The 55,257-nt window shown below is 71.2% G+C and carries 50 protein-coding genes (1 of these 50 cut by a window edge); 22 read left to right on the top strand and 28 right to left on the bottom strand.

Features of this window, described 5'->3' with window-relative positions:
- Window positions 1–78: 78 nt before the first annotated feature.
- Entirely contained in the window at window positions 79–1,104 is a 1,026-nt protein-coding gene (locus tag ACWGIH_RS25115; RefSeq protein ID WP_453449425.1) for an aldo/keto reductase, read from the top strand.
- A 74-nt stretch (window positions 1,105–1,178) separates the two neighbouring features.
- Here ACWGIH_RS25115 and ACWGIH_RS25110 read toward each other — a convergent pair whose 3' ends face one another.
- Together ACWGIH_RS25110 and ACWGIH_RS25105 are read right to left on the bottom strand one after the other, a co-directional pair.
- Window positions 1,179–1,643 (bottom strand): lamin tail domain-containing protein, encoded by a 465-nt coding sequence (locus ACWGIH_RS25110; protein ID WP_453449424.1) that lies wholly within the window; start codon window positions 1,641–1,643, stop codon window positions 1,179–1,181.
- 160 nt (window positions 1,644–1,803) lie between these two features.
- Window positions 1,804–2,667: an SDR family oxidoreductase gene (locus ACWGIH_RS25105; RefSeq protein ID WP_453449423.1), complete on the bottom strand. Its 864-nt coding sequence runs from the start codon at window positions 2,665–2,667 to the stop codon at window positions 1,804–1,806.
- A 133-nt stretch (window positions 2,668–2,800) separates the two neighbouring features.
- Here ACWGIH_RS25105 and ACWGIH_RS25100 point away from each other — a divergent pair, with 133 nt between their 5' ends.
- Window positions 2,801–4,435 carry an alkaline phosphatase D family protein gene (locus tag ACWGIH_RS25100; RefSeq protein WP_453449422.1) on the top strand — a complete coding sequence of 545 codons (1,635 nt, stop codon included), beginning with the start codon at window positions 2,801–2,803 and terminating at the stop codon, window positions 4,433–4,435.
- A gap of 73 nt (window positions 4,436–4,508) precedes the next feature.
- On the opposite strand, the gene ACWGIH_RS25095 is transcribed toward ACWGIH_RS25100, so the two are convergent.
- Entirely contained in the window at window positions 4,509–5,510 is a 1,002-nt protein-coding gene (locus ACWGIH_RS25095; RefSeq protein WP_453449421.1) for a Gfo/Idh/MocA family protein, read from the bottom strand.
- A gap of 126 nt (window positions 5,511–5,636) precedes the next feature.
- On the opposite strand from ACWGIH_RS25095, the gene ACWGIH_RS25090 reads away from it, so the two are divergent.
- The 3 genes from ACWGIH_RS25090 (at window position 5,637) to ACWGIH_RS25080 (ending at window position 9,459) form a co-directional block, all read left to right on the top strand.
- The gene (locus ACWGIH_RS25090; protein WP_453449420.1) at window positions 5,637–6,989 is read left to right on the top strand and encodes a Bcr/CflA family multidrug efflux MFS transporter; all 1,353 of its coding nucleotides are present in this window, start codon (window positions 5,637–5,639) and stop codon (window positions 6,987–6,989) included.
- An 80-nt stretch (window positions 6,990–7,069) separates the two neighbouring features.
- Entirely contained in the window at window positions 7,070–8,113 is a 1,044-nt protein-coding gene (locus tag ACWGIH_RS25085; protein WP_453449460.1) for a serine hydrolase domain-containing protein, read from the top strand.
- 326 nt (window positions 8,114–8,439) lie between these two features.
- Window positions 8,440–9,459 carry a small ribosomal subunit Rsm22 family protein gene (locus ACWGIH_RS25080; protein ID WP_453449419.1) on the top strand — a complete coding sequence of 340 codons (1,020 nt, stop codon included), beginning with the start codon at window positions 8,440–8,442 and terminating at the stop codon, window positions 9,457–9,459.
- Here ACWGIH_RS25080 and ddaH read toward each other — a convergent pair.
- Together ddaH and ACWGIH_RS25070 are read right to left on the bottom strand one after the other, a co-directional pair.
- Entirely contained in the window at window positions 9,456–10,280 is an 825-nt protein-coding gene (gene ddaH, locus ACWGIH_RS25075; protein ID WP_453449418.1) for a dimethylargininase, read from the bottom strand. The genes ACWGIH_RS25080 and ddaH overlap by 4 nt on opposite strands.
- Before the next feature lie 208 nt (window positions 10,281–10,488).
- Window positions 10,489–10,671: a DUF6243 family protein gene (locus ACWGIH_RS25070; protein ID WP_453449417.1), complete on the bottom strand. Its 183-nt coding sequence runs from the start codon at window positions 10,669–10,671 to the stop codon at window positions 10,489–10,491.
- 142 nt (window positions 10,672–10,813) lie between these two features.
- On the opposite strand from ACWGIH_RS25070, the gene ACWGIH_RS25065 reads away from it, so the two are divergent.
- Window positions 10,814–11,446: a TetR/AcrR family transcriptional regulator gene (locus ACWGIH_RS25065; RefSeq protein WP_453449416.1), complete on the top strand. Its 633-nt coding sequence runs from the start codon at window positions 10,814–10,816 to the stop codon at window positions 11,444–11,446.
- 28 nt (window positions 11,447–11,474) lie between these two features.
- Here the strand turns inward: ACWGIH_RS25065 and ACWGIH_RS25060 are convergent, their stop codons facing one another.
- Window positions 11,475–12,368: a glycerophosphodiester phosphodiesterase gene (locus ACWGIH_RS25060; RefSeq protein ID WP_453449415.1), complete on the bottom strand. Its 894-nt coding sequence runs from the start codon at window positions 12,366–12,368 to the stop codon at window positions 11,475–11,477.
- A gap of 170 nt (window positions 12,369–12,538) precedes the next feature.
- Here ACWGIH_RS25060 and ACWGIH_RS25055 point away from each other — a divergent pair, with 170 nt between their 5' ends.
- Complete coding sequence (locus ACWGIH_RS25055; protein WP_453449458.1) at window positions 12,539–13,282, top strand: bifunctional DNA primase/polymerase; 744 nt, start codon at window positions 12,539–12,541, stop codon at window positions 13,280–13,282.
- A 33-nt stretch (window positions 13,283–13,315) separates the two neighbouring features.
- Here ACWGIH_RS25055 and ACWGIH_RS25050 read toward each other — a convergent pair whose 3' ends face one another.
- From ACWGIH_RS25050 to ACWGIH_RS25020, 7 genes are all read right to left on the bottom strand, one after another.
- Complete coding sequence (locus ACWGIH_RS25050; RefSeq protein ID WP_453449457.1) at window positions 13,316–14,254, bottom strand: hypothetical protein; 939 nt, start codon at window positions 14,252–14,254, stop codon at window positions 13,316–13,318.
- Window positions 14,157–15,155: an iron uptake transporter permease EfeU gene (gene efeU, locus ACWGIH_RS25045; protein WP_453449414.1), complete on the bottom strand. Its 999-nt coding sequence runs from the start codon at window positions 15,153–15,155 to the stop codon at window positions 14,157–14,159. The genes ACWGIH_RS25050 and efeU overlap by 98 nt, the downstream gene beginning before the upstream one ends.
- 22 nt (window positions 15,156–15,177) lie before the next feature.
- On the bottom strand, window positions 15,178–16,494 hold the full coding sequence (gene efeB / locus ACWGIH_RS25040) for an iron uptake transporter deferrochelatase/peroxidase subunit (RefSeq protein WP_453449413.1): 1,317 nt from the start codon (window positions 16,492–16,494) through the stop codon (window positions 15,178–15,180).
- 19 nt (window positions 16,495–16,513) lie between these two features.
- On the bottom strand, window positions 16,514–17,677 hold the full coding sequence (gene efeO, locus ACWGIH_RS25035) for an iron uptake system protein EfeO (protein ID WP_453449412.1): 1,164 nt from the start codon (window positions 17,675–17,677) through the stop codon (window positions 16,514–16,516).
- 268 nt (window positions 17,678–17,945) lie between these two features.
- Window positions 17,946–18,791 carry a heme ABC transporter ATP-binding protein gene (locus ACWGIH_RS25030; RefSeq protein WP_453449411.1) on the bottom strand — a complete coding sequence of 282 codons (846 nt, stop codon included), beginning with the start codon at window positions 18,789–18,791 and terminating at the stop codon, window positions 17,946–17,948.
- A complete protein-coding gene (locus tag ACWGIH_RS25025) occupies window positions 18,788–19,879 on the bottom strand; it encodes a FecCD family ABC transporter permease (protein WP_453449456.1) in 1,092 nt (363 codons plus the stop codon). Before ACWGIH_RS25025 ends, ACWGIH_RS25030 begins: the two co-directional genes overlap by 4 nt.
- 5 nt (window positions 19,880–19,884) lie before the next feature.
- A complete protein-coding gene (locus tag ACWGIH_RS25020) occupies window positions 19,885–20,898 on the bottom strand; it encodes a heme/hemin ABC transporter substrate-binding protein (protein WP_453449410.1) in 1,014 nt (337 codons plus the stop codon).
- A gap of 156 nt (window positions 20,899–21,054) precedes the next feature.
- Here ACWGIH_RS25020 and ACWGIH_RS25015 point away from each other — a divergent pair, with 156 nt between their 5' ends.
- From ACWGIH_RS25015 to ACWGIH_RS25005, 3 genes are all read left to right on the top strand, one after another.
- Window positions 21,055–22,488, top strand: coding sequence for an HtaA domain-containing protein (locus ACWGIH_RS25015; RefSeq protein WP_453449409.1), 1,434 nt, complete (start codon window positions 21,055–21,057; stop codon window positions 22,486–22,488).
- A gap of 93 nt (window positions 22,489–22,581) precedes the next feature.
- On the top strand, window positions 22,582–24,045 hold the full coding sequence (locus tag ACWGIH_RS25010) for an HtaA domain-containing protein (protein ID WP_453449408.1): 1,464 nt from the start codon (window positions 22,582–22,584) through the stop codon (window positions 24,043–24,045).
- 18 nt (window positions 24,046–24,063) lie between these two features.
- Entirely contained in the window at window positions 24,064–24,723 is a 660-nt protein-coding gene (locus tag ACWGIH_RS25005; RefSeq protein ID WP_453449407.1) for a PhzF family phenazine biosynthesis protein, read from the top strand.
- A gap of 143 nt (window positions 24,724–24,866) precedes the next feature.
- Here ACWGIH_RS25005 and ACWGIH_RS25000 read toward each other — a convergent pair whose 3' ends face one another.
- Complete coding sequence (locus ACWGIH_RS25000; protein WP_453449406.1) at window positions 24,867–25,523, bottom strand: biliverdin-producing heme oxygenase; 657 nt, start codon at window positions 25,521–25,523, stop codon at window positions 24,867–24,869.
- Between the two features lie 151 nt (window positions 25,524–25,674).
- A complete protein-coding gene (gene map, locus ACWGIH_RS24995; protein WP_453449405.1) occupies window positions 25,675–26,532 on the bottom strand; it encodes a type I methionyl aminopeptidase in 858 nt (285 codons plus the stop codon).
- A 58-nt stretch (window positions 26,533–26,590) separates the two neighbouring features.
- Here map and ACWGIH_RS24990 point away from each other — a divergent pair, with 58 nt between their 5' ends.
- Window positions 26,591–26,827: a hypothetical protein gene (locus ACWGIH_RS24990; protein ID WP_453449404.1), complete on the top strand. Its 237-nt coding sequence runs from the start codon at window positions 26,591–26,593 to the stop codon at window positions 26,825–26,827.
- A gap of 25 nt (window positions 26,828–26,852) precedes the next feature.
- On the opposite strand, the gene ACWGIH_RS24985 is transcribed toward ACWGIH_RS24990, so the two are convergent.
- Window positions 26,853–28,118: an MFS transporter gene (locus ACWGIH_RS24985; protein WP_453449403.1), complete on the bottom strand. Its 1,266-nt coding sequence runs from the start codon at window positions 28,116–28,118 to the stop codon at window positions 26,853–26,855.
- A 76-nt stretch (window positions 28,119–28,194) separates the two neighbouring features.
- Window positions 28,195–28,809: a hypothetical protein gene (locus tag ACWGIH_RS24980; protein WP_453449402.1), complete on the bottom strand. Its 615-nt coding sequence runs from the start codon at window positions 28,807–28,809 to the stop codon at window positions 28,195–28,197.
- A 79-nt stretch (window positions 28,810–28,888) separates the two neighbouring features.
- Here ACWGIH_RS24980 and ACWGIH_RS24975 point away from each other — a divergent pair, with 79 nt between their 5' ends.
- Genes ACWGIH_RS24975 through ACWGIH_RS24965 form a run of 3 tightly spaced genes read left to right on the top strand, consistent with a single transcriptional unit; the run spans window position 28,889 to window position 31,022 of the window.
- Window positions 28,889–29,977 carry a sialidase family protein gene (locus ACWGIH_RS24975; RefSeq protein WP_453449401.1) on the top strand — a complete coding sequence of 363 codons (1,089 nt, stop codon included), beginning with the start codon at window positions 28,889–28,891 and terminating at the stop codon, window positions 29,975–29,977.
- Between the two features lie 37 nt (window positions 29,978–30,014).
- Entirely contained in the window at window positions 30,015–30,719 is a 705-nt protein-coding gene (gene npdG / locus ACWGIH_RS24970; RefSeq protein WP_453449400.1) for an NADPH-dependent F420 reductase, read from the top strand.
- Window positions 30,720–30,731: 12 nt separating this feature from the next.
- Entirely contained in the window at window positions 30,732–31,022 is a 291-nt protein-coding gene (locus ACWGIH_RS24965; RefSeq protein ID WP_453449399.1) for a hypothetical protein, read from the top strand.
- On the opposite strand, the gene ACWGIH_RS24960 is transcribed toward ACWGIH_RS24965, so the two are convergent.
- A complete protein-coding gene (locus ACWGIH_RS24960) occupies window positions 31,012–31,815 on the bottom strand; it encodes a site-2 protease family protein (protein WP_453449398.1) in 804 nt (267 codons plus the stop codon). The genes ACWGIH_RS24965 and ACWGIH_RS24960 overlap by 11 nt on opposite strands.
- 265 nt (window positions 31,816–32,080) lie before the next feature.
- On the opposite strand from ACWGIH_RS24960, the gene ACWGIH_RS24955 reads away from it, so the two are divergent.
- Window positions 32,081–35,413, top strand: coding sequence for an AfsR/SARP family transcriptional regulator (locus ACWGIH_RS24955; protein ID WP_453449455.1), 3,333 nt, complete (start codon window positions 32,081–32,083; stop codon window positions 35,411–35,413).
- Window positions 35,414–35,424: 11 nt separating this feature from the next.
- On the opposite strand, the gene ACWGIH_RS24950 is transcribed toward ACWGIH_RS24955, so the two are convergent.
- The 3 genes from ACWGIH_RS24950 to panB form a co-directional block, all read right to left on the bottom strand.
- Window positions 35,425–36,252 (bottom strand): ABC transporter permease, encoded by an 828-nt coding sequence (locus ACWGIH_RS24950; RefSeq protein WP_453449397.1) that lies wholly within the window; start codon window positions 36,250–36,252, stop codon window positions 35,425–35,427.
- Entirely contained in the window at window positions 36,249–37,268 is a 1,020-nt protein-coding gene (locus tag ACWGIH_RS24945; protein ID WP_453449396.1) for an ATP-binding cassette domain-containing protein, read from the bottom strand. The genes ACWGIH_RS24950 and ACWGIH_RS24945 overlap by 4 nt, the downstream gene beginning before the upstream one ends.
- 115 nt (window positions 37,269–37,383) lie before the next feature.
- Entirely contained in the window at window positions 37,384–38,271 is an 888-nt protein-coding gene (gene panB / locus ACWGIH_RS24940) for a 3-methyl-2-oxobutanoate hydroxymethyltransferase (protein WP_453449395.1), read from the bottom strand.
- A 156-nt stretch (window positions 38,272–38,427) separates the two neighbouring features.
- Here panB and ACWGIH_RS24935 point away from each other — a divergent pair, with 156 nt between their 5' ends.
- The 4 genes from ACWGIH_RS24935 to ACWGIH_RS24920 all read left to right on the top strand — a co-directional run bounded on the left by ACWGIH_RS24935 (window position 38,428) and on the right by ACWGIH_RS24920 (window position 43,216).
- Entirely contained in the window at window positions 38,428–40,017 is a 1,590-nt protein-coding gene (locus tag ACWGIH_RS24935) for an MFS transporter (RefSeq protein WP_453449394.1), read from the top strand.
- A 105-nt stretch (window positions 40,018–40,122) separates the two neighbouring features.
- A complete protein-coding gene (locus ACWGIH_RS24930) occupies window positions 40,123–40,674 on the top strand; it encodes a TetR/AcrR family transcriptional regulator (RefSeq protein WP_453449393.1) in 552 nt (183 codons plus the stop codon).
- A 173-nt stretch (window positions 40,675–40,847) separates the two neighbouring features.
- Window positions 40,848–41,870 carry an endonuclease/exonuclease/phosphatase family protein gene (locus ACWGIH_RS24925; RefSeq protein ID WP_453449392.1) on the top strand — a complete coding sequence of 341 codons (1,023 nt, stop codon included), beginning with the start codon at window positions 40,848–40,850 and terminating at the stop codon, window positions 41,868–41,870.
- Between the two features lie 128 nt (window positions 41,871–41,998).
- The gene (locus ACWGIH_RS24920; protein ID WP_453449391.1) at window positions 41,999–43,216 is read left to right on the top strand and encodes an MFS transporter; all 1,218 of its coding nucleotides are present in this window, start codon (window positions 41,999–42,001) and stop codon (window positions 43,214–43,216) included.
- Window positions 43,217–43,303: 87 nt separating this feature from the next.
- Here ACWGIH_RS24920 and ACWGIH_RS24915 read toward each other — a convergent pair whose 3' ends face one another.
- The 3 genes from ACWGIH_RS24915 to ACWGIH_RS24905 all read right to left on the bottom strand — a co-directional run bounded on the left by ACWGIH_RS24915 (window position 43,304) and on the right by ACWGIH_RS24905 (window position 47,520).
- Entirely contained in the window at window positions 43,304–45,058 is a 1,755-nt protein-coding gene (locus ACWGIH_RS24915) for an NAD+ synthase (RefSeq protein WP_453449390.1), read from the bottom strand.
- Window positions 45,059–45,171: 113 nt separating this feature from the next.
- The gene (locus tag ACWGIH_RS24910; protein WP_453510211.1) at window positions 45,172–46,860 is read right to left on the bottom strand and encodes a multicopper oxidase family protein; all 1,689 of its coding nucleotides are present in this window, start codon (window positions 46,858–46,860) and stop codon (window positions 45,172–45,174) included.
- A 135-nt stretch (window positions 46,861–46,995) separates the two neighbouring features.
- On the bottom strand, window positions 46,996–47,520 hold the full coding sequence (locus ACWGIH_RS24905; RefSeq protein ID WP_453449388.1) for a hypothetical protein: 525 nt from the start codon (window positions 47,518–47,520) through the stop codon (window positions 46,996–46,998).
- Between the two features lie 161 nt (window positions 47,521–47,681).
- On the opposite strand from ACWGIH_RS24905, the gene ACWGIH_RS24900 reads away from it, so the two are divergent.
- A complete protein-coding gene (locus ACWGIH_RS24900; RefSeq protein ID WP_453449454.1) occupies window positions 47,682–48,377 on the top strand; it encodes a DUF998 domain-containing protein in 696 nt (231 codons plus the stop codon).
- On the top strand, window positions 48,374–49,204 hold the full coding sequence (locus ACWGIH_RS24895; RefSeq protein WP_453449387.1) for an alpha/beta fold hydrolase: 831 nt from the start codon (window positions 48,374–48,376) through the stop codon (window positions 49,202–49,204). Before ACWGIH_RS24900 ends, ACWGIH_RS24895 begins: the two co-directional genes overlap by 4 nt.
- Before the next feature lie 742 nt (window positions 49,205–49,946).
- Here ACWGIH_RS24895 and ACWGIH_RS24890 read toward each other — a convergent pair.
- The 4 genes from ACWGIH_RS24890 to ACWGIH_RS24875 all read right to left on the bottom strand — a co-directional run bounded on the left by ACWGIH_RS24890 (window position 49,947) and on the right by ACWGIH_RS24875 (window position 54,613).
- A complete protein-coding gene (locus ACWGIH_RS24890) occupies window positions 49,947–51,002 on the bottom strand; it encodes a LacI family DNA-binding transcriptional regulator (protein WP_453449386.1) in 1,056 nt (351 codons plus the stop codon).
- 104 nt (window positions 51,003–51,106) lie between these two features.
- A complete protein-coding gene (locus ACWGIH_RS24885) occupies window positions 51,107–52,744 on the bottom strand; it encodes an extracellular solute-binding protein (protein ID WP_453449385.1) in 1,638 nt (545 codons plus the stop codon).
- A 55-nt stretch (window positions 52,745–52,799) separates the two neighbouring features.
- Entirely contained in the window at window positions 52,800–53,663 is an 864-nt protein-coding gene (locus ACWGIH_RS24880; RefSeq protein ID WP_453449453.1) for a carbohydrate ABC transporter permease, read from the bottom strand.
- Between the two features lie 95 nt (window positions 53,664–53,758).
- Window positions 53,759–54,613, bottom strand: coding sequence for an ABC transporter permease (locus ACWGIH_RS24875; RefSeq protein ID WP_453449384.1), 855 nt, complete (start codon window positions 54,611–54,613; stop codon window positions 53,759–53,761).
- Between the two features lie 347 nt (window positions 54,614–54,960).
- On the opposite strand from ACWGIH_RS24875, the gene ACWGIH_RS24870 reads away from it, so the two are divergent.
- A protein-coding gene (locus ACWGIH_RS24870; RefSeq protein WP_453449452.1) for a hydroxyacid dehydrogenase crosses the window boundary here: on the top strand, window positions 54,961–55,257 show its beginning. The gene runs 675 nt beyond the window's last position; 297 of the gene's 972 nt are visible here — the first part of the coding sequence; the start codon lies at window positions 54,961–54,963; its stop codon lies off the right edge, out of view.

The following is a 55,257-nucleotide window of genomic DNA, read 5'->3' as shown; positions in this document are numbered from 1 at the left end:
CTGGAACAGCACCCGGTGTGACGTGTTTCGCGTCAGGCCTTGCCTTCGCGTGCGCTTCAACTCCTAGCGTCCTTCGGCATGGAGACGACACGTGGGACAGCGGAGACGACACGCAGGACACTGGGGCGCAGCGGCATCGAGGTGAGTGCGCTCGGCCTCGGTTGCTGGGCGATCGGCGGCGAGTGGTCGGGCCCCGGCGGGGAGCCGTACGGCTGGGGTGCCGTCGACGACGAGGAGTCGGTGCGGGCGATCCGCCGGGCCGTCGATCTCGGCGTGAACTTCTTCGACACCGCCGACAACTACGGGACCGGGCACAGCGAGCGCGTCCTGGGGCGTGCTCTGGGCGCACGCCGGGACGACGTCGTCATCGCCACGAAGTGGGGGAACCTCTTCGACGAGGAGACCCGGACCGCGGTCGGGGGCGCGGACGACTCGGTCGCGTACGCGCGCCGTGCGCTGACCGCCTCGCTGAAGCGGCTCGGCACGGATCACGTCGACCTCTACCAGCTGCACATCGGCGACGCGGATCCCGAGAGCGCCGAACGGCTGCGCGACGCGTGCGAGGAGTTCGTGCGCGAAGGGCTCGTCCGGGCCTACGGATGGAGTACGGACGACCCCGCCAGGGCGGCGCTGTTCGCCGAGGGCGCGCACTGCACGGCGATCCAGCACCGGTGCAATGTGCTGCAGGACGCGCCCGAGATGCTGGCGCTCTGCTCGGAGCTCGGTCTGGCGAGCGTGCTGCGCAGTCCCTTGGCGATGGGGCTGCTCACGGGGAAGTTCGGCGGCGGGCGCGTGCCGGCGGCCGGGGACATCCGCAGCGCGCCGCCCTCGTGGCTGCCGGGCTTCGGGACGGGCGGGGGCGCGGATCCCGAGTGGCTCGGGCGGGTGGACGCGGTGCGGTCGGTGCTCACCGGCGGCGGACGGACGCTCGCGCAGGGCGCGCTCGCCTGGCTCTGGGCCCGTAGCCCGCTGGCCGTGCCCGTCCCGGGCTTCCGGACCGTGGCGCAGGTCGAGGAGAACGTGGGCGCGCTGGAGTACGGGCCGCTGACCGCGGGGGAGGCGGAGGAGGTCGAGCGGATCCTGCGCGGGGGAGGGCAGGAGTAGCTCCTGCTGCCCTACCCCCGCCCCCGTTCACTGTGGCCGGTGTGGCTGGTGTGCCCGATGCGGCCGATGTGCCGTCAGTGGCAGCTCTTGTACCCGGGGTTGCTGTTCGTCCAGGAGCACGAGTCCTTGAGCGAACCGCTCGGCTTGATGAGGCGGGCCTTGTCGCTGGTGTTGTTCCAGACGTACGAGCCGCGGCCCCAGTAGCGGACGCCGGACGCGTTGGTGCCCTTGCCGGTGCGGACCTTGACCGTCTTGCCCGCGCCGATCTTGTAGCTGCCGAAGGTGTACGTGTAGCCCGTGTTGTCCTTCAGCTTGTAGCCCTTGAGCTGGATCGCCGAGCCGGAGTTGTTGTGGATGTTCACCCACTCCGCGTTCAGCGAGGAGTTGGAACGGGAGTCCCGGCCCGGGCTGTCGAACTGGATGTACCCGAGGTGCAGTCCGCCCTGATGTGCGGCCGCTGTCGCGGGGGACGCGGCGAGCAGAGGGGCCGCGAGTGCGGCCGCGGCGAGGACGGCCGGGGCCGCGGAACGTATGCGCAAGGTGTGCTCCGAGTGTGCTCTGGATGTGCAGTTCTCGTGGAGGGCACGCTGAGCATACGGGGGTTGATGCGCGCAATTAACGCGGTATTTCCCGCTCCGTTTGTGTAGATGTGGGCCGACCGTGAACGGGGGTCACGGTCGGCCCACGAGGGGCCGGGGACTAACCCCGCCCGATGAACGGCATGTTCGTCGCGAGCACCGTGGCGAACTGGACGTTCGCCTCCAGCGGCAGTTCCGCCATGTGGCGCACCGTCCGCGCCACGTCCGACACGTCCATCACCGGCTCGGGCGCCAGCTCTCCGTTGGCCTGCAGGATCCCGTCCCGCATCCGCTCGGTCATGTCCGTCGCCGCGTTGCCGATGTCGATCTGGCCGCAGGCGATCCGGTGGGCGCGCCCGTCCAGGGAGAGCGACTTGGTCAGGCCGGTCAGTGCGTGCTTCGTCGCCGTGTAGGCGACGGACTGCGGACGCGGCACGTGCGCGGAGATCGAGCCGTTGTTGATGATCCGGCCGCCCTGCGGGTCCTGCTCCTTCATCTGGCGGAAGGCCGCCTGCGCGCACAGGAACGCGCCGTTGAGGTTGGTGTCGACGACGTGCCGCCACGCGTCGTACTCCAGCTCGTCCACCGGTACGCCGCCGGGCCCGAACGTGCCGGCGTTGTTGAAGAGGAGATCGAGCCGGCCGAAGCGCTCGCGCACGGCTGCGAACAGCGCGGCCACGTCCTCGGGCCGTGACACGTCGGTGCGCACGCACAGGGCGTCGGTCTCGGCCGGGGCGTTCACCTCGGCGGACCCCTCGGCGTGCGGGACGGGCCGCACCGCGGCGCCCTCCGACACCCCCGCGGCGATCGCCGCCGTCTCCTCAAGTGTCTCCTTGCGGCGCCCCGCGAGCGCCACGGACCACCCGGCCCGCAGCAGTTCCACCGCCACGGACCGGCCGATGCCGGAGCCCGCGCCGGTCACCACGGCGGTCTTTGCTTGCCCGGTCGGATGTCCGGTCGGATGCCCAGTTGGCTCAGCGTTCATGGCCCCGCAGCGTACGGGAGGTGTGTCTATAGGGTCATCATCCGCCCGCCATTTGGGTGTTGTGTACGCGACAGTCGCGCGTCTTCCCCCGCCACTTGCATGCCCAGGACACCAATCGTCAGGGGAGGGCTACATGACACCCACAGGCCAGCAGCACACAGCCGAGCTTCGAGCCGCCGCGCGCCACCTGGGCCGCCGGCGTTTCCTGACCGTCACCGGCGCCGCGGCCGCGCTCGCGTTCGCCACCAATCTGCCGACAGCGGGCGCCGCGGGCGCCGCCGAGATGGACGCGCGGAAGATCGCCGACGATCCGTTCACTCTCGGCGTCGCGTCCGGCGACCCGCAGCCCGACTCGGTCCTGCTCTGGACCCGGCTCGCCCCGGCACCGTACGAGCCGGGCAACGGTCTGCCGAACCAGCGCGTCGTCGTCGAGTGGGAGCTTGCCCACGACGCGGGTTTCCAGCGTGTCGCCAGACGCGGCTTCGAGATCACCCACCCCGAGTACAACCACACGCTGCACGTCGAGGTGGGGTTCCTGGACGCGGGGCGGACCTACTACTTCCGGTTCAAGACCGGGAAGTGGATCAGCGAGACGGGCCGCACCCGCACCGCGCCCGCGGCCGGCACCAAGGTGAGCTCCCTGAAGTTCGCCGCGGTGTCCTGCCAGGCGTACCACGACGGCTACTTCACCGCGCACAAACACCTGGCGAAGGACGACGTCGACGTCGTCTTCCACCTCGGCGACTACCTCTACGAATACGCGGTGAACTCGGCCGGCGGCCACCGCAACTACACCGACCGCGTACTGCCCGACGTCTTCAACCGCGAGACGAAGACCCTGGAGGACTACCGCCTGCGGTACGCCCTCTACAAGAGCGACCCGGATCTGCGGGCCTCGCACGCGGCCCACCCCTTCGTCGTCACCTGGGACGACCACGAGACCGAGAACAACTACGCGGACGACCTCGACGAGAACGGCAGCCCGCCCGCCGAGTTCCTGGTGCGCCGCGCCGCCGCCTATCGCGCGTACTGGGAGAACCTGCCGCTGCGCAGCCCCCAGCAGCCCGTCGGCCCCGACCTGCAGCTCTACCGCCGCCTCCAGTGGGGCCTGCTCGCGCAGTTCGACATCCTGGACACCCGGCAGTACCGCTCCGACCAGGCCTACGGCGACGGCGCGGACATCCCGGGCCCGGAGTCGACCGACCCGAAGCGCAGCATCACCGGGGCCACCCAGGAGCGCTGGCTCATCGACGGCTGGCGCAGCTCGAAGGCGGTCTGGAACGTCATGCCGCAGCAGGTCAACTTCTCACAGCGGAAGCTGGACCTCAACGCGGCGGCGAAGCTCAGCATGGACGCCTGGGACGGCTACCCGGCCTCCCGCGACCGCGTCCTCGCGGGCGCGGCGTCGGCCGGGATCAAGAACCTGATGGTGCTCACGGGCGACGTGCACGTCGGATACGCCTACGACATCAAGGCCGACTTCGACGACCCGGCGTCCAAGACGGTCGGCACGGAGATCGTCGCCACGTCCGTCGCGAGCGGCAGGGACGGCGCCGAGAAGCCCGCGACCTGGGAGACCTACACCAAGGCCAACCCGCACATGAAGTTCTACAACGGGCGGCGCGGCTACGTGACCGTGGACCTCGGCCAGGAATCCGCGCGCGCCGACTTCAAGACGGTGTCGGCGGTGACGACGCCGGGAGCGCCCATCACGACGGCGGCCTCCTTCGTGACGGAGGCGGGGAACCCGGGGCTCAAGCCCGCGTGACCCGAGCGGGTCCGGCCGGTCCGCGAGGGCCCGCGAGGGTCCACGAGGTTCCGCGAGGGCCCCGGGAGTGCGCTCACTCGCCCGGGTAGCGCACCCCGATCCGCTCCCGCACCGTGTCCAGGGTCCGCATCACCGCGAGGGTGCCGTCCAGCGGGACCAGGGGTGACTCGGTGTCGCCCGCGCGCAGCCGGTGCATGACCTCGGCGGCCTCGTGCTTGAGGCTGTCGCGGGGGCCGAACTCGGGGGAGGCGGCGAACTCCTCCGGGTCACGGCCGTCGCGGTGCAGCACGAAGCTCTCCGGGAAGAAGAAGCCGTTCGGGATGTCGATGCGGCCCCGCGAACCGGTGACGGACGCGGTGACGGGGGTGCCCGCGTTGATGGAGCAGTGCAACAAGGCGTGAGCACCGCTCTCGTACGAGAGCAGCATTCCCGTCTGGAGATCGACGCCCTCGTCCGAGAGCGTCGCTCTCGCACTCACCCCCGAGGGCTCCCCGAGCAGCAGCTGCGCGAACGACACCGGGTACACCCCGAGATCGAGCAGCGAGCCGCCGCCCTGCGCCGGGTCACGGAGTCGGTGCGCGGGAGGGAAGGGGCCCGCGAGGCCGAAGTCGGCCTGTACGGTCCGCACCTCGCCGATCGCCCCGTCGTCGACCAGCGCCTTCATCCGCCGGATCAGCGGATGGCAGTACATCCACATGGCCTCCATCAGGAAGAGGCCGCGCCGCCGGGCGAGCGTCACCAGCTCCGCCGCCTCGCGCGCGTTCAGCGTGAACGCCTTCTCGCAGAGCACCGAGCGGCCGGACTCCAGGCAGAGCCCCGCCGCCGCCCGGTGCGAGGCGTGCGGCGTCGCCACGTACACGACGTCGATGTCCTTGTCCTCGGCGAGCGCGCCCCACTCCCCGTACGCGCGCGGTATGCCGAACCGCTCGGCGAACGCCTTCGCCGACGCGTCGGTCCGCGAGGCGACCGCGACGACCTCCGCGTCCGGCATGTCGAGGAGGTTCGCCGTGAACGATGCGGCGATCCCGCCCGTCGCGAGGATGCCCCAACGCACGGGCTCACGGTTGTCTTCCACTACTGGGCCCCTGTTCGTACAGCCGGAGTGCCGCGGTGTACCGCGGAGTAGCACGGAAATGGTCTCGACCAGCACAGCTGAGCTGAGAGCATAGGTAATCGCACGCCTAATCGGGAGGGAATCCGCATGCCGGAGCACGGCAGCCGCACCACGAGCGGGGCGCAAGGCCCCCTCATACGGCAGTCAAGGACGGTGGAGCAGGGGCCGGCACCCGACGCCGTGGCCCGCACCGCCCAGCGCCGCACCGGCCTTCTCGTCACCCTCGTGCTCGGCGGCCTCACCGCGGTCCCGCCGCTCTCCATGGACATGTACCTGCCGGCGCTCCCGGAGGTCACCCGCTCGCTGCACACGTCCGCCGCGACCGCGCAGCTCACCCTCACCGCCTGCCTCACCGGCATGGCGCTCGGGCAGCTCGTCGTCGGGCCGATGAGCGACAAGTGGGGGCGGCGCAGGCCGCTGCTCATCGGGCTCTTCGTCTACATCCTCGCCACCGCGATCTGCGCGTTCGCGCCCTCCGTCGAACTCCTCATCGCCTTCCGTCTGCTGCAGGGCCTCGCGGGCGCCGCGGGCATCGTCATCGCCCGTGCCGTCGTCCGTGATCTCTACGACGGCGTGGAGATGGCCCGCTTCTTCTCCACCCTCATGCTGATCTCCGGGGTCGCCCCGGTCGTCGCGCCCCTCATCGGCGGCCAGGTCCTGCGGTTCACCGACTGGCGCGGCATCTTCGCCGTCCTCACGGTGATCGGCATCGCCCTGACGGCGGTCGTCTGGCGGAGCCTGCCCGAGACGCTCGTCCCGGAGAAGCGGCACAGCGGCGGCACCGTCGAAGCGCTGCGCACCATGAAGTCGCTCCTCGCCGACCGCGTCTTCACCGGGTACATGATCGCGGGCGGCTTCGCCTTCGCCGCGCTGTTCGCGTACATCTCCGCCTCGCCGTTCGTCATTCAGGAGATCTACGGCGCCTCCCCGCAGACCTTCAGCCTGCTCTTCGGCGTGAACTCCGTCGGCCTGATCGCCGTCGGCCAGATCAACGGCAAGGTCCTCGTCGGCCGGGTCAGCCTCGACAAGGCGCTCGCCTTCGGCCTGACGGTCATCGTGCTCGCCGCCACCGCGCTGCTCCTGATGACCACGGGCGTCTTCGGGGACGTCGGTCTGTTCCCCGTCGCCGCCGGGCTCTTCGTCCTGATGTCGGCGATGGGCCTCGCGATGCCCAACACGAACGCCCTCGCCCTGATGCGCACCCCGCATGCCGCGGGCTCCGCGTCGGCGCTGCTCGGCACGTCCTCGTTCCTCGTCGGCGCGATCGCGTCCCCGCTGGTCGGCATCGCGGGCGAGGCCACGGCCGTGCCGATGGCCGTGGTCCAGCTCGTCTGCGGCCTTGCGGCGATCGGCTGCTTCTTGGGACTGTGCCGACCCTGGCAGAACTCGCACTCGCACGCGTTCTCGGCGAGACCGACTCAGGAGGGGACGGACCACTGACCGCGCCACGCCTGCTGCGCGCCGGGACGCCGGACCGCGCGGGGCTCGACACGGACGAGATGGCCCACCTCGTACGCGAGGTGCGCGCACTGACGCGCGGCGAGCGGCCCTGGTGCGCCGGAGCCGTCGTGCTCGCCGGGCGTGGGCCGGTGGTCGCCGTTCATGAGGCGGTGGGCCGTGCGGTGCGTTATGCCGGGTACGACCCGGAGAAGGGCGTGGGCGTCGAACTGCCGCCCGCGGAGCAGGTGTTGACCCGTACGGGCACCCCCTTCGACCTGGCCTCGCTCACCAAGCTGTTCACCACCGTCGCCGCGATGCAGCAGCTGGAGCGGGGCACGCTCGGCATCGACGCGCTGGTCTCCGCGTACGTCCCCGAGTTCACGGCGGCCGCCGAGCACGGCATCACGGTGCGCCAGTTGCTCACGCACACCTCCGGTCTGCGCCCCGAACTCCCGCTGTACGACTGCCCGGACGGCGCGGCGCGCCTCGCCGCCCTGCATGCGGAGGCTCCGTCGAGTCCGCCGGGCGACCACCTCTACTCCGACCTGAACATGCTGCTCCTCCAGCACGTCCTGGAGCGCCTCACGCGGCGCCCGCTCGACGTGCTCGTCCGGGAGGGCATCACCCGGCCCCTCGGCATGGCGGCCACCGGCTTCGGGCCGCGTCCCGACGCCGCCGCGACCGAGGACCAGCGCAGGCCCTGGGCGAAGGTTGACCGGGGGATGCTGCGGGGCGAGGTGCACGACGAGAACGCCTGGGCGCTCGGTGGCGTCGCGGGCCACGCCGGGCTCTTCTCGACCGCGCGGGACCTCGCGGTCTTCTGCCGCGCGCTGCTCTGCGGCGGCTCGTACGGTACGGCGCGGATCCTCGGGCCGGACTTCGTGGAGCTCATGCTGACGCCGCCGGGGCTCGGCTTCGGGCTCGACCAGGCGTGGTTCATGGGGGAGCTCGCGGGGCGCGGCGCTGCGGGGCACACGGGGTTCACCGGGACGTCCCTGGTCATCGACCCGGCGACGGACACGTTCCTGATCCTCCTGGCGAACACGGTCCATCCGAGGCGGGGGGCCGCCGATAGCGCGCCGCGGGCCCAGGCGGCGACGCGACTGTCCCGCGCGGCTCGCTAGCGCGGCTCGCTGGCGCGGCTCGCTGGCGCGGCTCGCTGGCGCGGGGCTTGCACTGGGGGGGGCGTTCACCTGCGGGTCGGTGGGGGTCGGCCGCGCAGTTCCTCGCGCCCCTTCGGGCGCGGTGTCGCTTGGGGCGTGATGATTCGGCTGCGGGTTGGTGGGGGCCGGTCGCGCAGTTCCCCGCGCCCCTTTCGGGCGCGGTGGCGTTCGGGGCGTGATGATTCGGCTGCGGGTCGGTGGGGGCCGGTCGCGCAGTTCCTCGCGCCCCTGTGGGGCCCCGTTGCGCCCCCCGCCGTGCCCGTCTTTTCGGCGCCTAGAATCGCCGGGTGAACGCCCCGATTTTCCCCGCCTCTCCGGCCGAGACCCTGCGCAGTGCCCTTGCCGGGCTCCTCGACGGGCTGCCGCCCAAGCAGGCCGCGCTTGCCGTTGACCGGCTGATCGCCAATTACCGGGGGCTCACCCCGACCGACGCGCCGATCCTGCGGGACCGGGCGGATGTCGCCGCGTATGCCGCGTACCGCATGCCCGCGACCTTCGAGGCGGTGCGTTCCGCGCTCGGGGCCCTCGCGGACGCGGCGCCCGCCGGGTGGGCGCCCGGCAGTCATGTGGACGTCGGCGGCGGGACCGGCGCGGCCACCTGGGCGGTGAGCGCTACCTGGGACGGCGAGCGGCCCGTCACGGTCCTCGACTGGGCCGAGCCCGCCCTGGCCCTGGGGCGTGAACTGGCCGCCGCAAACCCGTGGTTGAAGTCCGCGCAGTGGCAGCGCTCTCGTATCGGATCGGCGCTCAGCATCGAGAGCACTGATCTCGTCACGGTGTCCTATGTCTTGAAGGAGCTGACCGAAGGCGACCGGCAGTCCCTCGTCGACGCGGCGGCCGCCGCCGCCCGGCAGGCCGTCGTCATCGTCGAACCGGGCACCCCCGACGGCTACGCACGCGTCATCGAGGCCAGGGACCGCCTCATCGAGGCCGGCTTCCGGGTGGCCGCGCCCTGCCCGCACAGCTCCGCCTGCCCGATCGTGCCCGGCGACGACTGGTGCCACTTCTCCGCCCGCGTCAGCCGCTCCTCCCTGCACCGGAAGGTCAAGGGCGGCTCACTGCCGTACGAGGACGAGAAGTTCAGCTATGTGGCGGCCGTGCGGTTCGACGCCGAGCCCGCGCGGGAGCGCGTCGTGCGCAAGCCGCAGATCCGCAAGGGGCAGGTCCTGCTCGACCTGTGCGCGGCGGACGAGACCCTGCACCGCGAGACGGTGACCAAGCGCCACGGACCGCTGTACCGCGCGGCCCGCGACGCGGAGTGGGGCGACGCCTGGCCGCCGCCCCACGAGGAGATCGCGCAGGGCTAGCCGCGCAGCTCCTGCGTGCAGCACTTCACGCTGCCGCCGCCCTTGAGCAGCTCGCTCAGATCCATCGCGACGGGTTCGTAGCCGCGTTCCCGCAGGGGGGCGAAGAGGCCGGCCGCGGCCTGCGGGATCAGCACGTGCAGGCCGTCCGAGACCGCGTTGAGCCCGAGGGCCACCGCGTCCGGCTCATCGGCGATCAGCGCGTCGGGGAAGAGGCGCCGCAGCACTGCCTGGCTGCCCGCCGAGAACGCGGGCGGGTAGTACATGACGTCGTCCGTCGCGTCGTCGAGCACCGCGAGCGCCGTGTCGAGGTGGTAGTAGCGCGGGTCGACGAGATCGAGCCCGAGCACCGGGCGGCCGAAGAACTCCTGCGCCTCCCCGTGCGACAGGGGGCTTGCCCGGAAGCCGCGCCCCGCGAGGACGTACGAGGACGTGACGGCGAAGTCGCCCTCGCCTTCGTTGATGTGCGTCGGTTCGTGCAGCTCCGTGAATCCGTGCTGCCGGAACCACTCCAGGTGCGCGACGGCCTCGGGGCCGCGCTCCGGATGGGCGAACCGCGCGCCGAGCACGCGGCCCTCGATGACGGTCGCGCCGTTCGCCGCGAAGACCATGTCCGGCAGGCCGGGGCGCGGGGTGAGCTCCTCGACGGTGTGGCCGAGCGAGCGGTAGCGGTCACGCAGGTCCTCCCACTGGGCGATGGCCAGGGGGACGTCGACCGGTTTCGAGGGATCCATCCAGGGGTTGATGGAGTACGTGACCTTGAAGTGTGCGGGTGAGCACATCAGATAGCGCCGGGGTGTGGCGCGACGAGGAAAACGACTCAACGAGGGCTCCTCACGTACCGCGATGGTCAGTTACTGCCCATAGTGGGGCAGTTGCTGTTCATGGTGCGGTCTGAGGAGCCCTCGCGCTGTGATCTGAACGGGTGGTTCGGCGAGTGGTCAACCCGGGTGCGTGGACGGTTGGCACGCCGTCCACGTCCCGGCCGCCCATGTCCCGCCGGCCCACGTCCCGCCGGCCGACGCCCCCGTCTCATGACTCGCCGCGCGCCGAACGGTCTTCCCGCAGTTTGCGCAGCAGCTCACGCTTCTGCGCCTGCGGGCTGAGCCCGCCGCCGACCTGACCGCCGCGGCCTGCGCCGCGCAGCGCCTTGCGGGAGAGGTTGGTGCGCGTACCGCCCACGCCCAGCATGTTTCCTGCTCCGCCTCGCGTCATGTGCTTGCCTCCGGATCGACAACCTCTGGCTGGCGAGACGTTGCGTCTCGCTTCGATGTGCTTACTCTGAACGAGACGGTTCGTCTTGTCAAGCTTTTGCGAGACGGTACGTCTCGGCTCGCTCGCTGCTACATTCGAGGGCATGGCCACGAAATCCGCCCCAGACTCCAAGCGCCGCAGCGAACGCTCGCGCCACGCGATCTATGACGCCGCCCTCGACCTGGTCTCCGAGGTCGGGTACGGAAAGCTCACGATCGAGGCGATCGCCGCCCGAGCGGGCGTGGGCAAGCAGACGATCTACCGCTGGTGGCCGTCGAAGGGAGCCGTCCTGCTCGACGCCTTCCTCGACCTCGGGGAACAGGCCCACCAGGAGGCGAGCGACAACGCGGGGGGTGGTCTGACCCCGACCGAGATCCCGGACACCGGAGACCTGGAGGCGGACCTCAAGCTCGTCATGCGGGCCACCGTCGACGAGTTCAAGAACCCCAAGTACGACGCCCCTTGGCGCGCGCTCGCCGCCGAGGGCATGCTCAACTCGGAGCTCGGCGCCGAGTACGTGCAGAAGCTCCTGGAGCCCGGCCTCCAGATGTACGTGCGGCGCATCGAGATCGCCCAGGAGGCCGGCCAGGTCGCGCCCGACGTCGACCCCCGCATCGCCCTGGAGCTGTGGGCCGGCCCGCTCGCCCAGCGCTGGATGCAGCGCACCGGCCCGCTCACACACGAGTACGCCGACAAGCTCGTCGAGTACGCCCTCTACGGCATCGCGCCCCGCTGACGGCTTCCCGCCACCCGCGTCCCGCCGGTCACGCGGAGTTGACCGGCCACTTCCGTCGCGTCGCGCTCACGCCCTTGGCCCCCTTCACCGGAGTCCGCGCCAGCAGCCCCGGCGCGTCCGTGATCACGCCGTTGCAGCCGAGCCGCAGCGCCCGGTCGCGCTGGCGCGGCGTGGTCACCGTGTGCGCCCACACCCGGGGAACCCCGGAGTAGACCGCGCGCAGCAGATCCGCGTCCCGCGCCTTGTGGTCCACGTCCAGGACGTCCACGAACCCGGCCCACCGCTCGGGCCGGTCCGTGCGCATCTGCGCCTTGGAACGCCACAGCTGCGCGAGCAGCCCCATCCGGTGGGCGCGCGCGGCGACGAGGGGGTCGTTGGAGTTCACGAACACCGACCGCGTCAGGCCGCGGGCGCGGATCAGCGAGCCGAGCGGCCGCAGGCTGCGCGGATCCTTCGCCTCCAGCATGAGCACGATCCGCCCGCCGAAGCGGTCGAGGACCTCGGCGACCGTCGGCGGCCGCTCGGAGCGCCAGCTGCCGGGCAGACCGGGGCCCGGCCGCAGCCTCACCCGGCGCCACTCGCGCAGGGTGAGCGAGCTCACCGGCCCCGCGGACGTCGTCGTACGGTCCAGGGTCGCGTCGTGCATGGCCACCAGGGTGCCGTCGCGCAGCATCCGCGTATCCACGTCGATGACCTGCGCCGTTCCTCGTTTGTACGCCGCCACCAGGCCGGACATGCTGTTCTCCGGCACTTCAAGAGCGCCGCCGCGGTGTGCGGTGTACGTGACGCGGGGGAGGGCCTCGACCGTCAGGGGGCCGCCTCCCCATTCGAGCGGGGCGAGCGGTCTGGCGGGCGCGCCGAAGGCCAGTGTGGTGAGGCTCATGAGCCCCGAGAGTCCCGTGAGCACAGTCCTGGTGACCATGGCGAACACGGTAGGGGGGTAAATCACCGGTTAGTACGCAATGACGCGCGATGTCACCCTGCGCCTTGCATCACCCCAGCTACCCCGGATGTGGGCTCTGGCCCCCCGAGGAGCAGGATGGTGCGACCATGGGAGATGCTTCTCGGCACACATGCGAGGTGAGGGGATTGATGGGCGCGGAGTTCGGCCGCCGGTCCGGCGGACAGAGCAGGATTTCCCAGTGGCTTCGCCGGCGTCCCCGACCGGAGGACACGGCAGACGACGAGGCGGGCCGCGAGGCCCTGCTCGTCGCCGCGGCGGCAGCGGGTCTGCCGCTCTCACCGGCCGCACACCCCTCCGCGTACCGATGTTCCTGTGACCGCATCGGCTGTCCCACCCCCGCCAGGCACCCCATCTCCTTCGCCTGGCAGACGCAGTCCACCACCGACCGCGGGCAGATCGAGCGCTGGGCGAGGCATCAGCCGCAGGCCAACTTCATCACCGCGACCGGCATGGTCCACGACGTCCTCGACGTGCCGCTGGCCGCCGGACGCGAGGCCCTCGCCAGACTCCTTGCCGACGGCATCGAGGTGGGCCCCGTCGCCGAGTCCGAGGGCACCATGGACGAGGGGCGGATGCTCTTCTTCACGCTCACCCGCGGCACCCCCGAGGACGAGGACGAGTGGTGGCCCTGCGAGCTGGACTGCCACCCCGAGACGACGAACGAACACCCGGGCCTGCGCTGGCACTGCCGCGGTTCGTACGTCCTCGTGCCGCCCGCGCGGCTGCCCGGTGACCTGGCCGTCCACTGGATCCGCGGCCCCGAGCACGCGCTCCCGGACCCGCTGACGCTCCTCGAGACGCTCACCGACGAATGCGCGCGCGTCGCGGGCGAGCCCCAGCACGACGTCGCCGCCTGGCCGATGAGGGGCTGACGCCCGCGCGCCGGCCATCGGCCACCGGCCCGGCTACTCGCCCTTCGCGCCCGTCAGCCCCTGGATGCGGCTCAGGAACGTCACCTTGCCCGTCCCCGACGGGTCCAGGACGACCTGGTTGGAGACGCGCTCCAGCGTCACCGACTGCCTGACCTCGCCCTTCAGGAGGGGCTTCACCTCGGGCTCGACGGTGAGGTTCACGCCCTTCGCCGCGGTCTGCTTCTCGTAGTGGTGCGTCGAGAAGAAGACCATCGCCCCGCCGTCCCGCGTACGCAGGCCCACCGGCGCGAACGTCCCGTCGTTCTTCGGCTCGTCGATGTACTGCACGGCGATGCCGCGCCGCTTGGTGTTCCTGTCGCGGAACGCCTTCCACGTCGACGTGTGGTCACCCGGCGCGAACGTGTCGCCGCCCGACTTCAGATACGACGTGTACTCCCTGCCGAGGTTCTTCGGCGCCACCGCCAGCGCGGCGGAGCCCACCTCGACCGGCTCCGCCCAGCCGTCCTTGTCCTTCTTCAACTCGGGCATCTTGGAGGGCGACACCAGGTTCAGGTAGGACGCCTCCCACAGTTGGTCCTTGCTGCCCTTGGTGAACACGAGCAGCCAGCGCAGATCACCCCTGCGGTTGGACTTCGTGTCGGCCACGAACCACCGGGGCCAGCCCGCCTTCTTGGGGATCGAGTACTTCGCGTCCGTCAGCTCCAGCGGCACCTGGTTGGGGTTGCCGCCCGGATTCCGCGCGCCCTTCGACTTCAGGCCCGCCTGATTGATGGCGCTCAGCGGGCCCGTGACCCGGGCCGCGTCCAGGGCCGGGTCGTACGCCTTCTCGGCCTTGTTGTACGCGGTGAGGAAGTCCTTCAGCGCGCGCTCGGCCTCAGCCTTCGTCGCCGACGGGACGACTTCCCGCTCCCCGTGCACCGTCACGCAGCCGCTCGCCGTCACCGTCAGTACGGTCACCGTCGACGCCACCATCGCGAACCGGACCGGCCGTCGCGCCCGGCCGTCCCGCATCGGAGTGCGCTGCCTTGGAAGCCTGCTCATGCGTTGCGTTCACCTTCCCCTTCCCGGGCCCGAACCCTACCGGGGCGAAGAAGAACGCGAGCGTCGGGATCAGGTACAGCAGCCACACCGTGACCTGGACAACCGTCGGGTCGGGCTGGAAGTTGAAGACGCCCTTCAGGAGCGTCCCGTACCAACTGTCCGGCGGGATCGTCGCGCTGATGTCGAACGCCTTGTTCCGCAGCCCGCCGAGGAACTCCGCCTCCTGCAGGTCATGGACGCCGTACGCGAGCACGCCCGCCGCCACGACCACCAGCATCGCGCCGGTCCAGGTGAAGAACTTCGCCAGGTTGATGCGGACCGTGCCCTTGTAGAACAGCCAGCCAAGCGCGATCGCCGTGAGCAGGCCGAGGAGCACGCCGATCAGCGGCCCCGGCGTCCCGTCGTTCGAGGCCCGCACCGAGGCCCACACGAACAGCGCGGTCTCCAGGCCCTCCCGGCCCACGGCGAGGAACGCGGTGGCGACCAGGGCGCCCGTGCCCATCTGCAGGGCCGCATCCAGCCTGCCGTGCAGCTCGGCCTTGAGGTGGCGTGCCGTACGCCGCATCCAGAAGACCATCCACGTCACCAGGGCGACGGCGACGATGGACAGCGAACCGCCCAGCGCCTCCTGCGCCTTGAACGTCAGCTCCTGCGAACCGAAGGTGAGCGCGCAGCCGAAGCCGAGCGCGAGGCCGCACGCGACGCTGATGCCGATCCAGATGGGCTTGAGGGCGTCGCGCCGCTCCGTTTTCACCAGATAGGCGATGAGGATGCAGACGACCAGGCTGGCCTCGAGACCTTCGCGCAGGCCGATCAGGTAATTGCCGAACATGTCTGTCAGATCCCCTCAGGCCTCAGCCGAACAGTGCCCGGCCCCACCAGTCGTCCTTGTCACGGACGCCCGGCGGGATCGCGAAGACCGCTGAACCCACGTGCTGGATGTATTCGTTGAGAACGTCGGCGCGCGCCAGACTGCGCTGCACCGGGATGAAACCGGTGCGCACGTCCCGCTGGTACGCGAGGAAGAACAGCCCCGCGTCCAGGCGGCCCAGGCCGTCGGTGCCGTCCGTGAAGGAGTAGCCGCGGCGCAGGATCGTCGCACCGTCGTTGGTGTCCGGGTGCGCGAGCCGGACGTGCGAGTCCGGCTTCATCGCCTTCAGGAACGGCGCGTCGTGCTCCTTGGCCTTGCCGACCGGGGCGCCCTCGCCCTTGTCGCGCCCGAAGATGTCCTCCTGCTCGCCGAGCGGAGTCCGGTCCCAGGTCTCGACGTTCATGCGGATACGGCGCGCGACGAGATACGAACCTCCGGCCATCCAGCCCGGCCCGTCCTTCTCGCCGACCCACACGTGCTTCGCGAGCGCGGAGCCGTCCTCGCCCGAGATGTTGCGGGTGCCGTCCTTGAACCCGAAGAGGTTACGAGGCGTCTGCGCGCCCGGAGTCGTGGAGGACGTCTTGCCGAAGCCGAGCTGCGACCAGCGCACCGCGACCTTGCCGAAGCCGATGCGGGCCAGGTTGCGGATGGCGTGCACGGCGACCTGCGGATCGTCCGCGCAGGCCTGCACGCACAGGTCGCCGCCGCCGCGGGACTTGTCGAGGTTGTCACCGGGAAACTTCGGCAGATCGACGAGGGCGTCGGGACGCCGGTCCCCGAGCCCGAACTTCTCGAAGAGGCTGGGCCCGAAGCCGATGGTGAGGGTGAGCCGTGACGGCTTGAGGCCCAGCGCCTCGCCGGTGTCGTCCGGCGGCGCCTCCGTGAGACCGCCGAAGGCGCCCTCACCGACCTCGTGTCCCGCGGTCATCCGCGCGGCGGCCTTCGTCCAGTCCTTGAGGAGCTGCACGAACTGCTCGCGGTCCTCCGTCTTCACGTCGAAAGCGGCGAAGTGCAGCCGGTCCTGGACGGGGGTGGCGATCCCCGCCTGGTGCTTGCCGAGGAAGGCGACCGCGCCGCCCGCGGACGCGGCGGGCACGGCCTCGTCCCCGGACCGGGTCACCGCCACCGCGCCCCCGGTGACGGCGGCACCGAGCGCGAGCCCGGCGCCACCCCAGCCGAGGAGCGAACGCCGGGAAGGGGAGCCGGAGGTGGCGGTACTGTCGGCGTTCTCGGCGTGCTCGGCGTTATCCGAGGGCTCGTCCTCCGGCACGGTCCCGGTGTCGTGCCTGATCTCAGCCATGGTTCCGGCCCCCTTGCCGCTACTTGCTGCTCACGACAGCGGCGGCCAGCTTCGACAGCGGCTCCGCGAGCGCGTTGACGCCGTCCGACAGCTCCTTGGTGTCCGCCTTGTCGAGCTTCTCGTACGACGTGAACGTGTACGAGTCCTTGCCGCCGCCCTGGCGGTACGTGCCGAGGAGCTTGTCCAGCGCCGCGAACTGCTTGTCGAGCTCCTTGGTCAGCGCGGGGTCGTTCTCCGACGCGACGGCCTTGAGCAGGCCGTACGCCTTCTCCGCGCCCTCGACGTTCGCCTTGAAGTCGACGAGGTCGGTGTGCGAGTAGCGCTCCTCCTCGCCGGTGACCTTGCCGGTGGCGACCTCGTCGAGGAGTTCCTTGGCGCCGTTGGCCATGGAGGTCGGGGTGATCTCCGCCTTGCCGACGCGGTTCTGCCAGTCCTTGAGGTCCTTGTCCAGCTGGGTGGCGAGCTCCTTCTCACGCTCACCGATCTTCTTGTCCTTCCACAGGGCCCGTTCCAGACGGTGCCAGCCCGTCCAGTCCTTCTCCAGGTCCTGGTCCTCCTCCAGGCCGTCCTCGCGCAGGTCGACCTTCGGGTCGATGTCACCGAAGGACTCGGCGACCGGCTCGGTGCGCTCCCAGCCGATGCGGGAGTTGGAGTACGCCTTCTTGGCGGCCTCGATGTCGCCGTCGCGGACGGCGTCGGTGAAGAGCTTCGTCCTGGGCAGCGTCGCGTCGGCCTGCTCCTGCGCGTAGGCGCGGTAGTCGGCGACGGCCTTGTCCAGGCGCGGGTCGCGCTTGACGGCCTTGCCACCGCTGACGGTGACCTTCTGGCGGATGCCGTCGCCCTTCATGCCGGGCTTGCAGGCGATCTGGTACGAGCCTGACTTCACCTCGGCGGTGAGCTTCTGCTTGGTGCCGGGGCCGATGTTCTCGCGCTCGCTGACGATGCGGTCGTCGGGGAAGAGGAGGTAGACCTCGGTGACCTTGGAGCCCTTGTTCTCGATGGCGAGCTCGACGTGCCCGGAGCTGAGCTCGGTCTTGGAGACCTCGCACTTGTCGTCGGTGGCGGTCACCTCGACGGTGTTGCCGCCGGCCTTGGCGTCGCTCTTCTCGGTGCAGCCCGTGACGGCGGTGAGGGTCGCTGCTGCGGCTATGGCGGTGGCGACGGAGAGGCGGGCGGGGTGCATGGTGGCTCCAAGGCGGTTCACGGACAACCCCGGCGACGGGCCGGGTGAGGGGAACCTAACTTATCTTCCCCTTACCTGCCCAAACGGCAAAGTGCGGGTCAAGCCTTGAGTGGCGCGAATCACCGGCTTCGCCGAGTTCGTCCGCAAATGCCGGACGGGCTAGATATAGCCCGGCCGGCATTTGAGGCCATCTTGTCGGGGGGCCAGGGGGCGGAGCCCCTTGGTTTCGGGAAGGGGTGGGATTGGGGAAGCCCCCCAGGGTTCGCCTTCACCCCCGCACCGGGACAACCAGCGGAGCCCCCGTGCGGGGATGCGGGAACACCTCCACCGGTTGCCGGTAGACCTCGCTCAGGAGCGGGCCCGTGAACACCTCGGCCGGAGGCCCCTCCACGGCCACGGCGCCGCCGGACAGCACCGCCACCCGATCCGCGTACGCCGCCGCGAGCCCCAGGTCATGCAGCACCACCACCACCGCGTCCCCCGCGGAAGCCCGCTCCCGGCAGATCCGCAACACCAGCTCCTGGTGGCGCAGATCGAGCGCGGCGGTCGGCTCGTCGAGCAGGAGCAGCGGCGCCCGCTGGGCGAGGACCCGCGCGAGCGCCACCCGCGCCCGCTCACCCCCACTGAGCGAGGAGAAGGGGCGAGCGGCGAACTCGCTCACCTCCGTCGCGGCCATCGCCTCGCGTACGACACGGTCGTCGTCGTCCTCCAGCGCCGTACCCGCCCAGGGCGCGCGCCCCATGCGGACGACGTCCTCCACGGCGAACGGGAAGGACAGGGCGGCCGCCTGTGGCAACACCGCCCGCCGCAGGGCGAGTTCACGGGCGGGCCACTGCGTGGTGGGGCGCCCGCAGACGCGTACGACCCCTTCGTCCGCCGGGAGATCCGCGGCAAGCGCGGCCAACAGGGTCGACTTTCCCGCTCCGTTGGGCCCGACCAGGGCGAGCACCTCGCCCGCCCGCGCGGTCAGCGACACCCCGGCAAGCACCTCGCGTCCCCCGAGGCGCACCCGCAGCCCCGACGCCTCGCCGAGCGCGTCGCCGGGGGCGACGGGACCCGGCAGGACACGGCCGCGGCCCGACGAGAACAGCCGCTCGGCGATCCACCCGATCATGCCCAACCCCCTTGCTTGCGACGGGTCCTGCGCAGCAGCCAGAAGAAGAACGGACTCCCGACGAACGCGGTCAGCACCCCCAGCGGCAACTCCGCCGGAGCCGCCACCGTCCGTGCCGCGAGATCAGCGCCGACCAGGACGACCGCCCCGCCGAGCGCGCTGCCCGGCAGGAGGAAGCGGTGGCCGGGCCCCGCCGCCATCCGCAGCAGGTGCGGGACGAGAAGACCGACGAACGTGATGATCCCGGCGACGGCCACGGCGGCGGCGGTCAGCAGCGCCACCACGAGAACCAGCACGAGCCGCAGCCGCTCGACGTCGACGCCCAGATGCCGCGCGGGCCGCTCGCCGAGCGCCAGCAGGTCCAGCTTCCGTCCGTACAGCGGCGCCACGGCCAGACCCGCCACCGCGCACGGCAGCACGGCGAGCACCTTCGGCCAGGTCGCCCCCGCGAGCGAGCCGAGCTGCCAGAACGTGATCTGGGTGATCTGCGCGTTGTCCGCGAAGAAGACGCAGAGCCCGATCAGGGCGCCCGCGAACGCGTTCGCGGCGATCCCGGTGAGGATGAGCGTGACGACCTCCGTGCGCCCGCCGTCGCGCGAAAGGACGTACACGAGAAGGACGGTGGCGAGGCCCGTGACGAACGCGCAGACCGTCACGGTCCAGTTGCCGAAGAAGCTGAGGCCGAGCGCGATCGACGCCACCGCGCCGACGGCCGCGCCCGCCGAGATCCCGATGACGCCGGGCTCGGCCAGCGGATTGCCGAACACGCCCTGCATGAGCGCGCCCGCGCACCCGAGCGACGCCCCGACGAGCAGTGCGAGCGCCACACGCGGCAGCCGAACGTTCCACAGGACACTCTCGCCGACCCGGTCGAGCGCGCTCCCGCCGAGACCGATCCGGTGCCGAACGGAGCCGAGGACGTCCCCGAGGGGGATGTCGTACGCGCCGATGCCCGCGGAGAGGAGGCAGAGCAGGACGAGGGCGGCCGTGAGCCCGATGGCCAGGGTGGCCGCCGTGCCCCGCCGGCGGCTCCGGGGAGCCGGCGGCTCCTCCGTCCCGGGCGGACCCGCGTCCGCCGTCTTGGTCAGGACGGTCACTTCTTGCCCCCGTACAACTGCTCCACCAGGGACTTCAGGACCTGGTCGGTGCGCGGCCCGTAGTTCAGGAGCACCCCGTCGTCGATGGACACGATGCGGCGGTCGAGCCCGGCCGGGGTCTCGGCGACACCCGGCACCTTCAGGAGACCGTCCACGCCGTCGACCGATGCGAGCCCCTTGGACATGACCAGGATCGCGTCCGGTGCGGCCTTGGCGAGCGCCTCGCTGGTGATCGCCGTGAAGTCCTTCTCGAGCCCCGATGCCTTGCCCGCGTCGACCGCGCCCGCCGCCTCCAGGAGCGAACTCGCGCCGGATGCGCGGCCGCCGAGCAGGTAGACGGACGCGGAGCCGCGCAGGTAGAGGAAGGCGACGCGGGGCTTCTCGGTGCGCGCGGATGCCGGGATGGACGCGCGGACCTTCGCGATGCGGTCCTGCGTACGGGACCTGAGCTCATCGCCCGACTTCTCGACCCCCAGCGCCTCGGCCACCGCGTCGATCCGGGGACCCACGTCGTCGAGGCCCTTGGCCGGATCGAACACGATCAGCGGGATGCCCGCGTCCCGGATCTGGCCGATGGCCTCCGCGGGCCCCGTCATGGTGTCCGCGAGAACGACCGTCGGCTTCAGGGAGAGGACGCTCTCCGCCGAGACGTCGTGCGCACGTGTCACCACCGGCAGCTTCTCGGCCTGCTCGAAGGTCGCGGTGATGTCGCGCGCCACGACGTTCTCGCCGAGCCCGAGCGTGAAGACGATCTCGTTCAGGCCGCCGGTGAGCGGCACGATCCGGCTCGTGTCCTCGACGGTGACCTTCTTGCCGTCGGCCGACGTGACGGTAGTGGGGAGCGCGGGGTCGGGCCGGGACTTCAGCGGCTCGACCCGGTCGGGCGCGGAGGCCGCGGCCTTCGCCTTCGGGGACGCCTCGCCACCGCCGTCCGAGGACGCTCCGCAGCCCGTGAGGGCCAGGGCGAGAACGGCGGTCCACGCGCCGGCGATACGGAGTGAGCGCGGCATACGCACCGAAGTCCACCGTCCTGTCGTGCTGTTGAGGGCCTGCTGCCGAGGCCCCGGGTGGGGCGCCTGGGGCGGGATGGCCGGGATGGGGGTTCCAGCCGAAGTGATCGTAGTTTAGGTTAGCCTTGCCTAATTAGCTACGCCCGGAGGGGTCCCATGTCGTCGTCAGGACAGGCGCGAGCCACCGCCCGCGCCGGAGCCGTGGCCGTGCTCACCGCACTCGTCGGAGCACTGCTTCCCACGGCCGCCGCGCACGCCGAGGACCGGACGGTCCAGGGCGGACGGCTCGACTGGGGCATCAAATCCTCGTTCCAGAGCTACGTCACCGGGCCGATCGCCCAAGGGAGTTCGACCCTGCAGGGCGGCGCCGCCACGGTCGGCGGCAGCCAGTTCCGCTTCCACTCGGCCAAGGGCTCGTACGACCCGGACAGTGGGGCCTTCAGTGCCGGGTTCTCCGGAGGAGTGCACTTCCTGGGGCACAAGAAGGGCGGCTCGTACGAGCTGGACCTGACCATCAGCCGCCCCACCGTCAAGATCTCCGGCGGCTCCGGAACGCTCTACGCCGACATGGTCAGCAAGGAGAAGGGCACGGGCAAGGTCACGACCAACGCCCAGGTGCCACTCGCGGCCCTCGGCATGTCCGGCATCGACATGAAGGGCGGCGCGGGACCGATCGCCCTCAACAACCTCCCCGCGACGCTCACTTCCCAGGGCGCCAAGGCCTTCGCCGGGTACTACACGGCGGGCACCGAACTCGACCGGGTGAGCCTTTCCACCGACCTCACGGCGAAGTCCGGCTCCGACAAACCGTCGAAGAAGCCCTCGCCGAAGCCCTCGAAGTCCTCGGACGCCGGGAAGAAGGAAACGGCGGCGGGCCGCATCGAGGACGCAGCCGTCGACTGGGGCGTGCGCCGCACCTTCCGCGAATACGTCACCGGCTCCATCGCCAAGGGCGAATGGAAACTGACCGCTGGAGCCCAGGACGGCGGCGCGCTCTTCCGCTTCCCTCGGGGCGAGGGGACGTACGACAAGAAGAAGCAGACCCTCGACGCGGACTTCGCCGGCACCGTGCGCTTCACCGGCGAGCACGGCCTCGACCTCACGCTGAGCGAGGTCGCGGTCAAGGTGAAGGACGGCAAGGGCACGCTCTTCGCGGACGTCGACAGCAAGGGCTCGAAGAACCAGGGCGGCACGCTGAAGAAGGCCCCGCTGGTCACCTTCGCGGCCAAGGAGCTGAAGCCCGAGGATGGGCTCGTCTCCCTGACCGAGGTGCCGTCGAGGCTCACCGCCGACGGCTCCAAGGCGTTCGGCGGCATGTACAAGGCGGGCTCCGCGATGGACCCGCTCTCCCTCGCCGTCGCCCTCGACGCCGACGCGAAGCTCCCCGCGCTGCCGGACCTCGGCTCCTCCCCGAGCCCGTCCCCGCAGGCGAAGAAGGCCGCCGAGCCGAAGACCGAGAACGCCGCCGACTCGTCCGACTCCTCGTCGCCCGCCGTGCCGATCGGCGTCGGCGCGGGCGTGGCGGTGCTGCTCGCCGCGGCGGTCACCTTCGGAGTCGTACGCAAACGGCGCGGCGCCGACAAGACCTGACACCGCAGCACGGCACTACTGCCCAGCACCGCACTCCACAGCACAGCACTCCACAGCACTTCACTTCGCCTCAGTTCAAGGAGACCACTGACCATGGCAGCCATTCGCCGCCCGATAGCCCTCGCCGCAGCAGCCGCCACCGCTGTGGCGCTCGGCGCCACCGTCCTGGCGGCCGTCCCCGCGTCCGCGGCCGACGTGCCGCTGAAGGACTACCGGCTGACGTGGGGCGTCAAGGAGAGCTACCGCAGCTACGTGACCGGCATGGCGGCAGGGAAGATCACTGTCGCCGAGGGCGCCGAACAGGCCGCGGACAACGGCCCGTTGAGCTTCGTCGACGGTACGGGGACCTACGATTCCGGGCAGCACACCGTCGACCTGGCCTTCAAGGGCAGCGTGAACTTCACCTCCAAGCTGCACGGCTTCGACGTCAAGCTCGCGGACGTCCGCTTCGACAGCGCCAAGGCGAAGATCACCGCCGACGTCACCAGAGACGGCGGTACGCCCAAGGACGACGTGCCCCTCGCCGATGTCACCGTCACGCGCACCATGACCGACATGAAGACCAAGCTGACGAAGGAGGCGGACGAGGCGCTCGGCGGCGGTGGCCGCTACACGGGCGCGGAGGGTGACCCGCTGACGGTCGCGCAGAAGACGCCTCCGACGGGCACTCCGACGCCGACGCCCACTCCGACGCCCACGGGTAAGCCGACCGCGAGCGCGACGCCGAAGCCGACGGCCACCCCCACGCCGTCGGGCTCGACGACGGCCTCGCCCACTCCCGCCCCCACGTCGTCCACCTCGAAGCCCGCGCCGTCCCAGGAGGCGGGGAAGGTCCACGACGGCTCGCTCGCCTGGGGCGTGAAGGAGAGCTTCCGCCGCTACGTCGAGTCCGGCGGCGGCGCCACGCTCTCCGGCGGCGTCGAGAAGAACGACAACGGCTACGACTTCCCGTACGCCGACGGCGATGTGGACACCGACGCGAAGAAGCTGAACGCGTCCTTCGGCGGCGCCGTCCGCTTCCAGTACAAGGCGCACGGCATCGACATGAAGTTCAGCGACATCAAGATCGCGGCGAACGGCTCCAAGGGCACGCTGAGCCTGGACGTCACCACGCCCAAGGGCACCGACAACGACGTGAAGTTCGCGACGCTTGACCTCTCCAAGGCGTCGTACGCGGCGAAGGACGACGTCGTCGTGCTCGACAAGGTGCCCGCGGCGTTCACCGCGGCGGGCGCGAAGCAGTTCGCGAGCGAGGACGCGCCGTCCAGCTACAAGGAGGGTGACGCGATCGACCCCGTGACGGTGGCGCTCTCCGTCGCCGAGGGCGCGGAGCTGCCGGGTGGCAGCGGCGGCAGCGGCGGCACGGCCGGCACGGGCGGTTCCGGCACGACCGGCGGGGGTTCGGCAGACCTCGGCGGCACGGTCGGCGGCGGCACGGGCGGCTCGATGGCGTCCACCGGTGCGTCGGTGCCGACGGGTGCGCTGCTCGGGACGGCGGGCGTGATCGTCGCCGCGGGCGCGGGAGCGGTCTTCATGGCCCGGCGCCGCACTTCCTGAGGATGTTTGAATGCCCGGGTGACGGAACCACTTGAGGGCCTTGACGTCCTGCGAGTCTTCTGCGGGCCCGACGGTCGGCACGGCAACGAGCTCGGTGTCGTGCGCGATGGGGCCCGCGTTCCCGGGCGGGGCGAGCGGCAGGAGATCGCCGGGAAGCTCGGCTTCAGCGAGACGGTGTTCGTCGACGACCCCGAGCGCGGGGTCATCGACATCTACACGCCCACGCTGCGGCTTCCCTTCGCCGGGCACCCCTGCGTCGGTACGTCCTGGCTCCTCGACGTCCCTGAACTGGTCACGTCCGCGGGGGTCGTGGAGGCCCGCCAGGACGGGGAGTTCAGCTGGATCGCGGCGCGGGCGGAGTGGGCTCCGGGTCGTGTCCTCCGCTCGTACGCCACCCCGGCCGAGGTGGACGCCCTCGCGGTGCCCCCGCCGGGGGAGTGGGTGTACGCGTGGGCGTGGGAGGACGAGGCGGCGGGGCGGGTCCGTGCCCGGGGCTTTCCGGGACGCGATGACGGCATCCGGGAGGACGAGGCCACGGGGGCGGCGGCGTTGCTGCTGTGCGCGCAGCTGGGCCGGGCGCTCAACATCACGCAGGGGCGAGGCTCGCAGATCCTTGCGGCGCCGGGGCCCGGAGGGGTGATCGAGGTCGGGGGACGGGTGCGGCTGAGTGGGGGCTGAGGTTTGCCTCCGGCGGTCTTTACCCCCACCCCGCCCCTTCCCGAAACCGGGGCTCCGCCCCAGACCCCGTACGAGATGTCCTCAAAAGACCCCGTACAAGATGTCCTCAAACGCCGGACGGGCTGAAAAGATCTTCAGTGCGCCTACGCGGACAGCGGGAACTCATCCCCCAGCTCGCGGAACACCCCGGTGTTCAAAGCGAAAGCGCGCTTGCACTCGTCCACGATCCGCTGCCGCTCCAGCTCGTCCGGGACGACCTCGCCCAGACCGTCAAGCAGCTCCCGGTAGCCCCGCTTGAACGCGGCCGGGTTCGAGATTCCCTCGAAGACGTAGAAGCGGACTCCGTCGCCCTTGCGGGCGAAGCCCCACGTCTGCTCCGCCTTGCCGCGGATGATCTGACCGCCGGAGAGATCCCCGAGGTAGCGGGTGTAGTGGTGGGCCACATAGCCGCCCGGCCACTCCTGCGCGCACTCCGCGACCCGCGCCGCGTACGCCGCAGTGGCGGGCAGCGGGGCGGCGGAGGACTTCCAGCCGGCGCCCCGCAGATGCGCGAGGTCCCGCTCCAGCTCCGCCACGCGCAGCAGCTCGGGCTGTATGAACGGCCCTGCGACCGGATCGTCCTTCAGCGCGGCAGCACCCTCCTCCAGGGCGCGGTACACGAACCACAGCTGTTCCGTGTAGCGCGCGTACGCGTCGACGCCGAGCCTGCCGCCGAGGAGGTCGCTCATGAAGGTCGAGGTCTCCGCCTCCGTGTGCTGCTCGTGCGACGCGGTGCGGATGACCGTCGAGAACGGATCCATGAGGGACCTCCGAAGCCGAAGAAAGCGAGGAACGCCGAAGAAGGGCAGGAACCAGTGACGAACCGGTGACCTCCACCGATCATCCAAGTTAGGCTTACCTAAGTCAACTGGTTCCCGACGTCCTGTCGGTAAAACGCTACCCGCTCCGAGCTCAGGGAAGCGTAAGGATCTCCGCCCCGCTGTCCGTCACCACGAGGGTGTGCTCGAACTGCGCGGTCCGCTTGCGGTCCTTCGTGACGACCGTCCAGCCGTCCTCCCACATGTCGTACTCGTACGTGCCGAGGGTCAGCATCGGCTCGATGGTGAACGTCATGCCGGGCTTGATCACGGTCGTGGCGTGCGGGCTGTCGTAGTGCGGGACGATCAGGCCGGAGTGGAAGGACGTGTTGATGCCGTGGCCGGTGAAGTCACGGACGACGCCGTAGCCGAAGCGCTTGGCGTACGACTCGATGACGCGGCCGATGATGTTGATCTGGCGGCCGGGCTTGACCGCCTTGATGGCGCGGGCCAGGGACTCCCGGGTCCGCTCCACGAGGAGCGTGGACTCCTCGTCGACGTCCCCGACCAGGTACGTGGCGTTGTTGTCGCCGTGCACGCCGCCGATGTACGCGGTCACGTCGAGGTTGATGATGTCGCCGTCGTTCAGGACGGTCGAGTCCGGGATGCCGTGGCAGATGACCTCGTTGACGGAGGTGCACAGCGACTTCTTGAAGCCGCGGTAGCCGAGCGTGGAGGGGTAGGCGCCGTGGTCGCACATGTACTCGTGGGCGACGCGGTCCAGCTCATCGGTGGTCACCCCGGGGGCGATGTGCTTGGCGGCCTCGGCCATCGCGCGTGCGGCGATACGGCCCGCGGTGCGCATCAGTTCGATGGTCTCGGGGGTCTGCACCTCGGGCCCGGTGTACGGGGTGGGCGCGGGTTTCCCCACGTACTCCGGGCGCCTGATGTTTCCCGGAACGGGGCGGATGGGGGAGAGCTCCCCTGGGACGAGCAGTGACTGGCCAGACATGCCAGCGAGTCTAACCAGCGGTGGTGGGGCAGCATGGCGGGAGAGAGAGGAGCAGACCATGCCACTGTTCAAGAGGCGGACCGTCGGTAAACCGGGCGAGTGGTACTACTGCCTGGAGCACCAGAAGGTCGAGGAGGGCCCCGACTGTCCGGGCAAGGACCGCTTCGGGCCGTACGGCTCCCGCGAGGAGGCCCAGCGGGCGATGGAGACCGCCGCCGAGCGGAACCTGGAGTGGGAGACCGACCCGAAATGGCATGACAAGGGTGCCGGGGGCGAGGCCGAGGGCAGGGGCTGATCCGCTCGCCCCCGCCCGGGGCAGGTCACCCGGCGGTGGACACCTCGCGGCGCCGGACGGCGTCCTCGTCCGTGCTCGCGTCGTACGACAGCAGCTTCGGCAGCACCGCCGTCAGGGCGGCGACCGAGGCCACGCAGGCGAGGCCGCCGGACCAGATGGCGCTACGGGTGCCCGTCCAGCCGGCGGCCGCGCCCGCGCGGACCTGGCCGAGCTGCGGGCCGACGCTGTAGGACAGCACCTCGATGCCCGCCAGCCTGCCCCGCAGCTCGTCCGGGATCGTCTGGTTCCAGATCGTGGAGCGGCCGAGCCCGCTGAGCATGTCGCCCGCGCCGGCCAGGGCCAGGCACACGAGGACCAGCCAGATGTTGCCGAACCATCCGGCGGCCGTGATCGCAAGGCCCCATCCCGCCGCCCCGAACACGACGAGCAGCCCGTGCCGTCGTACGCGTGACGTCCACCCGCTGGTCAGGCTCAGGAGCAGCGAGCCGACCGCCCCGGCCGCGTACATCAGGCCGAGCGACCACTCGGCGTCAAGTTCCTCGGCGAGGAACGGGAAGATGGTGTTCGGGAAGGCGAAGAACATCGCCGCCATGTCGATGGCGTACGTGCCGAGCAGCACCGGCCGTGACCACGCGTACCGCGCGCCCTCCGCGAGGCCCCGCAGGGACGGCTTCTCCGCGTCGTGGGCGGGAGGCGCGGGCGCGATGCGGGTGCACAGGGCCACGGAGACGGCGAAGGAGAGCACGGTCACCGCGTAGGCGGGGGCGTGCCCGGCGTAGGCGACGACCAGGCCCGCCAGGGCGGGGGCCGCGATCGCGCCGACGTTCCAGCGCAGCGAGTTGAGCGCCGCGGCGGCCGTGAGCTGGTCGTGCGGCACGATGCGGGCCATCAGGGAGTCGAGCGCGGGGCGCTGCAGCCCCGCGAGCGCCGAGACGCCCGCCGCCACCACGTACAGCGGCCACAGCATCGGCTCCGGGAGCAGCGCGTTCACCAGGAGCACGGCGGCCAGCAGGCCGAGCCCCGCCTCGGTCAGGAGAATCACCCGGCGCCGGTCCACCGCGTCGGCCAGCGCGCCCCCGTAGAGCCCGAAGACGATCAGCGGCACCAGCTCGACCGCGCCCATCGCGCCGACGGCGAGCGGTGAGTCCGTGAGGTCCTTGATCTGGAGCGGCAGCGCGACCAGGGCCATGAAGCTGCCGAAGGTCGTGACGAGCCCTTGCACCCAGAGCAGCCGGAAGTCACGCGTGGAGCGCCAGGGGGAGAGGTCGGGCAGTACGGAGGAGAGGGACACGAAAAGCCATGGTCAGCGCTGATCATGACCCGGGGCAACTGAATTCTCCGGGGTGATCGGGTGGGCGGGCGGAGCCTTACCACCGCGCGGGCGGCGGCGCCGTCAGTTGGTCGGCCAGGCGGGACAACCGGTCACGAAGCCGTCGGCGGCCCCGCGCCGCGGGAAGCGAGTTCTCGCCCGCCGCCGCGCTCACCAGGTGCTGGACCATGTCCAGGTCGAGGTCAGGGGTCTCCGGTACCGCCAGGGCTTCGTGCGCCATGGCCCGCAGGTCGCCGTGCCCCGAACCCAGGGAGAGCACCGTCGCCCCCGCCGCGCGTGCGTCGTGCACCCGCTCGAGGAGGTCCGCCCCCGGCACCGGAGCCGGTGCGTCCGGAGCCACCACGAGCAGGGTCTCCCCGCGCCTCGCCGCCTCGATCCGGCCGAGCCCGGTCGACAGATGCGCGGGATCGCCCTCCCGCACCCGGTGACGTACGAGCGTCGGCGTCAGCTCCGGCGTCCCCGACCACGCCGCCTCGTCCACGAGGTGCGCGGCCAGGTGCCACGGCTCGTACTCCCGCGTGCCCACCAGGAGCAGCCCGCCCCCGTGCGGCACCACGGAGGACCGCAGCGTCCCCGCGAAGCGGCGCGTCGCGCCGACCCACTCGGTTCCCGCGAGCACTTCGCGCAGCAGCGCGACCCGTACGGCGTCCATGGGGTCGCATCCTGCCTCAACGGGCGAGTCGTCAGGCGGAGTTCACCGGGAATTCGTCCGGGGTGGGGACGGACCGGGGATGGCTGATGAGACAAGTGTTCCTTTCCGTGCCGGGCGCGAGGGCTACGCGAGCTTCCGTATCCCCGCCGTCGTGCGCACGAACTCCGGCACCGTGCTCGCCTTCTGCGAGGGGAGGGTCGGCTCGCAGGAGGACTTCGGCAACATCGACGTGGTGCTGAAGCGCTCCAGCGACGGCGGCCGCACCTGGGGCCCCCTCCAGGTCATCGCCCAGAACGGCACCGACCTCGCCGGCAACCCCGCCCCCGTCGTCCTCGACACCGGCCGCATCCTCCTCGTCCACGTCCGCAACGCCGCCGCGGCGACCGAGGACGCCATCCGCCGCGGCAAGGTGTCCGCGGCGAACGGGCGGCGGATCTGGGTGCGGCACAGCGACGACGACGGGCTGACCTGGTCGGCGCCCAAGGAGATCACCGGGCAGGTGAAGAAGGCGAACTGGCGGTGGTACGCGACCACGCCGGGCCACGCGATCCAGCTGGCCGAAGGCGCCGCCCCAGGTCGCGTCGTCGTGCCCGCCAACCACTCCCTTCCCCCGACCGGCACCGACAACGGCACCGAGGGCAAGTACAACGGCGGCCACTGCCTGCTCAGCGACGACCTCGGCCAGACCTGGCGCATCGGGTACATCGACGACAACACCAACGGCTACGTGAACGTGAACGAGACCACCGCGGCCGAACTCCCCGACGGGCGGATCTACTTCAACACCCGCAACGACTCCCCGGCGCCCGGCACCCGCGCCGACGCCCACTCCCGCGACGGCGGCCAGAGCCTGCTCAAGCCCTTCCGGCCGCAGGCCGGGCTCGTCGGCCCCGTCGTCGAATGCAGCGTGCTCCAGCTGCGTACGCCCGATGTGCTCCTGCTCTCCGGGCCCGCCGACCCCGGCTTCCGTGCCCTGATGACCGTGCGCCGCAGCCGCGACGGAGGCACCACGTGGCAGGACGCGTACACGGTGGACGGACTGCCCGCCGCGTACTCCGACCTCGTGCGTGTCGACGACGGGACCGTCGGACTCCTCTACGAGACGGGAGACTTCAGCGCGTACGAGACCATCACGTTCCGGCGGATACCGGTGGGCGCGCTGGTCTGAAGGCGGCGGCGCCGAACCGGTGAGTAAGGTCGGCGGCATGACCTCTAACGACAATGCGCAGAAGCCCCCGGCCAAGGATCCCTGGGAGCTGCCCGACGTCTCCGGGCTCGTCGTCGGCGTGCTCGGCGGAACCGGCGACCAGGGCCGCGGCCTCGCCTACCGCCTGGCCCGCGCGGGCCAGAAGGTGATCATCGGCTCCCGTGCGGCCGAGCGTGCGCGGACCGCGGCCGACGAGCTGGGTCTCGGCGTCGAGGGCGCCGAGAACGCGGAGTGCGCGCGGCGCAGCGACATCGTGATCGTCGCCGTGCCGTGGGACGGGCACGGCAAGACCCTCGAGGCGCTGCGCGAGGAGCTGAGCGGCAAGCTCGTCATCGACTGCGTGAACCCGCTGGGCTTCGACAAGAAGGGCGCCTACGCCCTGAAGCCCGAGGAGGGCAGCGCCGCCGAGCAGGCCGCCGCCCTGCTTCCGGACTCCCGGGTCACGGCCGCCTTCCACCACCTGTCGGCGGTCCTGCTCCAGGACCCGGCCGTCGAGGAGATCGACACTGACGTGATGGTCCTCGGCGAGGTGCGTGCCGACACGGACATCGTCCAGGCGCTCGCCGCCCGGATCCCCGGGATGCGGGGCGTCTTCGCGGGGCGGCTCCGCAACGCCCACCAGGTCGAGTCCCTGGTGGCCAACCTGATCTCCGTGAACCGGCGCTACAAGGCCCACGCGGGACTGCGCGTGACCGACGTCTAGGACGTAGCGGGCATGGGGGACACTGGGTGCGGGCGCCGCTTCGTGCGGCGGCCCGCCAGCACCCGGACCGAACGCCGAACCACACGGACCGACCCCCGACAGGAGCCGACCCCCATGCCCCGCCTCGCTCTCTACGCCCTCACGGTCTGCGCCCTCGCCGTCGTCGCGGCCGTGGTCTCCTTCGTCCAGGGCTACTGGATCGGCGTCGTCTGGGTGCTGCTCGCCGGGCTCTCCTCGAACATGGCGTGGTACTACCTGCGCCGCGCGAAGGCCGAGCGGGACGCGCGCGCCGCTACGGGTTGAGCGTGCAGTACTGGCTCGGGTCGCCGTCCCAGAAGCGGTAGAAGTCCTGGCCGCAGTACGTCTCCAGATCGCCCACGCCGAGGCCGCGCAGGATCGCGTCGATCGCGTCGAAGAAGGCGCCGTTGACCTCGGGAATCCACAGGATGCCGAAGACGGCGATCAGGCCGAACGGCGCGAACGGCTCCACCTGGCGGCGGATCTTGTGCGAGAGCCACGGCTCGATGACGCCGTAGCCGTCCAGGCCGGGGATGGGCAGCGAGTTCAGGATCGCGGCCGTCACCTGGAGCAGCGCGAGGAAGCCGAGCGCGAAGCGGAAGGTGTCCGGGACACCGGAGAGCGCGTCCAGCCAGAAGGGCGCGGTGCAGACGACCGCGAACAGGACGTTCGTCAGCGGGCCCGCGGCCGAGATCAGACTGTGCTTCCACTTGCCCCTGATCCGGCCCCGCTCGATGAAGACGGCGCCGCCGGGCAGACCGATGCCGCCCATGATCACGAAGAGCACCGGAAGCACGATGCTGAGCAGCGCGTGCGTGTACTTCAGCGGGTTGAGGGTCAGATAGCCCTTCGCGCCGATGGAGATGTCGCCGCTGTGCAGGGCGGTGCGCGCGTGCGCGTACTCGTGCAGGCAGAGCGAGACGATCCAGGCCGCCGTCACGAAGAGGAAGACCGCGAGCCCGGCGTTGTCCGCGAACCCGGTCCAGACGGCCCAGCCGGAGACCGCGGTGACGGCGGCGATCCCGAGGAAGACGGGGCTGATCCGCCGGTCGCTTCGTCGGGTGGGGGCGGTGGTCATGGGGCGTGGCTCCTGGAGATGGCGGGCCGGTTGTCGTACGGGACCGTACCCCGGCACACGCCGAAAACGTCTCGCACCAGGTGGGTGGTTCCGGGGAGGGTGGGGGCGTGGCGCCGTGGAACGTGAGACCGAGACTTCCGGGCCCGGACGGGCCGGGCCGCCGGGCACCCCGGCGTTCCGGGACGAACCGGGCGGCGCCGGTGACGAGGGGTGCGCCGGTGACCGGCGCGGCGCCCGGCACCGCTCCTCACCTCCACCAGAGACAATGGACCCCGTGCGCTACCGCATCCTCGGCACCACCCAGGCATGGCACACCGACGGCACCCCGATCGCCGTGGGCGGCTCAAGGCTGCGCGCTCTCCTGACGATCCTCGCCCTGCGCGCACCCCGGGCCGTTCCCGCACCGGTGCTCGTCGACGAGGTGTGGCACGGCGATCCGCCCGCCGACGCGACCGGCGCCCTGCAGGCGCTGGTGGGCCGGCTGCGCAGGGCCGTCGGAGCCGGGGCCGTCGTCTCCACCGACGGCGGCTATCAGCTGTGCGCCGCCCCGGACGACATCGACCTGTACCGTTTCGATCGCCTCGCGGCCGAGGGCGCGGACGCCCTCGCCGACGGCGACGCGGCCAAGGCGGCGGCGATCCTGGACGACGCGCTGGCCCTCTGGCAGGGCCCCGTGCTCGCCGACCTGCCGGACCGCACGGCGGAGGCGGCCCGGTGGGAGTCCCGCCGGCTCGAAGCCCGCCGCGCCAGGCTGGCCGCGGCCCTCGCGCTGGGCCGGGCCGAGCAGGCGCTGCCCGAGCTGGCCGCCCTGTGCGACGACCACCCCCTCGACGAACCGCTGCAGGCCCTGCGGCTGCGGGCGCTGCGCGACGCGGGCCGCCCGGCGCAGGCCCTCGCCGCGTACGACGGAGTGCGCCGCCTCATCGCGGACCGCATCGGCGCCGACCCCGGGCCCGAACTCCGCGCGCTGCACGAGGAGTTGCTGCACGCCGACGCCCCACGTCCGCCCGCGGGCCGGGCCCGCCCGCCGCAGAGACCGCAGAGACCGCAGAGACCGCAGGGCAACCTGCGGGCCAGGCTCACCTCCTTCGTCGGCCGCGAGGGCGACATCGAGGCCATCCGTGGCGACCTGGCCAGGGCTCGCCTCGTCACGTTGCTCGGGCCCGGCGGCGCCGGCAAGACACGGCTCTCGCAGGAGGCGGCCGAGGCTCACGCCGATGGGGTGCCCGACGGCGTGTGGCTGGCCGAACTCGCCCCGGTCGAGGACCCGGACGCGGTGCCGGAGGCGGTCCTCACCGCGCTCGGCGCCCGCGAGACGGTGCTGCGCGGAGCGGGCGCCGAAGAGCTGCGGGCGGTCTCGGAGTGGCACGGCGACGACCCCGTGATCCGCCTCACCGAACACTGCGCCTCGCGCCGCATGCTCCTCATCCTCGACAACTGCGAGCACGTCATCGACGCCGCGGCCCGCCTCGCGGACCGGCTGCTCGCGCACTGCCCCGGCCTCACGGTCCTCGCCACCAGCCGCGAACCCCTCGGCGTACCGGGGGAGTTGCTGCGCCCCGTGGAGCCGCTGCCGGAGCCGATAGCGCTGCGCCTGCTCGCGGACCGCGGCGCGGCGGCGCGTCCGGGCTTCCGCGTCGAGGACGACAGGGCCGCGGCGGCGGAGATCTGCCACCGCCTGGACGGCCTGCCCCTGGCCATCGAACTGGCCGCCGCCCGCCTGCGCATGCTCACCCCCCGGCAGATCGCGGACCGCCTCGACGACCGCTTCCGCCTCCTGACGAACGGCGCCCGCACGGTCCTGCCCCGCCAGCAGACGCTGCGCGCGGTCGTCGACTGGTCCTGGGACCTCCTGGACGGCCCCGAACGCACCGTCCTGCGCCGCCTCTCCGTCTTCGCCGGCGGCTGCGACCTGGCCGCCGCGGAGGCGGTGTGCGGGGCGCCGGCCGGGTCGCCCGACGTCGCCGACGTGCTTGGCTCGCTCGTCGACAAGTCCCTCGTCGTCGCCGCCCCTTCGCCGCAAGGCGTCATGCGCTACCGGCTCCTGGAGACCGTGGGCGAGTACGCGGGGGAGCGGCTCGACGAGGCCGGTGACCGCGGCGCCGCCGAGCGGGCCCACCTGGTGTACTTCCGCGAGCTGGCCCGGACGACCGAGTCGCGGCTGCGGGGCGGCGGGCAGCGGGAGGCCGTCGAACGTCTTGAGGTCGAGTACGAGAATCTGCGTACCGCCCTGCGGCACGCCGTCGCCGCCCGGGACGAGCAGGAGGCGCTCTGCCTGGTCCTCTCGCTCTCCTGGTACTGGACGATCCGCGACCTGCGCATCGAGACCCGCAACTGGTCCCGCGACGTGGTCGCCCTCGGCCCCGACCCCTTCACGCGGCCGGTCACCCCGGTGGAACCCCTCTACGAACGCTGCACGGACAACCCGCCGCCCATGCGCCCCGAGGTGCTCCAGGAGGCGCGGCGCGGTGTGCACCTCATCCAGCTGTCCTGCATGGACATGAACCTGGAGTCCTGGCACACACCGGAGGCCGTCGAGAAACTCGCGGGCATCAGGGAGGCCTACCGGCCGGGTCTTCCGCAGACCTGCTGGTCGCCGGGGAGCCTGTGGTTCTTCGCGGTCCTGCTCGACGGCGACATCGACGGGCTGCACGTCATCGTCGACGCGACCATCGCCACCTGCCGCGAGCGCGGGTACGACTGGGAGCTCGCCGCGTCCTTGCAGCAGCGCGCCAACATCCTCGCCAACCGTGCCGACCGGGCGGGCGAGGCCCGCCGTGACGCCGACGAGTCGCTGGAGATCTTCACCCGGCTCGGCGACGTGTGGGGCATGGCCGAGGCGCTCTCCTCGCGCGGCGAGGCCCATGAGCGGCGCGGCCGGTTCACCCTCGCCGCCGAGGACTTCGCAGCCGCCATCGGGCACGCGGAGCGGCTCGGTGCCCCCGCGCAGGTCAGCGTGCTCACGGCACGGCTCGGGGCGGTGCTCGCGGAGGCCGGCGACGTGGCCCGTGGCGAGGAGCTGCTCTGGTCGGTCCTCGAACACGACGGCCAGGCCGCCGCGAACTCCAGCGAGTCGCTGCCCGCCGCCCGCTTCTTCCTCGTGGACCTGCTCGCCCGCACCGGCCGGACCGCCGCGGCGCGGGAACAACTCCGGTTGCTGAAGGAGGAGTTCAAGGCCGTCGATTTCGTCATCTTCGAGGGCTTCGTGTTGGGCGCCGAGGCCTGGCTCGACACCGTGGACGGCCGTTACGCGCAGGGCCTCGCCACCGCGCGCGGCGCGCTCGGCAAGTCCCTCGACCCGCTGGTCAAGATGATGGCGCCGCAGATGACGTCCGTGCATCTCACCACCGCCGCCCGCGCCCTGGCCGCCCTCGACGACGGCCGGCACGCCCACGACGCGGCCCGGCTGATCGCGGTCGCCGACCGTGAGCTGCCGCCCGGTCACTTCGCGCCCGCCGCGGAGCGCGACATCCGCGACACCGCCGTGGAGTTGGCCCGCGGGGCGCTGGGCGACACCGCGTACGAGGCCGCGTACGCGGAAGGCGGCGGCCTCTCCGTGGAGGAGGCCGCCGCCCTCTGTGACAGGCACATCGGTTAGCGCGTCCGCATTCAGTTCTTCGTGCGGAACTTGTGGATCGCGATGGGTGCCATCGCCAGGGTGAGCACCGCCGACCAGCCGACCGTCACCCAGACGTCGTGGGCGACCGGGCCGCCCACCATCAGGCCGCGCGCGGAGTCCGCGAGCGAGGACAGCGGGTTGTAGTCGGTGAAGCCCTGCAGCCAGCCCGGCATCGACTGGGTCGGCGCGAAGATCGACGAGCCGAACTGCAGCGGCATCAGGACCAGGAAGCCCATCGCCTGCACGGACTGGGCGCTCTTCATCGTGACGCCGAGCACCAGGAAGATCCACATGATGGACGTGCCGAAGAGCGCGGAGAGGCCCACGGCGGCGAGCAGTCCGCCCCAGTTCGTGATGTCGAAGCCCACCAGGACACCGACGATCATCATGATCGTCGTCGCGATGAGCAGCCGCATCAGCTCCACCACGATCTTGGCGAAGAGCACCGAGCCCTGGCCGATCGGCAGGGTGCGGAAACGGTCCATGATGCCGTTCTGGAAGTCCTGGTTGAAGCCCGTGCCGACGGCCATGGCGATGTTCATGCTCATCATCGCCATCATGCCCGGGACCACGTACTGCACGTACTGGTCCTGACCGCCGCCGAGGGCCTGGCCGATGGAGCCGCCGAAGACGTACACGAACAGGAGCGTGAAGACGATCGGCATCAGGACCGCGTCGAACATCGACTCCGGGTCCTGGCGGATCCACAGCAGGTTGCGGCGGACCAGCGCGCTGGTGTGCCGGACGTGGTCGCGCAGCCCGATGCGGGCGTCGGTCTCTCCCTGGTGGAGGGGCGGCGCGAGAGTGGTGCTGCTCATACGGCAACCTCCTCGAGTTCGGGGCGGGCGTCCTGCGGGGCGCTGGCCTTTTGGCCGGTGATGGAGAGGAACACCTCGTCCAGGCTGGGCAGTTCGGTGCCGATCGAGCCGATCGTGATGCCGCGCGCGGTGACGGCGCCGACCACGGCGGTCAGCTGCTCGTCGCTGAGGATCGGCACCAGGACCGTGCCGGACTCGGCGTCCACGGTGGAGGTGGCGAGGCCGGTCAGGCCCATGTCGTCGAGCGCGCCGGCCAGCGGGCCCAGCTCCAGCGGGTCGGCCGGGCGGATGCGCAGGGTGCGGCCGCCGACCTTCGCCTTCAGCTCGTCGATGCCGCCGTTGGCGATGACCTTGCCGCGGTCGATGACGGTCAGCTCGGAGGCGAGCTGCTCGGCCTCCTCCATGTACTGCGTGGTGAGCAGCACGGTGACACCTTCGGTGACCATGCGCTTGACCTCGGCCCACACCTCGTTGCGGGTGCGGGGGTCGAGGCCGGTGGTCGGCTCGTCCAGGTAGAGGACGGAGGGGCTGCCGATCATCGACGCCGCGAGGTCGAGGCGGCGGCGCATGCCGCCGGAGTACGTCTTGGCCGGGCGGTTCGCCGCCTCGGTGAGCGAGAACCGCTCCAGGAGGCCGTCCGCCCTGGACCTGGCCTCCTTGCGGGAGAGGTCGAGGAGCCGCCCGATCATGTAGAGGTTCTCGCGCCCGGAGAGCTTCTCGTCCACGGAGGCGTACTGGCCGGTGAGGCCTATGACCCGGCGGAGCTGGCGGGGCTGCTTGGCGACGTCGTACCCGGCCACGTAGGCCGTGCCCGCGTCGGGGGTGATGAGGGTGGAGAGGCAGCGCACGAGGGTGGTCTTGCCCGCGCCGTTCGGGCCGAGCACGCCGAGGACGGTGCCTTCGCGTACGTCGAGGTCCACGCCGTCCAGTGCTTTGGTCTCGCCGTAGTGCTTGACCAGTCCCCTCACGGTGACGGCGCTTCCGGCGCCGCCGGGGATGTTGTCGATTCGCGTCATGCCGCAAGGTTGTCAGCTGCCACCGACAAACCACCGACAGCCCGCCTACACCCGGACGGCGGACAGCCCGTCGACGGGGGAAGTTCGACGGGCTGCCGGTGTTGCCGCGATGGCTCTAGTGCACGGAGTGCTCCGCGGCGGGGAACGAACCGCCCACCACGTCCTCCGCGAACGCCTTGGCCGCGCCGCTCATCACGCCCCGCAGATCGGCGTACTGCTTCACGAAGCGCGGCATCTTGCCGCCGGTCAGGCCCAGCATGTCCGTCCAGACCAGGACCTGCGCGTCGCACGCGGCGCCCGCGCCGATCCCGACCGTCGGGATGTGCAGGGAGCGGGTGACCTCGGCCGCCAGCTCCGCGGGGACCAGTTCGAGGACGACCGCGAACGCGCCCGCGTCCTGCGCGGCCTTCGCGTCGCTCAGGAGCCGGTGCGCCGCCTCGTCGCCGCGGCCCTGGACGCGGTAGCCCATGGTGTTCACGGACTGGGGCGTCAGGCCGAGGTGGGACATGACGGGGATGCCGGAGGAGACGATGAGCTCGGTCTGGGGGAGCGAGCGCTGGCCGCCCTCCAGCTTCACCGCGCCGACCCCGGCCTCCTTCACCAGGCGCGTCGCCGAGCGAAGGGCCTGGACCGGGCCTTCCTGGTAGGACCCGAAGGGCAGGTCGCCGACGATCAGGGCGCGTGAGGTGCCCCGTACGACGGCCGCGGACAGCATGGTCATCTCGTCGAGGGTGACGGGCACGGTGGTCTCGTACCCGAGGTGGCAGTTGCCCGCGGAGTCGCCGACCAGCATCACGGGGATGCCTGACTCGTCGAAGACGGACGCGGTCATCGCGTCGTACGCGGTGAGCATGGGCCACTTCTCGCCGCGCTCCTTGGCGGCGGTGATGTCCCGGACGGTGATGCGGCGGGTGCTCTTGCCTCCGTACAGCGCCTTGCTGCTGTCGGTGGACTGGCCGGAGGGGCCCGCGGGCTGGTTCTGGGCAGCCGAAAGTTGCGTCATCGCAACGGCTCCTTCTCTTATCTCGAGGCGCCCTGACGGCGTCCCCGGATCACCTCCATGGTGGCATCGCGTGCCGCCCGGCGGCTAGTGGACCCTTCGGTAAAGTCTTTACAATACGAGACGGTCTCGTATCGAAATGGTCCTAGAGTGGGGGCCATGACTACTCCCGCCACCACCCCACGGATACCGGAAGCGGTGCACCGGCGTCGGTGGGCGATCCTCGGCGTCCTGATGCTGAGCCTGCTCATCGTGGTGCTCGACAACTCGATCCTGAACGTCGCCATCAAGACGATCTCGACCCCCGAGCCCACGGGCCTGGGTGCCACCCAGGGCGACCTGGAGTGGGCCATCAACTCCTACACCCTGGTCTTCGCGGGGCTCCTGTTCACCGCGGGCCTGCTCGGCGACCGGCTCGGCCGCAAGAAGGTGCTGCTCGCGGGCCTCGCCGTCTTCGGCATCGGCTCCGCGCTCGCCGCCGAGTCCGGCTCGCCCGTCCAACTCATCCTGTTCCGCGCCGTGATGGGCCTCGGCGCGGCCTTCGTGATGCCCGCCACCCTCGCCGTCCTGATGAACGTCTTCGAGCGCGACGAGCAGCCCAAGGCCATCGGCATCTGGGCGGGCGGCGTCGGCCTCGCCATCGCGATCGGACCCATCACCGGCGGTGTGCTCCTCGACCACTTCTGGTGGGGCTCGGTCTTCCTGGTCAACGTGCCGATCGTGATCGTCGCGATCGGCCTGATGATCTGGCTCGTGCCCGAGTCGCGCGACCCGAAGCCGGGCCGGATCGACCTGGTGGGCGTGGGCCTGTCCGTCGTCGGCCTCGTCCTGCTCGTCTACGGCATCATCAAGGGCGGCCAGCTCGCCGACTTCACGGACCCCGCCGTCATCGGCACCGTCGTGGCGGGCATCGCGGTACTCGTCGGCTTCGTGCTGTACGAGAAGCGCAGCGACCATCCGTCCATCGACATCTCGTATTTCAAGAACCGTGTCTTCTCGGCGGCGATCAGCTCCCTCGCCCTCGTCTTCTTCGCGCTGATGGGCGTGACGTTCTTCGCGGTCTTCTACACGCAGAGCGTGCGCGGCTACTCACCGCTGCAGACCGGCCTGCTGATGCTGCCGCTCGCCGCGGCCCAGCTCATCTTCGCGCCGCGCGCCCGCCTCGTCGTCGACCGCTTCGGCGTCCGCGCCGTCTGCTCGGGCGGGCTGCTGCTCCTGGCCGCGATGCTCGCCGCCTTCACGACCCTGGAGGCCGATACCCCGATCTGGATCCTGGAGGTCATCTTCTTCCTGATGGGCACCGGCATGGCGCACATCATGACGCCCGCCAGCGTCGTCATCATGCAGGCGCTGCCCCGCGAGAAGGCGGGCTCCGCCTCCGCCCTGAGCAACACCTTCCGGCAGGTCGGCGGCGCACTCGGCATCGCGGTGCTCGGCTCCGTGCTCTCCGCCGCCTACCGCAGCGGCGTCGAGGACAAGCTCACCCTCCTGCCCGCCGACGCGCGGCACGCGGCGGGCGAGTCCATCGAGGCCACCCTCGGCGTCGCGGCCAAGCTCGGCCCGCGCGGTGAACCGCTGGTGACAGCGGCCCACGACTCCTTCCTGCACGCCATGCACATCACGGCACTCTGCGGCGCGGGCGTCGCCCTGATCGGCGTCGTGGTCGTCGCCCTGTTCCTGCCGGGCCGCTCGCCCCAGGAGCCGGAGGCGGAGCGTCCGGAGACCGACCCCGTGGGCGCGGGGCGCTGACCGGGGCAGGGGAGAATCGCCACGGCAGAGCGCCGGACGACGAGAAGCGGAGTTGACGTGGGCCACAGCGCCAAAGGCGTACGGGGGCGCCCCCGGAGTGAGGCCGTGGAGCGGTCGATCGTCGAGGGCGTCCTGAAGCTGATCGAGGACGGCGTGCCCCTCGCCGATCTCTCCATCGAGCGGATCGCGCGCACGGCGGGTGTCGGCAAGGCGACCATCTACCGCCGCTGGAGCGGCAAGGAGGAACTCTTCGTCGACATCCTGCGCGGCATCGACGACCCGCCGCCCGAGTTGGCGGGCGATTCGATGCGCGGCGACATCATCGTCCTCCTCGACCATCTGCGCAGACGCGGCGTGAACATGCGGTCCTCGGCGCTGCTGCACAACGTGTTCGCGCAGATGAAGAGCCTGCCGAAGCTGTGGGACGCGTACCACGCGACGGTCGTCGAACCCCAGCGTCGCGTCATGCTCGGGGTGCTGCGCCGTGGCGCGGAGAACGGTGAACTGCCCCCTGATGTCGACATCGTCCTCGCCAACGATCTCTTCGTCGGCCCCATGCTCGTACGCACCGTCCTGCGCTCCGACGCGCCGCTCGAGGACGACCTCGCCGAGCGGATCGTGGACACCGTGCTCGCGGGGCTGCGGCCCACGGGGTGAATGTGCGCGTTTCGTCACAGCGGCCCGTTGTGCGGGGAGATGCGGAACCCGCCGCGCCGCGCCGCTCGTCCTCGTCCCGTACGGCCGTCACGGACGGCGGGGAGGACACCCGATCATCGCCTAGGGTTTCAGGGGCGAGGACGGTTGCACGGCACCAGTGAGGCGACGAGCGTATGGCGCAGGCGTATGTGACGGAGACAGGCAGCGGCGGCTCGGAACCCGGCCGCCAGGGGTCTCGGTTCCGGCGCCTGGTCGACGGCTGGCGGGGCGACCGGGGCATCTGGCGGCGCGGGCTCGCCACGGCCGGGGTCGCGATGCTGCTCGCCCTGGTGATGCTCTTCCACGCACAGATCCCGAACGGCGTCGGCAACCTCGGCAGCCTCATCGAGACGTTCCTGCCCTGGCTCGGCCTGCTGATCCCGGTGCTGCTCGTCATCGGCTTCGTGCGCAAGTCCGCCACCGCGCTGATCGCCGTGCTGCTGCCCTCGGTCATCTGGGTCAGCTCCTTCGGCGGTCTGATCAGCGACAAGTCGGGTGCCGGCGGTGACCTGACGGTCGCCACCCACAACGTGAACGCGGAGAACGCCGACCCGTCGGGCACCGCCCGTGACGTCGCCGCTTCCGGCGCCGACGTCGTGGCCCTGGAGGAACTCACGGCGAACGCCGTCCCGACGTACGAGAAGGCGCTGGCCGGCACGTACAAGTACCACTCGGTGCAGGGCACGGTCGGCCTGTGGAGCAAATACCCCCTGACCGGCACCAAGCCCGTCGACATCAAGCTGGGCTGGACGCGCGCGATGCGTACGACGGTCAACAGCCCCAAGGGCGAGGTCGCCGTCTACGTCGCCCACCTGCCGTCGGTGCGGGTCAAGCTGGACGCTGGCTTCACCGCCAACCAGCGTGACGACAGCGCGGACGCGCTGGGCGAGGCGATCGCCGACGAGCAGGTCTCCAAGGTCGTGCTGCTCGGCGATCTGAACGGCACGATGAACGACCGCGCCCTGAACGCCGTCACCTCCCAGATGCGCTCCACGCAGGGCGCGGCGGGCGACGGCTTCGGCTTCAGCTGGCCCGCGTCGTTCCCGATGGCGCGGATCGACCAGATCATGGTGAAGGGCGTCGAGCCGCTGTCGTCGTGGACGCTGCCGGAGACGAGCAGCGATCACCTGCCGATCGCGGCGCGTGTGGACCTGTAGTCGCGGCGTTCGCGTAACGCACCGCTCATCCCTGCTTCACCTTGCGGAATACTGAGCCGGAGAGACTTTGTTCCGTACGTAAACTTACGGAACACCACTCCCTCACGCGCTCCCCCGGAAGGTTCTTCATGCCCCTGGCCCTGCTCGCCCTAGCCGTGGGCGCCTTCGGCATCGGCACGACCGAGTTCGTGATGATGGGCCTGCTGCCCAACGTCGCGGACGACCTGCACATATCCATCCCCACCGCAGGACACCTGGTCTCCGCGTACGCCCTCGGCGTCGTCATCGGCGCCCCGCTGCTCGCCGCGGTCACCGCGCGCATGCCGCGCCGCCGGGTCCTCATCGGCCTGATGGTGCTCTTCGTCGCGGGCAACGCGCTCTCGGCCGCGGCCCCCGACTACCACTGGCTGATGGCCGCCCGCTTCCTGAGCGGCCTCCCGCACGGCGCGTTCTTCGGCGTCGGCGCGGTCGTCGCCACCGGCCTGGTGGCCCCCGAGCGCAAGGCCCGCTCCGTCTCGCTCATGTTCCTCGGCCTGACCGTCGCCAACATCGTGGGCGTGCCCGTCGCCACGGCGATGGGACAGCAGCTCGGCTGGCGCGCGACGTTCCTCGCGGTCAGCGCGATCGGCCTCGCCGCCATCGCCGCGCTGGCCCTCCTCGTCCCCGCCGACCACGGCCACGGCGAGAGCGGCGGCCTGCGCGGGGAGATCCGGGCGCTCGGCAGCGTTCCGGTGTGGCTCGCGCTCGGCACGACCGTGGCGGGCTTCGGGGCGCTGTTCTCCGCGTACAGCTACGTGACGCCGATGCTCACCGACGCCGCGGGCTACGCGGAATCCAGCGTCACGCTGCTCCTCGCGCTGTTCGGTGTCGGCGCCACGGCGGGCAACCTGCTCGGCGGCCGGCTCGCCGACCACTCCCTGCGCGGCACGCTCTTCGGCGGTCTCACGGCGCTCGTCGTGGTCCTCGCCCTGTTCCCCGTCCTCATGGGAGCGGCGTGGAGCGCGGCGCTCGCGGTGACGCTGCTCGGCATGGCGGCGTTCACGACGGGCTCGCCCCTGCAGCTGATGGTGATGGAGAAGGCGTCGGCGGCCCCGTCCCTCGCCTCCTCCGCCAACCAGGCCGCGTTCAACCTCGCCAACGCGGGCGGTGCCTGGGTCGGCGGCCTCGCGCTTGCCGCGGGCTTCGGCGTGACGTCACCGGCCTTGACGGGCGCGGCTCTCGCGGTGCTCGGCCTCGGGGTGGCCGGGGTGGCGTACGTGGTGGACCTGCGGTCGCCCGCGCCCACGGCGGGCAGTGAGCGGCTGGTGGCCTCGGGTGCGCCGCTTCGAGAGACGTCCCGGCGGTAGAAACCCTCGTTCCTCCGACGACGGGGGGTGGGCGACCGAGTCGCCGCTCGGGTGGGCGGATCTCCTCCGCCCACCCGGCCGTCGGCGTCAGACCGATTCCCGCCAGCGATTGGTGATCGGCAGCCGCCGGTCCTTGCCGAAGCCCTTCGCGGAGATCTTCGTGCCCGGCGGGTACTGGCGCCGCTTGTACTCGGCGGTGTCGACCATCCGCAGCGTCTTCACGACCAGCTCCCGGTCATAACCGGCGGCGACGATCGTGTCCGCGCCCTGGTCCCGGTCGACGTACATCTCCAGGATCGCGTCCAGGACGGGGTAGTCCGGCAGCGAGTCCGTGTCCACCTGGTCGGGACGCAGCTCCGCGCTCGGCGGCTTCGTGATGGAGTTCTCCGGGATCGGCGGCGTCTGGCCGCGGTCGACGGCCGCGCGGTTGCGCCACTCGGCGAGCCGGAAGATCAGCGACTTGTAGACGTCCTTGATCGGCCCGTACGCCCCGACCGAGTCGCCGTAGAGCGTCGAATACCCCACCGCCAGCTCGGACTTGTTGCCCGGCGCGAGGACGATGTGGCCCTCCTGGTTGGAGAGGGCCATCAGCATCGTGCCGCGCAGCCGCGACTGGAGGTTCTCCTCGGCGAGACCGGTGAGACCGAGGGACCCCATGTAGGCGTCGAACATCGGGGCGATCGGCACGGTGCGGAAGTTCAGACCCGTGCGCTGGGCCAGGTCCTCCGCGTCACTGATGGAGTGCTCCGACGAGTAACGGGAGGGCATGGCCACGCCGTACACGTTCTGCGCGCCGAGCGCGTCGCAGGCGATCGCGGCGGTGAGGGCGGAGTCGATGCCCCCGGAGAGCCCGATCAGGACGCTGCTGAATCCGTTCTTCGCGGTGTAGGCACGCAGCCCGACGACCAGCGCCGAGTACACCTCTTCCTCGTCGTCGAGCCGCTCGGCGTACCCACCCGTGAGTTCCGGCTCGTACGCGGGCAGGGGCTCCTGCGAGACGGTGACGTGCTCGATGCGCAGACCGTCGTCCACGACGCCCGACGGCGGCTGCGCGGCGGCGGCCGGGAGGTCCAGATCGATGACCACGCAGCCCTCGGCGAACTGCGGGGCGCGCGCGATGACTTCGCCGTCCCGGTCCACGACGACCGAGTCACCGTCGAAGACGATGTCGTCCTGGCCGCCGATCATGGCGAGGTAGGCGGTCGTGCAGCCGGCTTCCTGCGCGCGCTTGCGCACCAGCTCGAGGCGTACGTCGTCCTTGTTCTGCTCGTACGGCGACGCGTTGATGGACAGCAGCAGCCCCGCGCCCGCGGTGCGCGTGGCCGGGACACGGCCGCCGTCCTGCCAGAGGTCCTCGCAGATGGCGAGCGCGACGTCGACGCCGTGCACGCGCAGGATCGGCAGGGTCTCGCCCGGCACGAAGTAGCGGAACTCGTCGAAGACGCCGTAGTTCGGCAGGTGGTGCTTGGAGTACGTCAGGATGGCCTCGCCGCGGTGCAGCACGGCGGCGGCGTCACGCGGGGCGCCCGCGGGCTGGCCGTACTTCGGCTTGGCCTCCTCGGTGCGGTCGAGATAGCCGACGACGACCGGCAGCTCGCCGTACCCCTCGTCGTTCAGCCGCACGGCGAGCGCGCGCAGCGCCTCCCGGGAGGCGTCGACGAAGGACGACCGCAGGGCGAGGTCCTCGACGGGATAGCCGGTCAGCGCCATCTCGGGGAACGCGACGAGGTGCGCTCCCTGTTCGGCGGAGTGCCGGGTCCAATGGACGATCGCCTCGACGTTCCCGGCGAGATCGCCGACGGTCGAGTCGATCTGATTCAGGGCGAGGCGTAGTTGAGGCACGCGGCCCAGTGTAATCGTCAGAGCGACGCGATGCCTTGTGGGGCGGGGGTGGGGTGCCCCATCGGGGGCACCCCACGCACTCGCCGCCGGTCGGGCGCGCCGGCCGGAGGCCGTCAGCCGCGGTAGCCGAGGACCGTCATCATTCCTGCCTCCGAGTGGTAGACGTTGTGGCAGTGGATCATCCACAGGCCCGGGTTGTCGGCCTCGAAGTCCACCGTCAGGGTGCCGTTCGGCAGGACGACCGCGGTGTCCTTGCGGGGGCCGTCCTGCGTGTTCGCCAGGGTGAACGTGTGGCCGTGCAGATGGATCGGGTGCCACATCGACGTCGAGTTGGCGAAGACCAGGCGGACCCGTTCGCCCGCGCGGACCGGGTGGCGGCGGCCGGGGGAGTAGGGGGTCTTGTCGAAGGCCCAGTCGTACTTCGCCATCCCGCCGGTCAGTCGCAGCCTGATCGTGCGGTCCGGCTTGCGGGACGGAAGGGCAACCGACCGTGCGGCCCGGAGCTTGTCCGCCGTCAGGAGGCGGCCCTTCAGTTCCCTGGGGCGTGCCGAAGGGGCAGGCGCCCGGCCGCCGCCCGTGCGCAGGACCGCGAGCGCCGCCGCCTTCTTGCCCTCGGCCGCCGCGGTCAGCGGGAAGACCCCGTCCTCGGCGGTGACCAGGACGTCGTAGCGCTCGCCCATGCCGAGCAGCAGCGCGTCCGTCTTCGCGTGCTCCACCGGGAAGCCGTCCGTGTGCGTCACGGTCATCTCGTGGCCCCCGAGCGCCACCCGGAAGGCCGTGTCCCCGCCCGCGTTGATGATGCGCAGGCGGATGCGGTCGCCGGGGCGGGCCGTGAAGGAGGACGGGGCGTCCGGCGTGCGGCCGTTGATCAGGTAATGCGGGTAGGCGACATCGCCCGCGTCGCCGCCGAGCAGTTCGCTCCTGGCGCCCATCATCATGCGGGAAGGGGCACTCGCGGTTGCGGAGGGATTCGGCGTCGCGGACGTGCGCGACGCCATGCCGGACATGCCGTGGCCGCCGTGGTCCATGCCGCCCTCGCCGGAGCCGCCGCCCTCCTCGCCTGCGTCTCCCATGTCATGGCCGGCCATGCCCTTGCTGAGTTCGGCGAGCACGGCGTCCGGGGTGGAGCCGTCCACTCCGTCGAGCCAGTCGTCCAGGACGACGACCCACTCCTTGTCGTACCGCAAGGGCTCCTTGGGGTCCTCGACGATCAGTGGTGCGTACAGGCCGCGGTCCTGCTGGGTGCCCGAGTGGGGGTGGAACCAGTAGGTCCCCGGGTGCGGCACCGCGAAGCGGTATGTGAACTCCGCGCCGGGCCTGACGGCCTTCTGGGTCAGGCCGGGGACGCCGTCCATGTCGTTGCGCAAGGCCAGGCCGTGCCAGTGCAGGGAGGTGGCCTCGGGGAGGTGGTTGGCGAGCGTGAGGGCGAGGGTGTCGCCCGCGGTGACGCGGACCTCCTTGCCGGGGAGCCGGTCGCCGTACGCCCAGGTCCTGACCGTACGGCCGCCGAGGTCGAGCTTGGCCCTCATGGCCATCAGCTTCACCTCATGAACCGTGCCGCCGCCGGTTCGCTTCTTCTCCGCGGCGGCGACTTCCTTGCCCGCGGGGTCGACATAGCCCTCGGGCTCGGATCCGCCGCCGTGTCCCGCGTGGGCGGAATCCGCACCGGAGCCGGACCCGGAGCAGGCGGTCAGGATTCCCGGACCGGCGACGGCCGTCGCGGCGCCGAGCAGGGCGCGGCGCGAAAGGGCGCGGCGCGAAGGGGCGCGGCGCGAAGGGGTGCGCGGGGGTTGAGTGCGCATGGCTGAGTACACCTCGTCGTGGTGGTGCGTGCGGAGGGACGCATCTGCTGCTTCCGGCACACCGCGCGACGCCCGGAGTTTCCCGTGCACGGGCCCACCGGGACGCGGACAGCACGAAGCAGCCGGTGCGTCGGCCTAAATGCGCAGCACCGAGAGGTGGGCGAGGAGTATGCGGGGCGGCGGCGGACGGGGCCGCAGTCCGTCGAGCAGCCGGGCGAGCGGACGTACGGGAACGACGAAGCCACCCGGCCGCAGCAGGCCCGCCTTGAGCAGCAGAACGAGCGTGAGTGCGGCGAGGACGGCGAGGCAGACGGACAGCGGGTCCATCCCGCCCGTCCCGGCGGGAACGTCCACGGCTGTCGCCACGCGCGCGTGGCCGGTGACTTGGGCGATGCCCGGTGGTGCTGGGTGGCCCGCGCTCGTTGCGTGCTGGCCGGCGGCTTGTTCGGGCCCGGTCGGGTGGCTCGGGTCGCCCGGATGGCCCGGGTCGCCTGAGTCGCTCTTGGAGTGACCCGTCGCGGGGCTCGTGGAGTGGCCCGTCCCGGCGCTCGGCGAGTGGCCCGTCGGGTGGCCCAGCGTATGCATCGTCACGATGCCGAAGAGCAGCACGGCGAGCAGCAGGAGTTGCCTGCCGCTCGCTGCTCTCCTCGTGGCCGCCATGGGCGGAACCCTACCCCCGCCGGGTATCGGACGACATGCGGCCCCCCTGCATGCCACTGATCATGACCCCATGACGATTACGGACAAACTGGGGCATGGAGCGGTGTTCGTGGACGGCGGGGACGCGCGTGTCGTCACCGACTAGCACCGTCCGCCCCGCCGTGCCGGCCGCGCCGAGGGAGCCCTGCCCGGCCCGCGCTCGCGCCCTCACCGTCTCGGCCCTTCTCGCGCTCGGCGCGGTCGCCTACAGCACGTGGCTCCTCGAAGGGCTCCTCGGCACGGGACTCTCGCCACTGAGTTCGTACGTCAGTGAACTCGGGGCCGAGGACCAGCCGTACGGCACGCTGTTCCGCACGACCGACCTGACCGCGGGGCTGCTGGTCCTCGCGGGTGCGGTGGGCGCGCTGCTGTGGCTGCCGCGGCGGTGGAGCGGGGTCGTGGGGTGGGCGGGACTCGTCCTGTTCGGGGCGGCCACCGCGGTGGATTCGCGGCTGCCGCTGAGCTGCGCGCCGACCGCCGACGCGGTCTGCGTGGCCAGGGAGCGGGCGGGGCTCGTGCCCGTGGCGCACTCGGCGCACGTGGTGAGCAGCAGTGTCGCGGTGACGGGGGCGCTGGTGGGGATGGTGGCGCTGACGTTCGCGGCACGCAGGCACGGGCTGCTGCCCTTCCTCGCGGGCACCCTCGGTCTCGTCCTCGTGGGCCTCGAACTGGCCGCCACCGCCTGGACCTTGGCCGCGATCGCCGCCTTCGACGCGGGGTACGGCACGTGGGCGCTGGGGGCGGGGCAACGGCTCCAGGTGCTGCTGATCGCGGTCTGGCTCGGCCTCCTCGCGCGTGCGGTGGTGCGGCGCCGGTGAGTTTCGTACGGATCGGGGGAGTGCCGCATCACGTGCGGGTGACGGGGAGCGGGCCGGTGTGCGTGCTGAGCTCGGGGCTCGGGCTCGCGTGGTTCGACTGGGACGCGGTGGTGGAGCGCCTCGTCCCGTGGCGGACCGTCGTCCGCTTCGACCGGCCGGGGGCGGGGCTGAGCGGGCACGCGCGCGTGGCGCCCACGCTTGCCGGTGAGGCCGAGCGGATCGCGGGGGTCCTGCACGCGGTGGGCCTCACCGGCCCCGCCACGGTGGTCGGACACTCCCTGGCGGGCTTCCACTGCGAGGCGTTCGCCCGCCTCTTCCCGGAGCGTACGGCGGGCCTGGTCCTGGTCGACTCCAGCGTCGAGGAACGGCCGCGGGTACGGGTGCCGCGCGGGGTGCGGGTGGGGGCGGCCCGGGTGGGCGGGGCGGTACTGGCCGGGGCGGGGTTGCCGTGGGCGGTGGGGCCCGCGTTGCGGAGGGTGGCGGTGCGGGGTGACGGGCCGGTGAGGCGGGTCTACGGGGGGAGTCGTGTGTGGCGGGGGGCGCTGCTGGAGTACGCGACGTACGGTGACGCGGCGCTCGAACTGGCCGCGCTCCGGCGGGCTTTGCCTCTGCCGGGCGGGCTCCCGGTGACGGTCCTCGCGGCGTACGGGGGTGGCGGGACGGCATGGCTCACCCGGCAGCGCGCCCTCGCGACCTCCCTCGACGCGGCCTTCCGCGTCGCGGAACCCTCGGGCCACTTGCCGATACGGGACGCTCCGGGCGCCGTGGCAAAGGTGGTGCTGGCCCCTGGGCCTGGCTTGCTGCCCTGCCTGGCCCCTGGGCCTTGACACCCTGCCCTGAGCCGCCGCTGCGCGGCGGATTTTTCCCGCCCGCCCACCCGTTTGCCCGGCAGTGGCGTTTTCCCGGTCGGGGATTGGTTGGGTGCGTCGTGGGTGCGCGTGCGCTGTCCGTGGTTTTGGTTCGCCGCTGCGCGGCGGATTTTTCCCGCCCGCCCGCCCGTTTGCCCGGCAGTGGGCGTTTTCCCGGTCGGGGATTGGTTGCGTGCGTGGTGGGTGCGTGTGCGCTGTCCGTGGCTTTGGTTCGCCGCTGCGCGGCGGATTTTTCCCGCCCACCCGCCCGTTTGCCCGGCAGTGGCGCTTTCCCCGTCGGGGGTTGGGTGCGTCGTGGGTGCGCGTGCGCTGTCCGTGGTCTTGGTTCGCTGCTGCGCGGGCGATTTTTCCCGCCCGCCCACCCACCCACCCGAGCACCCGGCGGTGTCTTTGTGTCTTGCTGCCGGGCACTCGGGTGGGTGGGTGGGAAAGTCTTGCCGCGCAGCGGGGATTTGACGTGCACGTCGAGCGGCGCGATGCCCACCGCGGCTTGACCCGGGGCACTACCCGGGGCGCACGGGTGGGTGGGCGGGGAAGCCCTCCCGCGCAGCGGGGATCTGACGTGCACGTCGAGCGGTGCGATGCCCACCGCGACTCGACCCGAGGCACTCGGGTGGGTGGGTGGGGGACACCCGCCGCGGAGCGGCGGTTCAGGGCATACCGCCGGCCCACCGGTAAAAGCGGTCCAGGGGTTCGGCCCCTACGAGCCGTTCCCCCGAAGCCCCCGCACACTTTCCCGGATCACGATGTGCGTGCCCAGAAGGTGCCGTTCCTGGCCCGTTCGCGGGGAACCCGCCAGAGCGAGGCGGACCGCCGTACGGCCCATCTCCTCCGCGGGGATGTGCACGGTCGTCAGGCCGGGCGTGATGTCCGCCGCCACCGGATCGTCGTTGTAGCCGACCACCGAGATGTCCTCCGGCACCCGCAGCCCATGCTCCCGCAGGGCGATCACCGTGGCCGCCGCCACCCTGTCGTCCCCTGCGAACACCGCCGTGAAGTCCGGCCGCCCGTCCGCCTTCTTGAGGAGGTCCTTGATCGCCTCGTACCCGTGATTCTGACCGAAGCCGATGCCGTGCAGGATCGCCTCCTCTCGCGGCACCCCATGGTCGGCCAGCGCGCGGAGGTAGCCCGCGACGCGGTCCTCGCCCGTGGTGTGGCCGGGCTGGTAGCCGATCAGGGCTATCTTGCGGTGGCCGGCGCCCAGCAGGTGGCTCGTGATGGCGTACGCGCCCGCCTCGTTGTCGTACTCGACGACCAGCGCGGGAACATCGGGCGCCGGCGCCGGACGCCCGCACAGGACAAGGCGGGAGCCCGCCGCGGCGAGTGCCTCGGCGTACCGCGCCATCCGCTCGCGGTACTCGTCGTCCTCGATGACCCCGCCCACGAGGACCACCGCCTCCGCGGCTTGCTCGCGCATCATCTGCACCAGGGCGAGCTCACGGGCCGGATCGCTGTTCGTCGACGAGATCAGCGTGAGCCGCCCCCGCTGGGCGGCCTCCATCTCCACGCCCTGCGCGACGTGCGCGTAGAAGGAGCTGACCACGTCGAACATCAGCACCGCGATCGTCTTGCGGCCAGCGCCCGCCAACGCGCGCGCGTGCGCGTTGGCGACGTAGTCGAGGTCCTTGACGGCTCGAAGCACCTTGCCCCGTGACGCCGTCGACGTCGGGTAGTTGCCCGCGAGAACCCGCGAAACGGTCGCGACCGAGACGCCAGCCCGCGCCGCCACATCGCGGATGGTGACCCGCTCACCCACTGTGTCTCCCTCAAGTAGCAGAATCCGGGGCGGTGTTGCCTCTTCATGGCAGCCCACGCTGCACAGCAGCCCGCCCCGGACCATCATCCCGCTCCCGCGCCGGATCAGTGCGCGGCTTCGTACTCCTTCGCGAACTCCTCGTGTGCCTTCTCGCCGCCCTGGGTCTGCCACTTCTTGTAGACGACGTCCCAGTCGGACAGCTTCTTGCGGCCCGAGACGATCGCCGTCACACCGTCCTCGATGACCTGCTGCATGGAGGCACCCTGCCGGTTGTACGTGTCCGACATCAGGCCCCAGTGGTCGTCGCGGACGAGATGCGGCACGACGGCCTTCTCCCAGGTGTGCAGCCGCTCGGTGAGGTCGGCGAAGCCGGGGAAGTAGAGCGGCTGCGGCGCGTCCATGAGGTAGGCGAAGGGGAGGTTCGTCTTGTTCTCCACCAGGCCGAGCGAGGTGGGGATCGGGTCGCCGTTCTTGTCGTACGTGAAGTGCGTGCCCTCGACGCCCGAGTGCATCAGCTCGTACTCCTTGGAGCCGAACGGCGACGCCAGCCAGTCCAGGACCCGCAGCATCAGCTTCACACGGTCCTTGGAGGCCTTCTTGATGACGGTGTAGCCGAAGCAGCCGCGGTTCTGCTGGTAGACGGGCGTCGCGCCGTCCACCACGTACGGCACGGCGGCGTCGAGCGTGAACTCGTCCTTGATGCCCTGCGCGTTGGAGATGACCGCGCCCCAGCCGTCCGTCATGGAGCGGACCGTGCCGTTGTAGAACTGCGTCTTGAGGTCGACCTGGGAGATCGAGGTGGCGTCGGAGTTGTACGAGCCAGCCTTGCGCATCTTGGACATGTACTCCAGGGCGGCCCTGAACTCGTCGGTCCCGTACATGTCGGTGACCTTGCCGTTCTTGATCTGCCACTGGTTCGGCGCGCCGTGCCACATCGCGTGGTAGAGGTAGCCGAAGAAGCCGACCGACGAGGCGCCGAGCGCGGACTTCTTGTTCCGCGACGCCTCGCGCGCCATCGCCTGGAAGTCGGCCGCCGCCATGCCCGGCTTGTAGCCCGCCTTGTCGAAGGCCTCCTTGTTGATGAACATCGCGCCCTGCACCTTGGCGCGTTCGATCGGCAGGCCGTAGATGCGTCCGGAGACGCGGCCCATGCCTTCCCACGCGTACGTGGGGATGTTCGCGAGGTTCGGGTAGTCCTTGACGGCGTCCCCGGACAGGTGCTCCGACAGGTCCTCGCATCGCGCCTTCACGAACTGCGACTCGCGCGGCAGGACATAACCGCCACCGAAGTTGATCATGTCGGGCAGGTCGTCGCCGGACATCAGGGTGGACATCTTGGAGCGGAAGTCCGCGTCCGGCACGACCGAGAACTCGACCTCCACGCCGAGGGCCTCGTTCATCGCCTGCCAGAACTTGTTCGATCCGACCGGCTTCGGCGGGGTGCCGTAGGTGATGGTCATGACCTTGATCTTCTGCTTGCCGTTGCCCGGCTTCTCGGCCGTCGCCCGCACCAGCTTCTCAGGGTACTTCGTGAACCCGGGCTGGACGCCCTCGGCGGTCGGCGCGAGGTCGGGCTTCGGGCCCTTGGCGGGTGTGTACGTCGGCCAGGGCGCCGCCTTCTTGTTGGCGTTGCTGACCGAACCGCCGCCGCTCGAATCCGTGGAGCAGGCGGTGAGCAGGGAGGGGGCCGCGACCGCGGCCCCGCCGACGGCTATGGAGCGCAGCAGCGTACGGCGCGACATCGAGGAACCGGACACAGTGACGACCTTTCGGAATGCGGGATGCTGGAGAAGTGGCTCAGCTCTTGATGGCGCCGGTGAGCACGCCCTTGGTGAAGTACTTCTGCAGGAAGGGGTAGACGATCAGGATCGGCACGGTGGCGATCACCAGGACGGCCATCTGCATCGTCTGCGGGGCCGAGACGTTCGCGGCGTCGCTCAGTCCGGTGTCGGCGATCTGCGAGCCGCCCATGACGTACGTGCGAAGGACCTGCTGGAGCGGCCAGTGGTCGGACTCCAGATAGATCGAGGCATGGAACCAGGCGTTCCAGTAGCTCACCGCGTAGAAGAGGCCGACCACCGCGAGGGCCGCCTTGGAGAGCGGGAGCACGACCCGCCACAGGATCTGCCAGTCGTTCGCGCCGTCGAGCCGCGCCGCCTCGTACAACTCCTCGGGCACGCCCTGGAAGAAGCCGCGCAGGACGACCAGATTAAAGACGTTGATGAGGACGGGGACGATCAGGGCGCTGTAGCTCTCCAGCATCCCCATGCCCTTGACCAGCAGGAACGCCGGGATCATGCCGGGCGGGAAGAGGAACGTGAACAGGACGATCAGCAGGATCGGCTTGCCGCCGTACACCTTGGGGCGGCTCAGCGCGTACGCCAGGAACGTGGTGCACGCGAGCGAGGCGAGGGTGCCGATGATCGTGACGCCGGCGCTGACGCCGAGCGCCTTGGTGACGATGCCGCCCTCGAAGACCTGCTCGTAGGCGCGCAGGGTGGGGTGCGTGGGCCACAGGACCCAGCCGCCGTTGGCGATGACCTCGCGGTTCGACGCGAAGGACGTCGAGACGATGACCAGGAACGGCACGAAGACCATGACCAGGATGGTGACGATCGCCAGGGCCTTGGCCACTTGGGTGACCGGCTTGGGCTTCTCCATCCAGGAGGGACGGGCGGGGCGTACGGGGCGGGCAGTGCGTGCGGTGCGTGCGATGCGTATAGAGCGTGCGGGGCGTGGCCCGGCGGTTTTCGTGCTCACTTGTAGACCCCCTGCTCGCCGAGGCGATGGGCGACCTTGTTGGCCGCGAAGACGAGAATCGCGCCGACCACACCCTTGAACAGGCCCGCCGCCGCGGCGTATCCGGTGTCGCCGCCGACGATGCCCTGCCAGAAGACGAAGGTGTCGAGCACCTCACCGGCCTCGGGCCCCACCGACTGCCGCTGCAGCAGCATCTGTTCGAAGCCGACGGAGAGGATGTCGCCGAGCCGCATGATCAGCAGCAGGATGACGACCGGCCGGATGGACGGCAGCGTCACGTGCCAGAAGCGGCGCCAGGGGCCCGCCCCGTCGATGGCGGCGGCCTCGTACTGCTGCTCGTCCACCTGCATCAGCGCGGCGAGGAAGATGATCGTGCCCCAGCCGGCGTCCTTCCAGACGACCTGCGCGACGACGAGCGCCGGGTAGGCGTCGGGGTTGCCGATGATGTCGATGGAGTGCAGACCCGCCTGCCCGAGCACGGAGTTGAGCAGTCCGGTGTCGGCGAGCACCTGCTGGAACAGGGCGACGACGATGACCCACGACAGGAAGTGCGGCAGGTAGACCACCGACTGCACGAAGCGCCGCGTCAGGTCCGAGGTCAGGCTGTGCAGGAGCAGGGCGAGGCCGAGCGGGACCGGGAAGAAGAAGACCAGCTGGAGCACCGCGAGGAAGAGCGTGTTCCAGGTCGCGTGCCAGAAGTCCGGGTCGCCGAACATCCGGTCGAAGTTCTCGAAGCCGACCCAGGGGCTGGCCCAGAGGCCGTCGAAGGGGACGTACTCCTTGAAGGCGACGGCGTTCCCGATGAACGCGCCGTAGTGGAACACCAGGAAGTACGCGACTCCCGGGACCATGAGCAGCAGCAGGACTCGCGAGGAGTGAAACCGTTTCCATCGCTCATCACGCTTGACTTTGTTGCCATTTGGCAGGTTTTCGCGTTCGCCGGGCGGCTTCACCGCCTCGGTTTCCGTCCGGTCCTTCGTCACCGCTGGCACGGCAGCCCCTCCGTCGTCGGAACAAGGTGACCGGAATCTAAAGCGGTTACTAACGCCGGTCAACCCCCTTGACCCTGCGATCTCTTGACCACCGTCCCGACTTCGGCCTAGCCTCCAGGCGATGTTGGGTAACCGGTTACTACGAGGGATGGTCACGCGTGGCAGACCAGGCAGAGTTGAAGGGCCGACCGAACGCGGTGCTCGCCATGAGCGCGGACGTGGCGGAGCGGGTCTTCGCCCCCGACCTCCGTGAACGGCTGCATCGCAGCGTGGAGTTGGCGCCCGGCCTGCTCAGCGGCCCCCTCACCGATGCCGACGCGCGCGCGGTACTCGCCGAAGCGGAGATCCTGGTCACGGGCTGGAACTGCCCGCCGATCACGGCGGAGATCCTCGCCCATGCGCCGCGGCTGCGCGCCCTCGTGCATGCCGCCGGATCGGTGAAACCCGTGGTGACGGACGCGCTGTGGGACCGGGGCGTGGTGGTCTCGTCGGCGGCCGACGCG

This window comes from Streptomyces sp. NPDC054872, from assembly GCF_053610705.1.
Note: the sequence above shows the minus strand (reverse complement) of the source record. Positions and strands in the feature narration are given on the sequence as shown.

What these genes read in the sequence shown, in the direction of transcription:
- ACWGIH_RS25090 (WP_453449420.1), top strand. Translation starts at nt 5,637, where the DNA reads ATGCCGGAGCACGGCAGCCGCACCACGAGCGGGGCGCAAGGCCCCCTC.
- ACWGIH_RS24905 (WP_453449388.1), bottom strand. Translation starts at nt 47,520, where the DNA reads ATGGCGGCCACGAGGAGAGCAGCGAGCGGCAGGCAACTCCTGCTGCTC.
- npdG (WP_453449400.1), top strand. Translation starts at nt 30,015, where the DNA reads ATGACCTCTAACGACAATGCGCAGAAGCCCCCGGCCAAGGATCCCTGG.
- ACWGIH_RS25050 (WP_453449457.1), bottom strand. Translation starts at nt 14,254, where the DNA reads ATGGTGGCGTCGACGGTGACCGTACTGACGGTGACGGCGAGCGGCTGC.
- map (WP_453449405.1), bottom strand. Translation starts at nt 26,532, where the DNA reads ATGTCTGGCCAGTCACTGCTCGTCCCAGGGGAGCTCTCCCCCATCCGC.
- ACWGIH_RS24920 (WP_453449391.1), top strand. Translation starts at nt 41,999, where the DNA reads ATGCCCCTGGCCCTGCTCGCCCTAGCCGTGGGCGCCTTCGGCATCGGC.
- ACWGIH_RS25020 (WP_453449410.1), bottom strand. Translation starts at nt 20,898, where the DNA reads ATGCCGCGCTCACTCCGTATCGCCGGCGCGTGGACCGCCGTTCTCGCC.
- ACWGIH_RS24955 (WP_453449455.1), top strand. Translation starts at nt 32,081, where the DNA reads ATGGACCCCGTGCGCTACCGCATCCTCGGCACCACCCAGGCATGGCAC.
- ACWGIH_RS24965 (WP_453449399.1), top strand. Translation starts at nt 30,732, where the DNA reads ATGGGGGACACTGGGTGCGGGCGCCGCTTCGTGCGGCGGCCCGCCAGC.
- ACWGIH_RS25100 (WP_453449422.1), top strand. Translation starts at nt 2,801, where the DNA reads ATGACACCCACAGGCCAGCAGCACACAGCCGAGCTTCGAGCCGCCGCG.
- efeU (WP_453449414.1), bottom strand. Translation starts at nt 15,155, where the DNA reads ATGTTCGGCAATTACCTGATCGGCCTGCGCGAAGGTCTCGAGGCCAGC.
- ACWGIH_RS25065 (WP_453449416.1), top strand. Translation starts at nt 10,814, where the DNA reads ATGGCCACGAAATCCGCCCCAGACTCCAAGCGCCGCAGCGAACGCTCG.
- ACWGIH_RS24925 (WP_453449392.1), top strand. Translation starts at nt 40,848, where the DNA reads ATGGCGCAGGCGTATGTGACGGAGACAGGCAGCGGCGGCTCGGAACCC.
- ACWGIH_RS25000 (WP_453449406.1), bottom strand. Translation starts at nt 25,523, where the DNA reads ATGGATCCGTTCTCGACGGTCATCCGCACCGCGTCGCACGAGCAGCAC.
- ACWGIH_RS25070 (WP_453449417.1), bottom strand. Translation starts at nt 10,671, where the DNA reads ATGACGCGAGGCGGAGCAGGAAACATGCTGGGCGTGGGCGGTACGCGC.
- ACWGIH_RS25105 (WP_453449423.1), bottom strand. Translation starts at nt 2,667, where the DNA reads ATGAACGCTGAGCCAACTGGGCATCCGACCGGACATCCGACCGGGCAA.
- efeO (WP_453449412.1), bottom strand. Translation starts at nt 17,677, where the DNA reads ATGCACCCCGCCCGCCTCTCCGTCGCCACCGCCATAGCCGCAGCAGCG.
- ACWGIH_RS24885 (WP_453449385.1), bottom strand. Translation starts at nt 52,744, where the DNA reads ATGTCGCGCCGTACGCTGCTGCGCTCCATAGCCGTCGGCGGGGCCGCG.
- ACWGIH_RS25010 (WP_453449408.1), top strand. Translation starts at nt 22,582, where the DNA reads ATGGCAGCCATTCGCCGCCCGATAGCCCTCGCCGCAGCAGCCGCCACC.
- ACWGIH_RS24945 (WP_453449396.1), bottom strand. Translation starts at nt 37,268, where the DNA reads ATGACGCGAATCGACAACATCCCCGGCGGCGCCGGAAGCGCCGTCACC.
- panB (WP_453449395.1), bottom strand. Translation starts at nt 38,271, where the DNA reads ATGACGCAACTTTCGGCTGCCCAGAACCAGCCCGCGGGCCCCTCCGGC.
- ACWGIH_RS24910 (WP_453510211.1), bottom strand. Translation starts at nt 46,860, where the DNA reads ATGCGCACTCAACCCCCGCGCACCCCTTCGCGCCGCGCCCCTTCGCGC.
- ACWGIH_RS24980 (WP_453449402.1), bottom strand. Translation starts at nt 28,809, where the DNA reads ATGGACGCCGTACGGGTCGCGCTGCTGCGCGAAGTGCTCGCGGGAACC.
- ACWGIH_RS25015 (WP_453449409.1), top strand. Translation starts at nt 21,055, where the DNA reads ATGTCGTCGTCAGGACAGGCGCGAGCCACCGCCCGCGCCGGAGCCGTG.
- ACWGIH_RS24880 (WP_453449453.1), bottom strand. Translation starts at nt 53,663, where the DNA reads ATGGAGAAGCCCAAGCCGGTCACCCAAGTGGCCAAGGCCCTGGCGATC.
- ACWGIH_RS25055 (WP_453449458.1), top strand. Translation starts at nt 12,539, where the DNA reads ATGGGCGCGGAGTTCGGCCGCCGGTCCGGCGGACAGAGCAGGATTTCC.
- efeB (WP_453449413.1), bottom strand. Translation starts at nt 16,494, where the DNA reads ATGGCTGAGATCAGGCACGACACCGGGACCGTGCCGGAGGACGAGCCC.
- ACWGIH_RS24960 (WP_453449398.1), bottom strand. Translation starts at nt 31,815, where the DNA reads ATGACCACCGCCCCCACCCGACGAAGCGACCGGCGGATCAGCCCCGTC.
- ACWGIH_RS24950 (WP_453449397.1), bottom strand. Translation starts at nt 36,252, where the DNA reads ATGAGCAGCACCACTCTCGCGCCGCCCCTCCACCAGGGAGAGACCGAC.
- ACWGIH_RS24935 (WP_453449394.1), top strand. Translation starts at nt 38,428, where the DNA reads ATGACTACTCCCGCCACCACCCCACGGATACCGGAAGCGGTGCACCGG.
- ACWGIH_RS25030 (WP_453449411.1), bottom strand. Translation starts at nt 18,791, where the DNA reads ATGATCGGGTGGATCGCCGAGCGGCTGTTCTCGTCGGGCCGCGGCCGT.
- ACWGIH_RS25115 (WP_453449425.1), top strand. Translation starts at nt 79, where the DNA reads ATGGAGACGACACGTGGGACAGCGGAGACGACACGCAGGACACTGGGG.
- ACWGIH_RS24975 (WP_453449401.1), top strand. Translation starts at nt 28,889, where the DNA reads ATGGCTGATGAGACAAGTGTTCCTTTCCGTGCCGGGCGCGAGGGCTAC.
- ACWGIH_RS24990 (WP_453449404.1), top strand. Translation starts at nt 26,591, where the DNA reads ATGCCACTGTTCAAGAGGCGGACCGTCGGTAAACCGGGCGAGTGGTAC.
- ACWGIH_RS24875 (WP_453449384.1), bottom strand. Translation starts at nt 54,613, where the DNA reads ATGGTCCCGGGAGTCGCGTACTTCCTGGTGTTCCACTACGGCGCGTTC.
- ACWGIH_RS25060 (WP_453449415.1), bottom strand. Translation starts at nt 12,368, where the DNA reads ATGGTCACCAGGACTGTGCTCACGGGACTCTCGGGGCTCATGAGCCTC.